A 56331-nucleotide genomic window follows, 5' to 3' on the forward strand; every position below is an offset into this window, starting at 1 on the left:
ACCGTTGATCAGCGGCACCCACAAGGGATACACGGACGCGTCAAATGCCAGGGGCAAGTGCAGGAGTACGCGTTCCTGGTTCCCCGTGTGCCACACGCGGTCGGTCGCGAAGGCCACCAGGGCCCGGTGGGTGACGGCGACTCCCTTGGGCACGCCGCTCGACCCGGAGGTGTAGATGACGTAGACGAGGTGATCGGGGTGGCCGGCCGCCGTCCCGTACGAGGGTGTCGCGCGGGCGGCCGGGCCCGCGGCGGACGGGTCGGCGAGGTCGTCGAGCGTCACCTGCGGGCAGGTGCGCGGCAGTTGGGCCGACCCCTGGTCCGTGGTCAGCACCAGGGCCGGCCGCGCGTCGCCGAGCATGAACGCGACCCGCTCGGCGGGGTAGTCCGGATCGATCGGCAGGTACGCGGCACCGGCCTTCAGCACGCCCAGGAGGGCCACCATCAGGTCGGCCGACGCGGGCAGCACCACGGCGACGACCGACTCCGGCCCCACACCGCGCCCGGTCAGCGCCCGCGCGAGCCGGCCCGCCCGGTCGACGAGGTCCCGGTAGGTCAGGCGGACGTCACCGTACGCCACGGCCACGGCCTCGGGGGTCTTCGCGGCCCAGCGGTCGACCAGGGCCACAACCGTCACGTCCAGGTCGGGTGCGGTCGGCTCGACGGCCCTGCTCGGCGACCGCTCCGGGCCCACCGGTTCTCGCACGTCCATCACCCCACCACAGGAAATGCACCAGAGAATGAGTCATATCGAGGCACGGCCGAACGCGGTCTCGCCGAACCGAAAAGGCACCCCTGTCCGGGGCCGTCCGCAAAGAAAATCTCCGGGAGCCGAAGCCTTCCGGAGTCGATAAGGGCGGCAGCCGTTCATCCGGCGGCCCGGCCCTCGGGCATCCCCACTGTCCAGCCTCGGCACTATGAGGTCAAGCGCCGTACCTGGGCCGAACTCCCCACCACGTTCCGATTAATGTCCTGGCACCAGGACATCTCTATGCTGGACGGCCCGTCATGCTGGCATTCACGTAATGCGGACGACGCCGATTAAGGCCGTCGTGACGGTGAAGCAGCTCCCACGGCACCGGCGGCACAGGGTGTCACGAACCGGAGGAGGGCACACATGACAGCGCCGAGCGAGGAACCGTGGTGCGTGAAAGTCGACGCGTCCCTCTGCATGGGGTCCGGCATGTGCGAGGGCATCGCACCCGACTATTTCCAGCTGGTCGACAACCGCGCGCAGCCGACCTCCCCCCGCGTCGGGCAGAACGATCTCGTACTCGAAGCGAGCGAGAGTTGTCCGGTGGAGGCAATCCTCGTACGGGACGAGCGGACGGGCACCGTGGTCGCACCCCGCGAACACTGACGCGGGCGCCGGGATCAAAGCCGCTCCCATTCCCCTTGCGAAAGGCCGGATTACGGCGCGCGGCAGGGTGAAGGCATACCGTGAGAACGCGTCGGCCAGGCCTTCCCCGCGCATTCCCGCGCACTCCTTGCACCCGGGTAAGGCATCTGCAAGCCTCGCATGGCCACCTGCTGTCCCATGATCCGGCCGCGTCGTTCGCCCTTCCCCTGTCACCCGTCGTCCCTGATCGATGCGCCGCGCCTTTCGTCCGGAGGGAGCGGTCTCCGGCGGGGCGCGCCGTGACACGGGCGTGACGGCCCGAGCGCCCGGCAGGACGCTCCGACCCAGCACGGAGAAGGAGAGCACCATGCGGATCGCCCTGGTCAACATGCCGTTCGCCGACTGGTACCGCCCGTCGGTGGCGTTGAGTCAGCTCGCCGCGCACACCGAGCGCGAGTTCGGCGATTCGGTGCGGACCGACATCTGCTACGTCAACATCGACTTCGCGCTCTCGTTCGGGGCCGGTGAATACAACCGGCTCGCCAACGAATACGGCAACCTGACCACCGGAATCGGCGAGTGGCTCTTTCGCAACCTGGCCTTCCCGGACTCCGAAGACAACACGACCGACTACTTCCAGCGCTACTTCGCCGACGAGCGATCAGGTGATTTCCGGTCCCATCTGCTGCGCATACGACACCGGCTGCGCGACTTCTGCGAAGGCGTCATCGACGACTACGGCCTCGCGACGGCCGACGTCGTCGGGTTCACCTCCATGTTCTCCCAGAGCATCCCCAGCATCGCCCTCGCGCAGCTGATCAAGCAGCGGAATCCCGAGGTCACCACGATCATGGGCGGAGCCAACTGCGAAGCCCCCATGGGCGCGGTCCTCGCCGAGCGGATCCCCGCTCTCGACTACATTTTCTCCGGGCCCGCCCTGCACACCTTTCCCGAGTTCGTCCGGCGCCTGCTCGACGGTGAGCCGGAACGGGCCGAGGCCATCCCCGGAGTGATGACCAGGCACAATGTGAGCGTCGACCGATTCCGCCGCGCCATCGGCCGGGACTGCGACATCGACGACTACGTACAGCCGGAGTACCAGAGCTTCGTCGACAAGTTCAAGGACGCGCAGGAAGCCCTGCGCGCGAGCGGCGGCACGGACGAGCCCACCCTCTACTTCGAGACGTCACGCGGCTGCTGGTGGGGAGAGCGCTCGCACTGCACGTTCTGCGGGCTCAACGGCCTGGGGATGGGATATCGCGCCATGGCCCCCGAGAAGGCCCTCGCGCAGCTCCATTGGCTCTTCGAATACCACCCGTGGTGCACCGCGTTCCACGGCACCGACAACATCATGCCGCGCAACTACCTGCGTGACGTCTTCCCCCACCTCAAGACGCCGCCCGGAGCGCGCCTCTTCTACGAGGTCAAGGTGCCCATCTCGGACCGCGATTTCCGCACCATGGCGCAGGCCGGGGTGCGCGAGGTGCAGCCCGGCATCGAGGCCCTCGCGACCTCGACCCTGAAACTCATGGCCAAGGGCACCACGTCGTTCCTCAACCTCCAGTTCCTCCAGAAGTGCCTGCGGTACGACGTCGTCCCGGTGTGGAACCTGCTCATCGGCTTCCCCGGCGAGGAGGAGGACGTCTACCGGAAGTACGCGACGGACCTGCCGAACCTGGTCCACCTGCCGCCGCCCGACGGGACCTTCCTGGTCCGCTTCGACCGGTACAGCCCGTACTTCACCAAGCGGGACGAGTACGGACTCGCGCTGCAACCCCTGGAGTTCTACCGGCTCGCCTATCCCGTGGTGCCGGACGAGCAGCTCCACGACCTCGCTTACTTCTTCGTCGACGAGAACATGGCGCCGTACCAGCTCCAGTCCATCGAGTGGATCACGAAGCTGCGTGAGCTGACCGACGCCTGGCACGCCGCCTGGCAGCAGGACACCCCGCCCCGCCTGGTGCTCACGGCCGACGGCGCCGGCGACCCGGGCGTGCTCGACACCCGGTTCCGCACCCGCCGGTGGATCCCGGTCGAACCGGAGACCGAGGCGTTGCTGCGGCGGCTCACGTCTCCCGCCCGCCCCGCCAAGCTGGCCTCCGACCTGGGCATCCCGATCGACCAGGTGCGGGCACGCCTTGCCGAACTGGCCGACCGGAAGATCCTGTTCGAGGAGAACGGCACCGTCATCAGCCTCGTCACGACGGAAGCGGCCACCGCGGAAGCCGAGGCCGACGAGGACACCGACCGCCGGCCCGAGACACTCAGCATCCTCGGCCTGTGACCGGCGCGACGGCCCCGGAGAGCGCCGGGTCGCGACGGATGTGATGCCCGGCTCGTGGAGCCGCGCCCGGGGCGCTCGCGCCTCAGAGCAGCGCCGCTCCCACCACGGCCGTCGCCGCGAGCACCACGACCGCGAGGACGTTGACCACCACGTCCAGGTTCTGCGAACGCCGCTCGGCCGCGCGGTCCAGCGTGAAGTGGGCCGGATCGGCGGGTGTGTGGTGGACCGTGACGTCACGGCCGTACGCGCGGGCGGGATCCGGCAGATGTGCCGTGCAGTGGGCGGTGACGGCCGTGCCCTCGCGGGTGGTGAACGAGACGACCGGGGTGAGGGTGGTCGAGGTGTGGCCGTCGCCCTCGTCGACGGTGACGTCCTTCAGGACCGCGACGATCCGCCCCCGCGCGGCCTCCATCGCGGCCAGCCTGCCGACGCGGTCCCGCTTGGCCCGTACCGTCCCGGGCAGGTGGACGGCCGCGAAGACCGCCCACGGCCCGCCGAAGCCGATCAGCGCCCACGGCCATCCCCAGTCGACCGCGGCGAGCGCCACGAGCCCGGCATAGACCAGGAAGAGCGCGCAGTTCGGCCCGCCGAGGCCGCGACCGGCCTGCTCGGGCAGGGTGGAGAACCGGTAGGCGTGCGGTCTGCCCGGCGGGTGGCTGACGCCGATCTCCCGGCCCTCCCACGCCGCGGTGATCACCTCGCCGCGCTCACCGTCGTTCGTCACGGTCACCTCCTGCCCGGAGGCCGGATCGCGGTACGAGACGACCACCGATATCCCGCCCGCCCGGGACCCGCCGTGACGAGGCTCCCGCACCCGCTCGATCCGCCCCGTGAGCCGGACCGTCCGCTGCGCCTTGGTCACCCCGGCCAGCGACATGCCGTACCCGACCACCGCCACCGCGCCCCACACCGCACACCACAGCACCAGGAACCCGTCCCACCCCATGCGCCCCTCCTCCTGCTTCAGCCGGTCAACTGCCGTCGCGCCGCAGCACTTTGCCCCGCCCGTCCGCCTCCAGCGTTCCCGTGCCTCCCTCACCGGTCACCACGACCCGGAGGGTGAGCGAGCCGCTGACGCCGTCGGCGGTCAGCTGCCAGCTCCGCGGCGCGTCGACGCCGAGGGTGGCCCGGGCCTTCTCGACCAGCGCGGGCACGCGATCGTAGGGCAGGGAACGCGGGTCGAACCCGGCGCCCTTCACGCCGGTGGGAGAGAACGCGACCGTCAGCAGACGGTCCTGCACGACGACGGTGAGCGCCCGGCGCCTTCCCTCGCCCCGCGTCAACGACTCGACGGCCCTGCGGAGTTCGCCCCGGTCGAGCATCGACCGGCCCGGGCCGAGGGCGACCGTACCTGTCGCCGACGTCACGGTGGTCGTCGACGACGTCTTCGTCGACGAGGAGGAGACGGACGGCCCCCGCGAGGCGCCGCCCTCGTCGGAGCCGAACAGGTCGGCGCGGAACAGCAGGAGCACGGCGGCCGCCCCGAGCAGCAGGCCGAGGAGCGTGAGCAGACCGCCGGCCAGGCTCTCCGGGGCCTCGCTCTTCATGGCGGGCCCTGGCGCCGAGTCCAGGCGCTCCGTGGCCGCCCGCTCCTCCCACTTTGGCGTGGGCCGCTTCACGATCCGCACCTTCCACGGCCGGTCCGGCGGGTACGCGACCACCACGACGCCGCGGGGCCGGTAGTCGGACAGCTCGACGAGGTTGATGTCCTGCCGGATCTCGACGCGGTAGGCGGGCGCGTCGTCCGGCGCGACGGTCAGGTCGAACCGCACCGGTACGTCGCTGGCCTCGCCCCCGACGGCCTCCCGGCTCTCGATCATCGCGAGCGCCGTGCGCGGCGCGACGGCGGCCTCACGGGCGCGGCGGGGCAGGGTGACGAGGAAGAAGCCCAGGCCGTAGGCCGCGGGCAGCGCCAGTCCGATGACGATGAGCGTCACCTTCTCGGCGAGGCACCCGCTGACGAAGGCGGTCAGCGACGCCCCGATCACACCGCCCGTGAGGAAGCCCAGGGCGAGTCCTGCGGGCGTGGGGTGCGTGGGCGGCGCGCCCGCGGTGATCGTCATGCGGCCGATTGTGCACGCCACGGGTGACGGCCGACAGACATGTGCACGACCCTCGCGGTCGTCACTCCGACCGTTTCCTCAAGCGGTACGCCCCGGCCCGTGAGGCCGGGCTGCCACGCGCCGGGCGGTCCGAGCCGGCGCGGCCGACCGGAAGCGCCCGGGCGGTCCGGGAGGCCGGGCTCAGCCGCCGCGCCGCACCCGGGCCGCCTTGCGGGCCTCGGCGAGCTTGCGGGCCTCGCTGCTCTTGCGGGACGGCCTGCCGCCGGAGCCGCCCTTCGTGTCCTTGGTGCTGCCCAGGCCGCGGAAGGGGGCGTTGTGGTTCTTGGGGCGCGCTGCGGCCGCGCCCTCGTCGAGAGGCTTTCCGGAGGGGGCCCGCGCACCGGTGATCCGGCTCAGCTCCGCCTCCCCCGACCGCACCTTGGTGACCTTGGGGGTGACGTCGGCGTCCGTCATGACCTGGCTCGTCTCGCGGCGCTGCCCCGAGAGGACGAGCGTCACGACCGTGCCGGAGCGGCCGGCCCGGGCCGTGCGGCCCGCGCGGTGCAGATAGTCCTTGGGGTCGGTGGCCGGGTCGACGTTGACCACGAGGTCGAGTTCGTCGACGTGGAGGCCGCGTGCGGCGACGTTCGTCGCCACAAGGGCGGTGACCTGCCCGTCCTTGAACTGGGCCAGGGTCCGGGTGCGCTGCGGCTGCGCCTTGCCGCTGTGCAGGGCGGCGGCGGCCACGCCGTTGGCCCGCAGATGCCGGGTGAGCTGGTCGACGCCGTGCTTGGTGTCGAGGAACAGCAGGACGCGGCCGTCGCGGGCGGCGATCTCCGTGGCCACGGCGTACCGGTCCGGGCCGTGCACGACGAGGACGTGGTGCTCGATCGCGGCGACCGCGCTGGACGAGGGGTCCACGGAGTGGACGGCGGGGTCGCGCAGATAGCCCCGCACCAGCTGGTCGACGTCGCTGTCGAGGGTGGCGGAGAACAACATCCGCTGCCCGTCGGGACGCACCTGGTCCAGGATCTCGGTGACCTGCGGCAGGAACCCCATGTCACACATCTGGTCGGCCTCGTCGAGGACCGCGACACGCACCCGGCCGAGACGGCAGCCCTTGCGCTCGACGAGGTCGTGCAGCCGGCCGGGCGTGGCGACGACGATCTCGGCGCCGTCCCGCAGCGCGGCGGCCTGCCGGCCGATGGACACTCCGCCCACCACGGTCGCGAGCCGCAGCCGCAGCGCATCGGCGTACGGGGTGAGCGCCTCGCCGACCTGCTGTGCCAGCTCCCTGGTGGGCACCAGGACGAGCGCCAGGGGCTCCTTGGGCTGCGCGCGCTGTCCGGCCGTCCGGGCGAGCATCCCGAGGCCGAAGGCGAGCGTCTTGCCGGACCCGGTGCGGCCGCGGCCCAGGACGTCCCGTCCCGCGAGCGCGTTCGGCAGCGTCGCCGCCTGGACGGGGAAGGGCACGGTCACACCGTGCTCGTCGAGCACGCGCAGCACCGCGGCCGGAAGGCCGAGGTCGGCGAAGGACACCGGGGCGGGACCCGGCGCCTCGGAGGCGTGGTCCTGCTGCCGGGCGTCGGCACGTGCTGATTCGCTCACAGAGAGCCTTCCTCCGAAGGGACCGTACCGAGGAAGGCGCGGCGGGGACGCGGCCACCGGCCAGGGACACCGAACGGAGCACCGACACGGCGACGCCGCAAACACCCGACGTTACCACGGGACGCCCCGCCCGGGCCCCCCGTGGCCGCCCCGCCCGTCGGTCGCACCGCAGCGCCCGCGAGGAGGCTCCCGGGCCCGGGCACATATGGCTCGCAAGCTCGGTTACGCCGACGCCGGTGCTCTGGTAGGGGCGCGAACAGCGTGGTGTGAACCGCCAACGGGGTGGCCCGGACCGTGGTGCGGGCCGGGCCACCCCGCCCGCCCGCCGCCGGACACCGCTGCGACACGGTGCCCGGCTACGGGCGGCACGGACCGGAAAACGGTCAGGAAACGGTCAGTGCTCGCCGCCGGTGCCGGGCTGAGCGGTCGGCGTCCACTTCTTCGCCGTCTTACCGTTCAGGTCCCAGACCACCTGGCCGCCGCGGACGGTCAGCTCCGTGGACAGCTTCTGGGTGCCGTCGAGGCGGAAGCCGAAGCTGTCCACGTACCCGAAGGTGCCCTTCTGGTTGGCGAACACCGCGATGTCGGCGGGAGCGCCCACCGAGAGGTGCCCCAGGTCGGGCCGCTTGATCGCCTGCGCGGGCTTCCAGGTCGAAGCGTCGATGACGTCCTTCAGCGGCATGCCGAGGGTGAGGAACTTCGACATCACGTTGGACATGTCCTTCATGCCCGAGTTCATGCTGCTGATGTGCAGGTCGGTGGAGATGGCGTCGGGAGTGAAGCCTTCCTTCATCGCGGGGACCGCGACGCGCCAGCCGAAGCTGCCGCCGCCGTGTCCGACGTCGTAGAGGACGCCGCGGTCACGCCCCTGCTGCATCGCCGGGTTGAGCTTGCCGTCCGAGCCCAGCTCGCCACGGTTTCCGGAATAGGCGTGCGAGTAGATGTCACCGGGGCGCAGCTTCTCGGTGAGCAGCGTCTTCAGGGGGCGCTCGGGGCGGGGCTCACCGAAGTCGACAAGGACCGGGACGTTGGCGTCCTTGCCGGCCTGGAGGGAGTTGTCGACCGGCGTCCACTCCGGTCCTTCGTAGTGCGCTGTCTTGATGCCGACGATCGTGTCCGGGTACTGGCGGGCCTTCTCGGCGGCCGGGCCCGGCTTCATGTCGCTGAGGTCCTGCTCGGCGGGGTTGCCCGCCATGCCCTTGCCGACGATGTTGAGGAAGGCGAGCACGCGGGTCTTGGAACGGTCGATGGTGTTCTTCTTGAAAAGGTCGAAGTTGGCGGCGCCCGCGGATCCCGCGTCCACTGCCGTGGTGACGCCGGAGCGGAAGGTGAACCCGTCGGGAGCGACGCCGTTCTTGCCGTTCGCGTACGCGTCCTCGGGGCCCGTGAAGAGGTGGGCGTGGAGGTCGATCAGGCCGGGCGTGACGAACTGGCCCTGCGCGTCGACGGTCTGCTTCGCGGCCGAGGCGTCTATGTACTCGGCCACCTTGGCGATCTTTCCGTCCTTGACGGCGACGTCGCGCACACCGTTGACGCGGTTCTTCGGGTCGATGACGTGACCGCGCTGGATGACGAGGTCGTACGCCTCCGCGGCGCGGGCCTTCGTTCCGGACGGTGCGCCGGTGGAGGGAGTGGCGCCGATCGTGGCGCCGACGAGCAGGGCGAGCCCTGCGGGGAGAAGGATGCGGTGGAGCCGGTCTCTCGTGGGCATGCGGGTTCCCATCTCAGATGACGGCGATGTGGTCTAGACAACTGTGCCCGATGGGATGCCCTTCAATCCGTGAGGTCGCCACGTATTTTCCAAGCCGTACGAAAGGACGATCGAATCCAGCCATATCAAGTGCCGTAGCCAGGACGGGGTTTGCCGTGCCCGAACGGTCACCGCGCTCGGCGGTCGCAGCCTTGACGCCGGACAGCGGTGCCGGTTCCCGCCGACGAGGCGATGCACGCGGCCGAAGCCGACGCCAGGCCATCCCGCGCCCGCGCCCGAGCCCTACGAAAGCGGCCACACCCCGTCGCGCCCCTTCACCTCACCGAGGCGTGTGCCCGTCATCCAGTCGGTGCGGGCCTGTTCGATGTCGGCCTGGGTGCGGCCGATGAAGTTCCACCACACCACTAGCCGCAGGAGCGTTTCGGCAGGTCAAACCATGCCGAACCTGAGGAGGTCAGCAAACTGTCAGCAGGTGGACGAGTCGGGAGCACCCGGCGCAGAACAAGGTCACTGTCGTAGATCTCCTGCGGCCGGCCCTCGTCGCCGCACTCGACATAACCTCGAAACGTGAGATGAATTCCTCGGTCTTCGGGGCGGCCCCGTCCAGCAGCCCGGCCACGTCGTCGTCGGTGTAACCGGCGCCCGCCATGTCCTCCAGTTCGGAGAGGACTTCTTCTTGGCGGTCTCGTCGTCGACATCGACGAAGGTCGTCGCGATCTCCGTCCACCCGAGAGCTTGGGCAGTCGGACAAGTGTGGATGCCAGCGAGGATCGCGTTGCCGCGCTTGTTCACGACGATCGGTCGGTACTGGCCGTTGGTCTCAAGGCTGGCTTTGACGACCCCGACCTTGCCCCGGCGCGGGTTGCGCTCATACGGGGTGATGCCGCCGGGGGCACAGCAAGCGACTTGATCGCCTCGTGGATCACAAGAGCCATCCTTTGCGTAAAGGGCATACGCAGCCCGGACCAGCGCAAGGCGATCGAGCAGAAGGGCTGCACTGCGAACAAAGATGCAGGTGAGAGCTGTTCCGAGCGCATGCCTAGCAAGCATCTCCCTACTCCGCCCCACTCCGCCATCAAGCGAGATGCTTTGCATCTGGAACTTTGCTTGTTGCCGAACTCGACTGCTCCTGTTCACCTGTCAGCTGCCAACGGTCGCCATGCTGATAGGGCTCCGATCGACCAGCCCTTCATCAATCAGAGGAGGAACAGATGCGAAGACCTCGGTTACACCACTCACTGCTCGCAGTTACGGTCACTGGACTGCTCGCAGCGTTCGTTTCGCCCGCTGCTGCCGAGGACCCGGAACCGCTCACCGATCCAGCCGAGGCAGTCGAGTTAGCCAGAGAGCTCGGCGACGATCGAACCGCTGGCGTCTACTACGAGGGCGCGCGCCTCACCATCGCGGTCACCGATGAGCCTGCCGCAGACTCGGTCCGGGAGATCGGCGGAACACCGAAGACCGTCTCTCGGAGCACGGACGACCTCGAGGCCATCCACGCCGCGCTGGACCAGGAACTGGCGGGGATTCCCAACACCGCCTGGGGTGCCGACCCAAGCACGAACCAGGTTTCCGTGGACGTCTACGACGGTGTATCCGCAGCCGATCACGCCCGGATCGAAGCGGCCGCCGCCGCCCGGGGGTCCGGGGTGCGCATCCAGAAGGCAGCCGGCACGCTGAAGACCTCTGCCTCCAGTATGCGCGGTGGCCTTGGTATCTCCTCCAGGGATTGGACGTGCAGCTCCGGATTCAACGCCACCAACTCCTCCGGGGAGAGGTTCATGCTCACCGCCGGGCACTGTCAGGTGGGTGGCAACTACGACTGGAGTCGCGAGAGCAACAACGTCTACCTCGGCAAGCAGGTCGGCTTCCAGTTCGAACCCGGTGACTGGGCGGTCATCGACTACCGGAACCCGGAGGTCACGGCCTACGGCGATGTCCAATACAAGAACGGCACTCAGCAGGGCATCACCAACTCCCGTCAGGTAGTGGACGAGGAGAAGGTCAAACGGGTGGGAACGACCAGCCAGGATCTGGTCGGCAAGGTGACCCGCCCCAGCACGACGGTCAACTACCCAGAGGACGGGGTCACGCTCTACAACATGATCGAGACGACCCTCTGCGCCAAGGGCGGCGACAGCGGAGGGGCTCTGTTCACGGGGACAACCGCACTGGGCCTGGAATCCGGCAGTACGGATTACACCCCGCAAAACCCCCGCTGCGGTGATCACGTCGACTCCGACTACGCTGACTGGCGGTCGTACTACCAGCCGATACAGCCAGTACTGAACAGCCGCGGCCTTCGCATCTACTGAACCGGATCCACCTGCCCTGCACGGCGGCCCATGCGGAGAATCATCAGCAGGACCGATGTGTTGACACCAGCAGGGTCGGCGCCTAGGAGCCTGCGCATTCGAGATGCAAGCGTTCCCGCCGACGACATTCCCTAGCACACGCGACGCATGGGATTCCGGAACAGCATGGGTGTGCCGTCCCCGCGCCGCTCGGGGGCGGCATACCCATTGGGTATCAGCATCTCCACCGCCAGGTGCGGCAGGGCCATGTGCGCTCGAACCTGCCGAGAGATCGATACGTCACAGGGACGGCAGGGCATCGGTCCTGCAGCTCGCCACCAACAGCCATGGGGACCCCATGCATACGACGACCACACGTGCCACCCCTGCCCTCATCGCTCTCCTCCTCGCCGGCTTCGGCTCTCTCACTGGTTGCGGCGGCGAGGACTCCGACGACCGCAGCGTGCAGCCACGCCCTACGAGCACGGCACCGCCCGGCCACGCCCACACCCGCGCCCGCCACGTCGCGGACGCCTGGGATGGCTCCGCAGCAGCCAAGGCGTGGCGTCAGGGCTACCACCCGATGGCGGAAGTGGTCCAACTTCCCGATCACGGCTTCCAGAACGACGCGGACAGGCGCGCCTACGCGACCCACAACTTTGAGCTCAGCGGTCAGCTCCCTCCGGCCCAAGGCATGGATGGCAAGGTGAATTGGGAGGAGGGAGAGTCACTCGCTGTACCGCTGATCAGCGCGCAGGAAGCCTACGACGCCCTGGACCGCAACAGCAGCGAGGGGCCGCGCCTCGCAGTGACCGCCGCGAAGCTGGGCAAGATGACCATAGTCACCCACCGCGGCCCAGCGACCGTCCCAGCCTGGCTGTTCACTGTGGAAGGCTACGACAGCCCGCTCAGACGAGCTGCCGTCAGTCCATCGCCACTGCCTGAGCCGCCGATCGAACCCGCAGTGGAGGGGGCCGCCGGTGGTCTGAGGCCGCTGGACAGGCTGGTCAAGGTCAGCCGAGACGGCCACTCCATCACCGTCATGGCGACGCATGGATCTTGCGACGACGGCCCGGCTGTGAAAGCACTGGAGACTGGCGGCAGCGTCGTCCTGTCAGCATCTCTCACCGGTAAGAAGTCGACCGGCCCGTGCACCAGCGTGCAGCGGCGTCAGGAGATGACCGTGAAGTTGGACCAGCCCGTGGGCAACCGTGTCCTCTTGGACGCCTTCACCGGTCGCCCAGTGTCGCAAGGCTAGGGGCAACGTCCCCTTGATGCATCGCCCCGGCGCTCCCGGTACCGATCTTGCTGAGTCCGGGGCCCCACCCCCTCTCCTGCACTGAGGGTTTGATTGGGCAGGCCGAGAGCGGCCCGCCCGGAGCGCGCACAGGGGCCAGGCAGCGGTTGAGGAAGTCGCGGTGCCACACGAGCATCCCGGACGGTCCGGCTTCAGGGGCCTTGTGCTGCTGGCAGGCCAGCCACGGCGCGTGGAGCCAGGCGACCACGTCGTGGTGCTCCTGCCGCTGCCTGCACCAGGGGGTCGGTGGTGACCTCGGCACCGTAGGTGTCCGTGAGGCCCGCACACCTGCGACCAGCCGGAACAGGCCCGGAACAAGGGCCGACCCGTCATCAGCAAAGTCGGCATCAGGTCAGCAAGAGTTCGACTGAAGCCGACCACACCCGCCCACGGAGTGGAATCACGTGCGACGCCGCCAAGGCCGCCGGCGGGCGAGGGGAGGCAGTCTCCCCGAAGGGCCCAGCAAACACTCCGCCGGCCGTCCTCGCCCACCACCTTGAGCCGCCCCCACCCATAACCCCGCAGGTCAGCGCGCCCTCCCCCGGGCCTTCAACGGCACCGGCGGCAACTCGGGTGCGGGCAGCGGTGCCCCGTCGTAGCCCTTCACCTCGCCGAAGCGCGTGCCCGTCATCCAGTCGGTGCGGGCCTGTTCGATGTCGGCCTGGGTGCGGCCGATGAAGTTCCACCACATGATCAGCTCCTCCTCGAACGGCTCGCCGCCGAGGAGCATGAGGCTCGCGTCGGACGCGGCGCGTACGGGGAGTTCGGCGCGGCCGCAGCCCAGGTAGAGCATGGAGCCCGGGAGCAGCGGGACGCCGTCCACGTGGGCCTCGCCGGACATGGACAGGACGGCGTACTCGAAGTCGGGTTCGAGGGGGAGGCGCAGGTCGGCCCCCTGGGCGAGGGTCAGGTCCGCGCCGACGATCGGGGTGTACGTCGTACCGGGCGACGTGGTGCCGTCGAGGGAGCCGAGCAGGAGCTTCGCGCTCAGGCCCGGCGCCGTGACGACCGGCAGGTCGGGGTGGTGCTCGAAGTGCGGCTCGGTGTGGCGGTGGGTGTCGGGCAGCGCCACCCACAGCTGCGCGCCGTGCAGGAAGCGGGCGTGCGACTTGGGGCTCTCCTCGGAGTGGGAGATGGCCCGGCCCGACGTCATCAGGCCCAGCTCGCGGGGGCGGACCGTCTGGAGGCTGCCGGTGCTGTCGCGGTGCACGACCTCGCCCTCGTGCAGCCACGACACGGTCTGCAGGCCCATGTGCGGGTGCGGGGGCACCTGCATGCCGGGCTCATCCGCGATGTCGTCCGGGCCGTAGTGATCGACGAAGCACCAGGCGCCCACCATGCGCCGCCCCAGGTTCGGCAGGAGCCGACGGACCTCGGTGGCCTCGCCCAGTCGCACGTGCCGAGGGCTGAGGAGTTCCCGCACCGGTTCCGCGACGACGAACCCACGGCCGCCGCAGTGGCCCGGTACCGCCTCGCGATCAAGATTGCTCATGCCGCACAACCTAGTCCCGCCGGACCCGGCCCGTCAGCATCCGCCTTCGTGCCGCCGGGCGCCCGCCCGGGGGGCGCCTCCCCGCCGACGGGACGAGGCACCGGGACGACGTAGTGGAATATTCAATTACCTACGTCTGTTGTGTGCCGTCGAGGAGGCAACAGTGAACATCACGTACTACGACCACGGGACCGCGGCCGAGCGCTGGGAGCGGGCGGGGCAGTTCTTCGACGCCAAGGAGTACGCGACGGCGGCGCGCATCCTCGCCCCGCTGGCCGACGAGGTGCCCGAGCAGGTCGCCCCGCGGCTGCTCCTCGCCCGCTCCTACTACCACTCGGCCCAGCTCCGCCGCGCCGAGACCGAGCTGCGCGCGGTCCTGGACCTCGACCCCGTCGAGAGCTACGCCCGGCTGATGCTGGGCCGCACCCTCGAACGGCAGGGCCGGGACGCGGAGGCCGTACCGCACCTGCGGATGGCGGCCGCGCTGAGCGGTGAGCCGACGCCGTAGACCGGGGCGCGTCCCCCGCGTCAGGGCTCGCCCAGGGTGAAGCCCACCACCGCCCCTCCCCCGGGCCTGGCCCTGGCGAACACCGTGCCCCCGTGGGACGTCGCCACGTCGCGGACGATGGACAGGCCGAGGCCCGAGCCGGGGAGGCTGCGCGCGGCCGGGGCGCGGTAGAAGCGGTCGAAGACGCGGGCGAGGTCGGTGGCCGCGATGCCAGGGCCCCGGTCGTAGACTTCGACGCGGTCGGCAGAGACCTCCAGGTCGATGGGGGCGGTGCCGTCGCGGTCGAACTTGGCGGCGTTCTCCAGGAGGTTGGTGATGGCGCGCTGCACCGCGGCGGGCCGGGCCCGTACCGGCTCGTCGCCGTGCGCGTGGACCGCGATCTCACGGCCGGTGCGGCGGCGCGCCACCGCCGCGGCCTCCTCGGCGACCTCGGCGAGGACGACGTCGACGGGCGGCTCGTCGTCGTGGCGGCCCGCCGCGAGGGCGACGAGTTCGTTGACGAGGTCGGTGAGTTCACGGGACTCGTCGGCCAGGTCGGCGACCAGCTCCGCCCGTACGGGCGGCTCCAGTTCGTCGATGCGGCGGAGCAGCGCGATGTTCGTCCGCAGCGAGGTGAGCGGCGTGCGCAGTTCGTGCCCCGCGTCCTGGACGAGTCGCCGCTGGTCGTCCTCGGCCCGCGCGAGGCGGCCCAGCATGCGGTCGAAGGAGCGGCCGAGCCGGCCCACCTCGTCGCTGCCCGCCACCGGCACCTGCCGGTCGACGCGGCCGGTCTGCGCCACGTCCTCGGCCGCGTGGGCGAGCCGCACCAGGCGCCGGGTGATGCGGCGGGCCAGCCACCAGCCCGCCAGGGCGGCGGCAAGGACCACGAGCGTGGCGAGCAGCAGCGTGCGCCGCTGGAGGCTGTGCAGCAGGTCCTCGGTGTCGCTGAACTGCCGCGCGAGCTGGACCGCGCCCTGGCCTTCGCCGAGGGAGACGGTGACCAGCCAGTAGTCCCCGTGGGCGAGTTCGACGTCGCGGCGCGTCACCACGCCGGGCCGCCGCGCGGCGGCCGTCGCGCGCTCCTTGTCCCCCACCGGGAGGCGGCGCCTGCCGCGCTCGGTGACCCCGCCGCGGGGGCCGAGCACCTGGGCGTCGGAGCGGGTGGGCCGCAGCAGGTCGTCGCGTACGCCGTCGCCGTCGAGGTCGGTGGCGACGGAGATGCTCGTACGGTGTCTGCGCACCTGCGCGCGCAGGTCCTCGACGACCTCGTTGAAGGCGGCGTGCTGGTCGCGGCGGATGAGGCGGGCGGCGGCGTCGTAGCTGAGGAAGCCCACAAGCAGGGTCACGACGACGGCGACCGCCGCGAACGAGGCGGCGAACCGCGTGCCGAGGCTGACGCCGACGCGGGCGCGCGGCCCGCGCTCGCCGACCTTCACGACGCCCGCAGGACGTAGCCGACACCCCGCACGGTGTGGATCAGCGGGGGCGCCCCGGGCACGTCGAGCTTGCGCCGCAGATAACCCACGTACACGGCGAGGTTCTTGGAGTTCGGCCCGAAGTCGTAGCCCCAGATGCGGTCGTAGATCGTGGGGTGGTCGAGGACGATGCCCTCGTTGCGGGCCAGCAGGTGCAGCAGGTCGAACTCGGTGCGGGTGAGGTCGACTTCGCGGGGTCCGCGCCAGACGCGCCGCGCCCCGGGGTCGATGCGCAGGCCGCCGCCCGCCGTGACGACGCCTTCCGGTCCGCTGCCCGCACCGGGTATCGCCGTTCCGTCCACCCGCCGCAGCAGCGCGCGCAGCCGGGCGAAGACCTCGTCGACCTCGAAGGGTTTGGCCACGTAGTCATCGGCTCCCGCGTCGAGTCCGGCGACGCGGTCGGCGGTCTCCACCCGGGCGGTGAGCATCAGGACGGGGATCCTGCTGCCCTCGGCGCGCAGCACGCGGCACACCTGGAGGCCGTCGATGCCGGGCATCATCACGTCCAGGACGAGCAGGTCCGGCGGTTGCCGGTGCGCGGCCGCGAGCGCCTGCACGCCGTCGGCGACGGCCGTGACGCGGTAGCCCTCCAGGGTCAGGGCGCGCTCCAGGGCGTTGCGGATGGCGCGGTCGTCCTCCGCGAGCAGCACGGTGTGCGGGGGACCGCCGAGAGTCGGCGTGTTGCTGAACGGCTCGGTGTGCGGCATCCCGTCAGTCTGCCAACCGCCCCCCTCCCCCCGGCGCGGGCCCAGGTTCTTACCGTCCTCTCACCGTGGCCGTCATTCCGGCTTACCCGGGCACGGGAAGGTGGCTCGCGTTTCAGCCGCGTCTTGTTCCAGCCCTGTCTTGTCCCAGCCCTGCTTGTTCCAGCCCTGCTTGTTCCAGCCGCGTCTTTTCGCCGCGCGTCCCGACCCACGCGCGGATCTGTCGAGCACCGCCGAGGGGAAAGCTCCGCATGAAGGCTCTGAAGGTCGTGTTCCTGCTGCACAACGTGTACGGCGTGGGGGGCACCATCCGCACCACCCTCAATCTCGCGTCCGCGTTGTCCGAGCGCCACGACGTCACCATCGTCTCGCTGATGCGCCACCGCGAGTGGCCGCGCTTCGAGGTCGACCCCCGCGTCCGGCTCATACCCCTGGTGGACATCAGGGCGGGGAGCGCGGACACGCTCGACCCGGTGTTCGCCGAGCCCGCCGAGGCGTTCCCTTCGGCGGAGCGGCGCCACCACCAGTACACGCGGCTGCACGACGACCGCGTCGAGGCGTATCTGCGCGGCTGCGACGCGGATGTGATCATCGGTACGCGGCCGGGGATCAATGTGTACCTCGCGCGGTTCGGCCCGCGCCGCGCGCTGCTCGTCGGTCAGGAGCACCTGCGGCACGACGCGCACAGCAAGCGCCTTCGCGCCCAACTCGCCCGCCACTACCGCTCCCTCGACGCCCTGGTGACGACCACGGAGGCCGACGCGGAGGTCTACCGCAGGCGGATGCCGCTGCCGGGGGTGCGGGTCCTGAGCATCCCGAACATGGTGCCGAAGCCGCCGGTCCTGCCCTCAGACGGCACCGCCAAGGTCGTCGCCGCCGCCGGGCGGCTCGTGCCGGGCAAGCGGTTCGACCTGCTGGTGTCGGCGTTCGCCGCGGTCGCGGAGCGGCACCCCGACTGGCGGCTCCGCATCTACGGCGGCGGCCAGCAGAAGGAGCCGCTGGAGCGCGCGGTCGAGGAGCTGGGGCTTCGCGGGCACGTGGAGCTGATGGGGGTGCGCTCGCCGATCGAGCCGGAGTTCGCCCAGGCGTCCGTGGTCGCCTCCGCGTCCGATGCCGAGTCGTTCGGCATGACCCTTGTGGAGGCCATGCGGTGCGGTGTGCCGGTGGTGAGCACCGACTGCCCGCTCGGCCCCGCCGAGATCATCAGCGACGGCCACGACGGGCGGCTCGTGCCGCCGGGCGACGAGGCCGCGCTGGCCAAGGCGCTGCTCGAACTTATCGAGGACGCGCCGCGGCGGCGTGCGATGGGCGCCGCCGCCCTGGAGAGCGCCCGCCGCTACGACCCGGAGCCGATCGCGGCCCGACACGAACTGCTCTTCGCCGAGCTGCGCTCCACGCGCCGCAGACGGGCCTGGCGGCGGGTCCTGCCCGCGCGGGCGCGGCGCGTGCTGCGGCGGCTGCGGGCCGGCGGCGGGAGCGTCGCGGCGGCGCCCCCGGCGTCGGCGGGAGGTTCCGCGGGGCCGGACCGTGCGCTGCGCGAGACGCGCAGCCCGGCCGCCACCGGCCCTGACTCAAGCGCATGAGTTCCTGCCGTACTTGGCCCCGGGGGCGGCGGCGCCGGCCCCACCGCGCCGCGCCCCCCGAAACTCGGTGGACAGCGGATCTCGCGGACGGGTGGGATGGGGCACCTTCCACCAAGTCGACGAGGGCACCGGGCACTTGGCCCGGCCGAGGGGATCCCCGTGTCACCGAGCAGGACCGACAAGACGTACGACCAGACACACGACGAGACGTACGAGACACCGGACGCCGAGCAGGACGACGAGGTCTCGGTGACCATCGACGAGCCGCTGGTGCGGCGCCTGGTCGCGGCGCAGTTCCCGCGCTGGGCGCACCTGCCCGTGACCCCGGTGCCGCGCCCGGGCATGGACAACGCGACCTTCCGCCTGGGCGACGACATGGTGCTGCGCCTGCCCCGCTACGCCCGCTGGACCGGCCAGGTCGAGCGGGAGCAGCGGTGGCTGCCGTGGCTCGCGCCGCAGCTGCCGCTCGCGGTGTCGCAGCCGCTGGCGCGGGGCGGGCCGGGCGAGGGCTATCCGTTCCCGTGGTCGGTCTGCCGCTGGCTTGAGGGCGAGCCCGCGACGACGGACGGCCTGGCGGACCCGGAGGAGGCCGCCACCCAACTCGCGGAGTTCATCCGGGCGTTGCAGCGCATCGACGCGACGGACGGACCGCCGCCGCAGTGGAGCAACGCCTTCCGTGGCGCGCGCGTGGGCGCCGAGTGCCCGCAGCTCGCCGCCGACTCCACCGTGCGGGCGAAGATCGCGAAGCTGGACGGCATGGTCGACACGGACGCGGTCACCGCGGTGTGGGAGCAGGCCCTCGCGGCGCCCGCCTGGGACCGGCCGCCGGTGTGGCTCCACGGTGACCTGGCGACGGGCAATCTCCTTGCGGTCGACGGGCGGCTGAGCGCGGTCATCGACTTCGGGACCCTCGCCGTGGGCGACCCGGCGTGCGACCTGATCCCGGCGTGGATGTTCCTGCCCGCGACGGCCCGCGCCACGTTCCGGGCCGCGGTCGGCGCCGACGACGCGACGTGGGCACGCGGCCGTGGCATCGCGCTCGCGGGGTCGCTGCCGGTCCCCGACGACCCGTTCTTCCAGCAGGATCCGGCGCGCGTGACCACGGCGCTGCGGCATCTGGAGGGGATCCTCGCGGACGACTGACCGGACGACGCCGTTTCGTCCCCTTCGCTCCCGGGCACCCGGCGCGTCATGGAAACGGTGCCCCTGCGACAGGAATGGATCCACCGGGCGGCGTGTGCTGATGAGGACCCTGAGCTGTTCTTCCCCGTCGGCACCTCCGGACCGGCCGAACAGGAACAGGAGGAGGCCAAACGGATCTGTGAGCACTGCCTGGTGAGGCGCGAGTGCCTCGCGTACGCGCTCGGCTCCGGCCAGACGTCGGGCGTCTGGGGCGGCAAGGGCGAGGACGAGCTGGCCAGGCTGCGGCCGTCCCGGTCCGCGAGGAGGCGGGCGTAGGGCACGGCCGCCGTCCGGCCGTGCCCCACTGGAGGAACGGCTCCCGCCGACGGGGGTGGCTCCCCGTCAGCCCCGGTACGTCTCCAGGAGCCGCAGCCACACCTCGCTGATCGTCGGGTACGCCGGAACCGCGTGCCACAGACGGTCGACGGGCACCTCGCCCGCGATGGCCACCGTGGCGGAGTGGATCAGCTCGCCGACGCCGGGACCGACGAAGGTGACGCCGAGGACGACCTCGCGGTCCAGGTCGACGACCATGCGGGCGCGGCCCCGGTACCCGTCGGCGTACAGGCCCGACCCGGCGACGGACGCGAGGTCGTAGTCGACGGCGCGCACGCGGTGGCCCGCCTCCTCGGCGGCGGCGAGGGTGAGGCCCGCAGAGGCCGCCTCGGGGTCGGTGAAGACGACCTGCGGGACGGCGTCGTGGTCGGCGGTCGCGCTGTGGGCGCCCCACCGGTCGGTCTCCAGGAGGGGCACGCGGCGGGCGCGGGCGGCGATCGCGGCGCCCGCGATCCGGGCCTGGTACTTGCCCTGGTGGGTGAGGAGCGCGCGGTGGTTCACGTCGCCGACGGCGTACAGCCAGTCGCTGCCCGAGACCCGGCAGCTGTCGTCGACGGACAGCCAGGAGCCGGGCTCCAGGCCGACCGTGTCCAGGCCGAGGTCGTCGGTGCGCGGGGCACGGCCGGTGGCGAAGAGCACCTCGTCAGCCTCGATCCGCTCGCCGCCCTCCAGCTCGACGGTGACCGTGGCGCCGTCCCTGCGCACCGCCTTCACCGAGGTGTCCGTGCGGACGTCCGCGCCCGCCTCGCGCAGCGCGTCGGCGACCAGCTCCCCGGCGAACGGCTCCATCTTCGGCAGCAGTCCCCCGCCGCGCACGAGCAGCGTCACGCGGGAGCCGAGGGCCTGCCAGACCGTGGCCATCTCCACGCCGACCACGCCGCCGCCCACCACGACCAGACGCCCGGGCACGTGGTCGGCGCTGGTGGCCTCGCGGCTGGTCCACGGCCTGGCGTCGGCGGCGCCGGGCAGGTCGGGGACCACGGCGCGGCTGCCGGTGCACACCGCGACGGCGTGCCGGGCGGTCAGCTCCGTGACCGTGCCGTCGGCGGCGGTGACGCTCACCCGGCGCGTGCCCGCGAGCCGGCCGTGGCCGCGGAACAGGTCGACGCCGATCGAGTCGAGCCAGCCGACCTGGCCGTCGTCCTTCCAGTGGGAGGCGTACGCGTCCCGGTGGGCGAGGACGGCGGGCGCGTCCAGGGCGCCCTCGACGAGGTGGCGCAGGCCCGGCACGCGGCGCGCGTCGGCCCGGGCCACGACCGGGCGCAGCAGCGCCTTGCTGGGCATGCACGCCCAGTACGAGCACTCGCCGCCGACCAGCTCGCTCTCCACGATCGCCGCGCTGAGGCCCGCCGCGCGCGCCCGGTCGGCGACGTTCTCGCCCACCGGTCCGGCCCCGATGACCACTACGTCGTACGTGTTGTCCGCTGCTGCGCCCGTGGCGTCCGTGGATTGCGTCATGAGGCCAGTCTGGTGCCAGGTGTGCGGCGTGGCCACACGGGTACGCGCGCGGAATACGGCCGCCGCCGCGGCCGTTGTGCACGACGGCTTCGCCCCCACCAGGAAGAGAGACTCATCATGAGCACGACCGTGGAGCTCACGAAGGAAAACTTCGACCAGACGATGACGGAGAACGACTTCGTTCTGATCGACTTCTGGGCGTCCTGGTGCGGGCCGTGCCGCCAGTTCGCGCCGGTCTACGAGAAGGCCGCGGAGGCCAACCCGGACCTGGTCTTCGGCAAGGTCGACACGGAGGCGCAGCCGGAGCTGGCCGCCGCCTTCGGCATCCAGTCGATTCCGACGCTGATGATCGTCCGGGACCAGGTGGCGGTGTTCGCGCAGCCCGGCGCGCTGCCGGAGTCCGCTCTGGAGGACGTGATCGGTCAGGCCCGCCGCCTTGACATGGACGACGTCCGCAAGTCGGTCGCGGAGCAGCAGGCCAAGGAGCAGGGGGCGTAACCACGTCGCCCGGGGCGCCCGGCCGGGGCTCAGCTCGACTCACGGTGCACCACGCTCGCGCCGAGCACGTCGTGGACCTCCGGCCGCGCCCCCGGCTCCCGCACCACGCGGTCGACCAGCTCGGCGAGGCCGCGGCCCGAGGGCAGCTCGATGCGGACGCTGCTCAGGCGTGGGCGCAGGAGCCGCCCGAGCATCAGGTCGTCGGCGCCGACGACGGCCGTGTCGTCCGGGACGCGTATGCCCTCGTCCTGGAGGGCGCGCATGAGGAGCATCGCGTACTCGTCGTTGTACGCGAAGACGCCGTCGAGGCCGAGTCCGCGCCAGCGGCCCGCGAGCCGGGCCGCGGAGTCCTCGCCGTAGCCGAGGGGCAGCTCGGTCACCCCGCCGCCGCCCGTCCCGCGCACGGCGGCGCGCACGCCGTCGAGGCGCGGCTGTGAGAAGGGTTCGAGCCCGGGCTCGTCGGGGACCACGACACCTATGCGGCGGCGGCCGCGGGCCAGCAGGTGCTCGGCGGCGCTGAGGCCGACCAGGCGCTGGTCCATGAGCAGCGCGTGCGCGCCCTCGGCGCGCTGGGGGCCGAGCGTGAAGACGGCCTTGGCGCCGGAGCGCTTGAGGACGGAGACGCCTCGGGCGCCGAGCGCGGTCGCGTCGGGGGCGAGGACCGCGACCGGGCGCAGCTCGGCCCAGGCGCGGGCGGCTTCCTCGCCGGTGAGGCCGAGGCTGCCGTACTGCACGACGGTGTAGTCGAACCGGCTGAGCGCCCACTGGAGTTCGCTGAAGAACCGGCTGAAGAGCGGGCCCACGGGGATCTGGGGGGTGGGCATGAGGACCATGCGGGTGTGCCCGGCGCGCAGACTGCGGGCGGCGGCGTGCGGAACGTATCCGAGTTCCTTCGCGGCCTCGCGGACGCGGCGGCGGGTGGGCTCGCTGATGCGCACGGCGCTGGTGTTGTTCAGGACGTAGCTCACGGTGGCGCGCGAGACGCCCGCGAGGCGTGCGACGTCGGCGCTGGTCGGAACGGAGTGCGGCACGCGCTGCGCGGCGTCCTGCGGCTCGGGGTCGGGTGGCGGGCTCGGCGCGGTCGGCGCCGGATCCGGCGCGGCCTGCTGCTTCGGTATCTGCACCATGACGAGGGCAATCCTTCCAGACCGCCCCGGGGCGCACCCAGGCGGGCGCGGGGGCGCTGCCGGGCAGTCGACGGGGCATGGGCGCGCACGCCATCGTGGCTGGTAGCGCGGGGCGTCACAGACGCCGGTAGCCGCGCACGCGCTGCTCGGCCGGTGCGGCACACGCCGCTCGCACGCGCCGCCGCGGCACGGAAGCGCGCGCGGCGGCCGGGAGTGAACTGCGCCACCGGCGATACCGCGTCGGCCCGCCGGAAGCTACCGTGCGGTAAGCAACTGCCGCCGCGCGCCCGGCCGTCGGCCCCGGCCCGGCCCGCCGTCCCGCGACCGCCCCCGACGCCGCCGTACCCGTGCGCACGCCCCGCCCGCCGCTCGACCGAAGGTGCCCTCACATGAGTTGCGACCGTTCCGAAAGCCTCGCGGAGACCGTCCGCGCGCTCAGCGCGGGTGAGGTGTCCGCGCGCGAGCTGACCGAGCGGACGCTCGGCCGGATCCTGGCGACCCAGCCCACGCTCAACGCCTTCCGCGTGGTGCGCGCCGAGGCCGCGCTCGCCGAAGCGGACGCCGCCGACCGGAAGTTGGCGGCCGGGGACCGGGCCCCGCTGCTCGGGGTGCCGATCGCGGTGAAGGACGACACGGACGTGGCGGGCGAGCCGACGGCGTTCGGCTGCCCCGGCGACTTCCCGCCCAAGGCGCGGGACGCGGAGGCGGTGCGCAGGCTGCGGGCGGCGGGCGCGGTCATCGTCGGCAAGACCAACACGTGCGAGCTGGGGCAGTGGCCGTTCACGGAGGGGCCCGCCTTCGGCGCCACCCGCAATCCGTGGAACACCGGCCATACGCCCGGTGGTTCGTCGGGCGGTTCCGCCGCGGCGGTCGCGGCGGGGCTCGTGCCGGCGGCGCTCGGCTCGGACGGGGCGGGCTCGGTGCGGATCCCGGCCGCGTGGACGCACCTCGTCGGGGTCAAGCCGCAGCGCGGGCGCATCTCGACGTGGCCGTGGCCGGAGGCGTTCAACGGCATCACGGTCAACGGCCCGCTGGCGCGGACCGTCGCCGACGCCGCGCTGCTCCTGGACGCGGCGAGCGGCAACCACGAGCACGACCCGCACCAGCCGTCCGCGATCCGCGCGGCCGAGGCCGCGACGCGCGAGCCGGGCAAGCTGCGCGTCGCGCTCTCCCTGCGCTCCCCGTTCACGGCCACGCCCAAGCGTCTGCACCCTCTGGTGCGGACCAAGGTCGTGGACGTGGCCAACCGGCTCGCCGCGCTCGGGCACGACGTGGAGGAGGCCGACCCGCGCTACGGGCAGATCGGCCTGGCCTTCGTGCCCCGGGCCACGGCTGGTGTCGCCGACTGGGTGCGCGAGGTGCCCGACCCCGACCTGCTCGACCCGCGCACCAAGGAGGCGGCCCGCCTGGGGCGGCTGCTCGGCGGCGCCCCGCTGCGGCTCTCGCGGCGGGCGGAGGCGACCCTCCAGCGCCGGGTGGGCGCCGTCTTCGACACGTACGACGTGGTCCTCGCGCCCACGACGGCCACCCCGCCGCCGCCCGTCGGGGCCCTGGCGGGGCTCAGCGGTTGGCGCACGGACCAGGCGATGATCGCCGCGTGCCCGTACGCGTGGCCGTGGAACGTGCTCGGCTGGCCCGGCGTGAACGTCCCCGCGGGCCGGGTCGCGGGCGGTCTGCCCGTGGGTGCCCAGTTCCTCGGGCCCGCGGGCAGCGAGCCCCTGCTGCTCTCCCTCGCGGCGCAGCTGGAGGCCGACCGGCGCTGGCACGCGTACTGGCCGGAGCCCGCGGGCACGCGGGCGGCGCCGTGAGGGGCCCGGGGCCGTGCGTGGCCGCCCGGGGGCGCACCGGGCGCGGACGGGTCGCGTGGAGGCCATGGGCGGCGTCCGAAAATGCCGTGCGCCCCGTGCGGGCGCCGTCTACCGTCTGGGCGGTGCAGCTCTACGAGATCCACCTCCACGGTTTCGCCGACACCCGGGCGGCGCTCGCGCTCCAGGAACCCCTCGCCCGCCTGCTGTGTCCCGTCGAGGAGCACGACGGGCCCTGCGAGGTGCCCTGGGGCTTCACCGTGGGTGACGGCTCCCTGGTGCTCGGCATCTACGCGAGCGCCGCGAAGGCGACCGAGGTGACGGCCCGCGTGCGGTCGTACGTGGGCGGCGCCCACCCGGTCGTCCTGGGCGGGCCGACCAGCGACGTCTTCGACGACCTCGCGGAGCAGTACCGCGTCGAGAACCCCTCGGCCGACGGCTGACCGGCACGCTCCCCGAGGGGCGGACGTGCTGTTTCGGCCATCCCGTGCGGGAACGGCACGCGCGTGGTCTATTGGAAGGAATCCCCCGTGTGGTGCGTGAACGGACGGCGCGGCGCGGCCGTCGTTCACCGCGACGGCACCTTCCGGCCACCCGCGGCCGTCTTGTGCGAAATAGCTTCAAGGTCTTGGGTGTTACGAGCGCTGCCCGGACGCGTGGTCCGGGCCGCCCGGAACAGGAGGACCCCCGACATGTCCGAGGGAGACTGTACGAACCGTCGCGCGCGTCCTCGGGACGCCGTGACCGAGGCGGAGGTCGAGGCCCTGGTGCGCGGCATCTGCTTCAAGAACGGACCGCCCGCCGCCGTCGGCGTCGAGCTGGAATGGCTCGTCCACGACCGGCGCTCCCCGCGCCTTCCCGTCACGTCCGCCCGCGTCGAGGCCGCCCGCGCGGCGCTGCGGACCGAATCCCTGCACTCGGCGGTCACCGTGGAACCCGGCGGTCAGCTGGAGCTGAGCTCGCTGCCCGCCGCCTCGCTCATGGAGTGCGTGGCCGCCGTCGCGGCCGACCTGGCCGTCGTGCGCGACACGCTCCGCCCCCTGGACCTCACCCTCACCGGCCTCGGCGCCGACCCCTGGCGTGCCCCGACGCGGCTGCTGCGGGAGCCGCGCTACGACGCCATGGAGTCCTGGCTCGACCGCGCGGGCGACGCGGGCCGCCGCATGATGTGCTCCACGGCGTCCGTGCAGATCTGCCTGGACGCCGGGTACGCGGAGCCGGGGCCGCTCGGCTTCGCCCGGCGCTGGCGGCTCGCGCACCTGCTCGGCCCGGTCCTGGTGGCGGCGTTCGCCAACTCGCCGGTGCAGGACGGCCGCGCCACGGGCTGGCGGTCCACGCGGCAGGCCGTGTGGGCGGGCATCGACCCCGGCAGATCGGGCGCGCCCGCGCTCGACGAGGAGCCGCGGGCGGCCTGGGCCCGGCACGCCCTGGACGCGCCGGTGATGTGCGTGCGCAGCGAGGCACCCCAGAGCACGGCGGGCACGGCGGACCACGCGCGCCCCGGGGCCGCGGACGGAGCGCCGTGGCTGGTCCCACAGGGCCTGAGCTTCCGGTCCTGGGTGCGCTCGGGGCTGCCCAGGCCGCCCACCCGCGAGGACCTCGACTACCACCTCACCACGCTGTTCCCGCCGGTCAGACCGCGTGGGCACCTGGAGCTGCGCATGGTCGACGCGCAGCCGGGCGCGGACGGCTGGGTGGTGCCGCTCGCCGTGACCATGGCGCTCTTCGACGACGCTCAGGCCGCCGAGACGGCCTACCGCACCGTCAAGCCGCTGGCCGAGCGGGCCGGGGCGACACCCGCGCCGCACAGCCCGCTGTGGCTGGACGCGGCGCGCCACGGCCTCGCGGACCCGGAGCTGCGCGAGGCGGCGGCGGCCTGCTTCGCCGCGGCCCAGGAGGCGCTGCCCCGCCTCGGCGCCGGTCCTGCGGTCCTCGCGGCCGTCGCGGCGCACGCCGACCGGTACGTCGCCCGGGGCCGCTGCCCCGCGGACGACCTGCTCGACGCACTCGACGCACAAGGGGCGCTCACCCCCGGGAAGGACGTACCGCGATGACCGGTTCCACGACCGGAGCCCCGCACGAGGCGGCCGTCGGCCCCGAGGAGCTGCGGCGGCGGGCGCTCTCCGCGCTCCGCGCCGCACGCGAGCGCACCGCGCTGCTCACCTCCTGCGTCGAGGACGGCGAACTGACCGCGCAGCACTCGCCGTTGATGTCGCCGCTCGTGTGGGACCTCGCCCACATAGGCAACCAGGAGGAGCAGTGGCTGCTGCGCGCGGTAGGCGGCCGTGACGCGCTGCGGCCCGAGATCGACTCCCTGTACGACGCCTTCGAGCACCCGCGCGCCGCCCGGCCCTCGCTGCCGCTGCTCGCGCCCGACGAGGCCCGCCGTTACGCCGCCGAGGTGCGCGGCCGGGCGCTCGACGTCCTGGAGAGCACGCCCTTCACGGAGGGCACCCCGTTCGACCCGGGCGCCCCGCTCGCGGAGGGCAGCGCGCGGGCGGCCCGGGGCCTCACCGACGCGGGCTTCGCCTTCGGCATGATCGCGCAGCACGAGCAGCAGCACGACGAGACCATGCTCATCACCCATCAGCTGCGCGCGGGCGCCCCCGCGCTCACCGCACCCGACCCGGAGCCCGCTCCGGCTTTCGGCGGCCCGGACGAAGTCCTCGTGCCCGGCGGCACGTTCACCATGGGCACCTCCACCGAGCCCTGGGCGCTCGACAACGAACGGCCCGCCCACCAGCGGCTCGTGCCACCCTTCTTCCTCGACACCACGCCGGTGACGAACGCCGCGTACCAGCGCTTCATCGACGACGGCGGGTACGAGGAGCCGCGCTGGTGGCACGAGCGCGGCTGGGAGACGGTCCGCAAGAACGGCCTCGCGGCGCCGCTGTTCTGGCGCCGCGAGGGCGGCCAGTGGCTGCGGCGGCGCTTCGGCCACGTGGAGCCGGTGCCCGCCGACGAACCGGTGGTCCACGTCAGCTGGTACGAGGCGGACGCGTACGCGCGCTGGGCGGGGCGGCGCCTGCCCACGGAGGCCGAGTGGGAGAAGGCGGCCCGCCACCGGCCCGGCGAGGACCGCTCGGCGCGCTACCCGTGGGGGGACGAGGACCCCGCGCCCCGGCACGCGAACCTGGGGCAGCGCCATCTGCGCCCGGCGCCGGCGGGCAGCTACCCGGACGGGGAATCGCCGCTCGGCATACGGCAGTTGATGGGCGACGTGTGGGAGTGGACGGCGAGCGACTTTTTGCCGTACCCGGGCTTCGTCGCCTTCCCCTACCGCGAGTACTCGGAAGTCTTCTTCGGCGGTGACTACAAGGTCCTGCGCGGCGGCGCCTTCTCCGTGGACGCCGTGGCGTGCCGGGGCACCTTCCGCAACTGGGACCACCCGGTGCGGCGGCAGATCTTCTCCGGCTTCCGCACGGCCCGCGACGCCACCGCCGCCGAGCTGGCCGCGGAGCTGTGCTGATGTGCCGTCACCTCGCCTACGTCGGGGCGCCCGCGCACCTGGGCGCGCTGCTCGTGACGCCCGGGCACAGCCTGCTGCGGCAGTCCTGGGCGCCGCGGCACCAGCGGTACGGCACGGTCAACGCCGACGGCTTCGGCGTAGGCTGGTACGCCGACGGGGACCCGGTGCCCGCGCGCTACCGGCGGCCGGGGCCGATCTGGGGCGACCAGTCGTTCGCGGACCTCGCGCGCGTGGTGCGCTCGGGGGCGGTGCTCGCCGCCGTGCGCGACGCCACCGTGGCCGGGGCGGACGGGGAGGCCGCGGCGGCGCCGTTCGCCGCGGACCGCTGGCTGTTCAGCCACAACGGCGCGGTTTCCGGCTGGCCCGGCTCGCTCGCGCCGCTCGCCGCGGGCCTGCCGGCCGCCGAGCTGCTGTCCCTGGCGGCGCGCTGCGACTCCGCGCTGGTCTGGGCGCTCGTCCAGGCCCGCCTGCGGCGCGGCGAGCCGCTGCCGCAGGCGCTCGCGGACACGGTCCTTGAGGTCGCGGAGGCGGCCCCCGGCTCGCGCCTGAACCTGCTGCTCACCGACGGCGCGACGATCGCCGCGACGGCCTGGGGCGACACCCTCTGGTACCTGGCCGAGCCGGGACGCGGCACCGTCGCCGCGTCCGAGCCCTACGACGACGACCCGCGCTGGCGCGAGGTCCCCGACCACACGCTGCTCCACGCGAGCCGCACCGACGTCCTTCTCACCCCGCTCAAGGAGCCACCCGCGTGAGCCCGTTCCTGCTGACCCGCACCCTGCCCGAGGACGCCACGGACGCCGCCCTGCGCGCCGACGTCCTGCACGGTCTGTCCCGCACCCCCAAGACGCTCCCTCCCAAGTGGTTCTACGACGCGCGCGGCAGCGTCCTCTTCGACGAGATCACCACGCTTCCCGAGTACTACCCGACGCGTGCCGAGCGCGAGATCCTCGTGGCCCGGTCGGCACGGATCGCCGACGTCACCCGGGCGCGCACGCTGATAGAGCTGGGCTCCGGCTCGTCCGACAAGACCCGGCACCTCATCGACGCCCTGACGGACCTGGACACGTACGTGCCCGTCGACGTCAGCGAGTCCGCGCTGACCGGCGCGGCGAACACGCTGCTCGCGGAGCGGCCCGCGCTGAGCGTGCACGCGCTCATCGCCGACTTCACCCAGGGCCTCGCCCTTCCCGGCACTCCGGGGCCGCGCCTGGTGGCGTTCCTCGGCGGCACCGTCGGCAACCTGCTGCCCGCCGAGCGCGCCGCGTTCCTCGCCTCGGTGCGCGGTCTGCTGTCCCCCGGGGACTCGCTGCTCCTCGGCACGGACCTGGTCAAGGACGAGTCGGTGCTCGTGTCCGCGTACGACGACGGGGCGGGCGTGACCGCCGCGTTCAACAAGAACGTCCTGCACGTCGTGAACCGCCAGCTGGGCGCGGACTTCGACCCCGAGGCGTTCAGCCACGTGGCGGTGTGGGACCGCGACCGGGAGTGGATCGAGATGCGGCTGCGGTCCCGGCTCGCGCAGACGGTGAAGATCCCCGCCCTGGACCTGGCGGTCGACTTCGAGCGGGGCGAGGACCTGCGCACCGAGGTCTCCGCGAAGTTCCGCGAGGACGGCGTACGGTCCGAACTGGCCGCGGCGGGCCTGAAGCTGACGCACTGGTGGACGGACGAGCGCGGCCGCTTCGCGCTGTCCCTGAGCACGGCGTCCTGAAGCCGGGTCCCGGCAGCGGGACCGGGGCCCGGCGCCGTCGGCGGCGGGCCCCGCGGGCCGGGCTCAGTGCCCGTTGTCCGCCAGCGCCTCGGTGATCAGGCCGGAGGCGGCCTTGGCCGCGGCCGCCGCGTCACCGCCGGCGAGGACCTTGGACATATAGGTCTTGATCGGGTTCTTGGCCTCGACCAGGGCCCAGCGCGGCGAGTTGGGCGTCGCCCGGCCCCGCGCGGCCCCGGCCGCCATCGCGGCCACCCCGGCGTCGCCCGACACGGTGGGGGCGAGCGTCGTCTTGTTCGGCACGTAGTCCATCGTGCGGGCCAGTTCCTTCTGCCACTTCTCGCCCGCGAGCGCCTTGACGACCTCGACGGCCGCCTTGCGCTCCTTCGTGCCCTCGCGCACGACGAGGTCGGAGCCACCGGTGAAGACCGCGCCGGGCTTGCCCGCGGTCTTGCCGGGGATCGGGAAGTAGCCGATCTTCCCCTTCAGGGCCGGGTTCTTCGCCTCGATGGCGCGGGCGCTGCCGGGCACCGCGATGATCTGCGCGACGTCGCCCTTGGCGAACACCCCGGCCTGCGGCGGGTGTTCCTCGTCCGCGTTCTGAGGGCCGTCGCCGAGCGCCTGGAGCTGCTTGTAGAACTCCATGCCGCGCAGCGCGGCCGCGGAGTGCAGACTGCCCTTCCAGGCGCCGCCCTTCTCCTTGGAGAGGTCGCCGCCCTCGTCCCAGATGAACCCGGCAAGCGTGTACCAGTCCTGTCCGGCGAGGTAGATCCCCTGCCGGGCGCCGGAGTCGAGGCGCGCCGTCGCGTCCAGCCACTGCTGCCGGGTCTTGGGCGGCTGCTTCACGCCGGCCTGGGCGAACAGGTCCTTGTTGTAGAGCACGACGCGGTTGGCGGCGTACCACGGCACTCCGTACTGGGCGCCCCGGTAGCGGCCGGGCTCGGCGAGGCCGGGCAGCCAGTCGTCCATGCCGAGGTCGCGCGCGGACTCCAGGGTGAGGTCCTCCAGGCCGCCCCCGTCGACGTACTGGGAGACCTGGGTGTTGCCGACCTCGATGACGTCGGGCCCGTCGTCCTCCTTGAGGGCCTTCTGCACCTTGGGGCCGATGCCGGTCCATTCGTGGACGCGGATGTCCAGGTCGATGTCGTCGTGCTGCTTCTCGAAGTCCTCGGTGAACCGCTCGACGAACCCGTCCGACGCGCTGCCCCGCATCAGCCAGACCGTGACGGAGCTTTTGTCGTCGTCCGAGCCGGGCAGGACGCCGCAGCCGGGCAGCAGCGCGGTGGCGGCGAAGGCCAGGGCGAGGGAGAGCGAGATGCGTCTGTGGCGCGCGTTCACGTCGGTCACTTTCTGCGGGGGACAACACGGGGGGAGGGGCCCGACGTGGGGAAGAGCGGTGCTCGAACGGGTGTGTGGGATTTTGGTACGGACCTCAACATCGGGTCAAGGGGCGTGGGCGCATCGGTCTCTCACGCCACCTCCATCAATCGATCACATCGCTCCCCCGCCGCACCGCCGCACCGCTGCCCCGCCGCACCGCGGCCTCGCTGCTCCGCCGCGCCGCCGCCAACAGGACCGCGCCCCCGCCCGGCACTACCGTGGAGGGCAGCCGCACCGCCGCGGAGAGGAGAAGGACCGCATGTCCGAGCACACCTACCGGGTCACCGAGATCGTCGGCACCTCCCACGAAGGCGTCGACCAGGCCATCCGCAACGGCATCACCCGCGCCTCGCAGACGCTGCGCGGCCTGGACTGGTTCGAGGTCACGCAGGTGCGCGGCCATATCGAGGACGGGGAGATCCAGCACTACCAGGTGGGCCTGAAGGTCGGCTTCCGCCTGGAGGACACCGACTGACCGCCCGGCGCGGGTTCAGGTGCGCCCCTCGCGCTCCTGCGCTTGTTCGAGCGCGGCCGACGGCCGGGCCCAGCGCGCCCGCACCACCGTGAACCCGGCCCGCTCCGCGTCGTCGCACACCAGCTCGTCGTCGTCCACGAGCACGCGCACCTCGCGGCCCCGCGCGAGCCGCCGCAGGATCTCCAGCTTGGTGCGGCGCGCGGGCCGCCGGTCGTGGTCGCGCCGCATCCAGACCGGCCCCGCGGGCAGCCCCTGCGCGGCGAGCCACGCCTCGGTGTCGGCCCGGCAGCGCTCCGGCCGCCCCGTCAGATACACGACCTCGCACTCCTTCGCGCTCTCCCGCGCGAGCGCGACACCGCGCGGCAGCGGCGGGTCGTGCGGCGCCGCCGCGAAGAAGGCGTCCCAGTCGCGCGGCCTGCGCTCCAGGAACCGCTGGCGGTGCGCGGTGTCGGCAAGGGTGTTGTCGAGGTCGAACACGGCCAGGGGTCTGCTGTCGTCCGTCACGTGATCAGCGTAAGGAACGAACGAGGTGATCGGCGCGGCGACGGGACGAGGGCGGGACACACCGCGCGAGGCACGCGGGCCGCACCTCCTGAAGTGCGCGGCGGCGCGGGCGGGCGCGGGAATCCTCAGCCGCGGCGAGCGTTGACATGTCTGTGAGCACAGTGATCGATTCCACCCGGTTCTCCGTCCTCGACCGTTCGCGTGTCCGTGAGGGGCACGAGGGCCCCGAGGCGCTGCGTGACACGGTCCGCTTCGCGCAGGACCTGGAGGCCCTCGGCTACCACCGCTTCTGGGTGTCCGAGCACCACGGCGTGCCCGGAGTCGCCGGTTCCGCGCCGACGGTGCTCGCGGCGGCCGTCGCCGGAGCCACCCGGACGATCCGGGTCGGCACGGGCGGCGTGATGCTGCCGAACCATCAGCCGCTCGTGGTCGCCGAGCAGTTCGGGGTCCTGGAGGCGCTCTTCCCCGGCCGGATCGACATGGGGCTCGGCCGCTCGGTCGGGTTCACGGACGGCGTCCGCAAGGCCCTCGGCCGTGACAAGCACGCCGCCGAGGACTTCGCGGCCCAGCTCACGGAGCTGCTCGACTGGTTCCGCGGCACTTCTGGCACCGGCACCGGTGTGCGCGCCTACCCCGCCGACGGCGTGCGGGTCCCCGCGTACGTCCTGGCCACCGGCGAGGGCGCCGCCATCGCCGCGGCCGCGGGCCTGCCGCTGGTCATCGGCGATCTCAGGGGCCGCGACCGCATGCTCCGCGCCGTCGACGGCTACCGCGCGGCCTTCACACCCTCGCCCTGGGCGCCGGAGCCGTACGTGATCGTCTCCGGCTCGATCGCCGTCGCCGAGACCGAGGAGGCCGCGCGCCGCCTCCTCGTGCCGGAGGCCTGGTCGCTGGCGTACTCCCGCACCCACGGCACCTTCCCGCCGCTGCCGCCCGCCGAGCGCGTCGAGGCGCTCGCGGCGGCGGGCGGCATGACCGGCAAGGAGCGCGAGCTGTACGAGTCCGGGCTCCAGGGCCACATCCACGGCACCGAGGAGCAGGTCGCCGACGCCCTGGAGGGGCTGCTCAAGGACAGCGGCGCCCAGGAGGTCCTGGTGACCACCAGTACGCACGACCGCGTCGGCCTGCTCGACTCCTACCGGCGCCTGGCGCGGGTGGCGGGCCTGTCCGGGGCCCCGGAGGCCACCGGCACCTGACCGCCCGAGGTGCGCGAACGGCCCCGGCCTAGAATCGTGGAGTTTGCCCCATCCCCGCGTTCGGAGCCCGCCCCATGCCCAGCCCCCGCGCCCACGACCACGATCCGTTCGTCCGCGTCCGGGGTGCCCGCGAGCACAATCTGCGCGGCGTCGACGTGGACGTCCCGCGCGACGTGATCGCCGTGTTCACCGGCGTCTCCGGGTCCGGGAAGTCCTCGCTGGCCTTCGGCACGATCTACGCGGAGGCCCAGCGCCGCTACTTCGAGTCGGTCGCCCCGTACGCGCGCCGCCTCATCCACCAGGTCGGGGCGCCCAAGGTCGCCGAGATCACGGGCCTGCCGCCCGCCGTCTCGCTCCAGCAGCGCAGGGCGGCGCCCACCTCCCGCTCCTCGGTCGGCACCGTCACGACCCTTTCCAACTCGCTGCGGATGCTGTTCTCACGCGCCGGTACGTATCCCGCGGGCGCCGAGCGGCTCGGTTCGGACGCGTTCTCGCCGAACACGGCCGCGGGCGCGTGTCCCGAGTGCCACGGCCTGGGCCGGGTGCACCGCACCACCGAGGACCTCCTGGTGCCCGACCCGTCCCTGTCCATCCGCGACGGCGCCGTCGCGGCCTGGCCCGGGGCCTGGCAGGGCAAGAACCTCCGCGACGTCCTCGACGCGCTCGGCTACGACGTGGACCGGCCCTGGCGCGAACTGCCGCAGGGCGAACGGGACTGGATCCTGTTCACCGACGAGCAGCCGGTGGTGACGGTCCACCCCGTCCGCGAGGCCGGCCGCATCCAACGCCCGTACCAGGGCACGTACATGAGCGCCCGGCGTTACGTCATGAAGACGTTCGCCGACTCCAAGAGCCCGGCCCTGCGCGCCAAGGCCGAGCGGTTCTTGACCAGTGAGCCGTGCCCGGCGTGCGGCGGCAGCAGGCTGCGGCCCGAGGCGCTCGCGGTGACGTTCGCGGGCCGCACGATCGCGGAGCTTGCCGCGCTGCCGCTGAGCGACCTCGCCGCGTGCCTCAGGGACGCCGAGGGCTCCGAGACGGCCCGCGTCCTCACCGCCGACCTCCTCTCCCGCATCGACACCATCACCGACCTCGGCCTCGGCTACCTCTCCCCCGACCGCGCCACGCCGACGCTCTCCCCTGGCGAACTCCAGCGCCTGCGCCTCGCCACACAGCTGCGCTCCGGGCTCTTCGGCGTCGTGTACGTCCTCGACGAGCCGTCGGCCGGGCTGCATCCCGCGGACACCGAGTCCCTGCTCACGGTGCTCGACCGGCTCAAGGCGGCGGGCAACTCGGTGTTCGTCGTGGAGCACCACCTCGACGTCATGCGGCACGCGGACTGGCTCGTGGACGTGGGCCCGGGCGCGGGCGAGCACGGCGGCGAGGTCCTGCACAGCGGCCCTGTGGCGGACCTGGCCGACGTCCCCGGCTCCGCGACGGCCCGCTACCTCTTCGGGCGCGCCCCGGCCCCCGTCCGGGGGGTCCGTGAGCCGCGCGGCTGGCTGAAGGTGGGCCCCGTGACCCGGCACAACCTGCGGGACGTGGCGGTGGAGTTCCCCCTCGGCGCGTTCACCGCGGTCACCGGCGTCTCCGGCTCCGGCAAGTCCACGCTCCTCGGCGAGCTGACCGAGGAACTCGACGGCGTCGGCCGCCTGGTCCGCGTCGACCAGAAGCCCATCGGCCGCACCCCGCGCTCCAACCTGGCCACCTACACCGGTCTCTTCGACGTCGTACGCAAGGTCTTCGCGGCGACGGACGCGGCGCGCGAGCGCGGCTACGGCGTCGGGCGGTTCTCCTTCAACGTCGCGGGCGGGCGGTGCGAGACCTGCCAGGGCGAGGGCTTCGTGAGCGTGGAACTCCTCTTCCTGCCCAGTACGTACGCTCCCTGCCCCGACTGCGCGGGCGCCCGCTACAACCCGGAGACCCTCCAGGTCACCCACAACGGCCGCACCATCGCCGAGGTCCTCGACCTCACCGTCGAGGCCGCCGCCGCCTTCTTCGCCGACACCCCCGCCGTCCTGCGCAGCCTGAGCACCCTCATGGACGTGGGCCTCGGCTATCTGCGCCTCGGCCAGCCCGCCACGGAGCTGTCCGGGGGCGAGGCGCAGCGCATCAAGCTCGCCAGCGAGTTGCAGCGGGCGCGGCGGGGGCACACCCTCTACCTCCTGGACGAGCCCACCACCGGGTTGCACCCCGCCGATGTGGAGCTGCTCGTGGGGCGGTTGCACGAGCTGGTCGACGCGGGGCACTCCGTGGTGGTCGCCGAGCACGACATGTCCGTGGTGGCCGGGGCGGACTGGGTGGTGGACCTCGGGCCCGGGGGCGGAGCCGGGGGCGGCCGCGTAGTGGCCTGCGGCCCACCTCACCAGGTCTCCACCACCCCCCACAGCCGCACGGCCCCGTACTTGTCCGCGGCCCTCCCCCCACGAGCCTGACCCCCACCCGAAAGCCCGGCCCGTGGTGGGGCTCACGGGGGGTCGTAGACCACTGTCCAGGGGCGAGGGACCGGGACCGCGGTGGAGGGGGGCACGGCCGCGCTGTCGCTGGTCAGGACCCGCGCCGCGAGCCCCGCGAACCGCCCCGCCCCCGCATGCGCCCCCTGCACGGGCCACGCGCCGGCGACCCGCTGCGCGAGCGGCCGCCCGGCCAGGGGGCGCCAGGCCACGCGCGGCTCCTTGCGCGCGGCGGTGCCCCGCTCGAAGGCCACGCCCTGCCCCGCCGCCACGAGGCCGAGCAGGAACTCGGGGTTGCGGGCGTGCCGGACCCGGCCTGGCACGAAGCCGCCGCGGCGGCAGACGTCGAGCGTGGCGTCGTGCCAGCCCGGCGCGGCGTCCCGCGGGCTCAGCATCAGGTCGTGCCCGCGGAGGTCGGCGAGGGCGACCTCCGGCAGCCGGGCGAGCGGGGAGGTGCGGGGCAGCACCACGCCCAGCTCGACGGCGACTTCGGGGCCGAGGACGAGGCCGGTGGCGTCCACCGGGAGGTGCAGCAGGCCGACGTCGAGGCCTCCGGAGGCGAGCAGCCGGAGCTGCTCCTGCGTGGACACTTCCTGGAGGTCGACGCGGAGCCCGGGCTCGTGTTCGGCGCAGGCGGCGAGCAGCGCGTGCAGCACGGGCGCGGCGGTGTCCTCGGGCACGCCCGCGCGCAGCGTACCCACGTCGCCGTCGACGGCACGCCGCACCAGCGAGCGCAGCCGTTCCTCGCGGACGAGGAGCGCGCGGGCCTCGTCGTAGAGGACGGACCCGGCGGCGGTGAGCCGGACCTGCCGGTTGCCGCGGTCGAAGAGTACGGCGCCCAGCTCCTTCTCCAGGCGCCGCACGGCCTGGCTGAGCGGCGGCTGTGCCATGCCGAGCAGCTCCGCGGCCCGGCTGAAGTGCAGCTCCTCCGCGGTGACGACGAAAATACGCAGGTGCCGCAAGAGATCCACGCGACGAGCCTAGGCGAGAGGAAGTGAGGGGCGGGATGAGGGTCGAGGAACGCATACGGGAGGTCTTCGCCCAAGCGGGCGCGGAGGGCGCGCTGCACGCCCAGCGCATCGACCCGGAGCGCCGCGCCGGCCCCACCGGTGCCCAAGCGGCGGAGGGCGGGCAGGCCGGGGTCGGTGTCGCCGCCGACACACCCGTCCCCCTCTCGTCCGTCTTCAAGGTGCTGCTCGTCCTGGAGTTCGCCCGCCAGGCCGCCGCGGGGCAGCTCGATCCGCGCGAGCGGGTCCTGGTGACGGACGCGCACCGGCTCGGCGGCTGGGGGACCGCGGGGTGCGTGGACGACGTGGAGATCTCGCTGCGTGACCTCGCGTACTTCGCGCTGACCGTGAGCGACAACTCCGCGGCCGACATCCTGCTCTCCCGCGTCGGCCGCGACACGGTGGGGATGCTGGCGCGGGAGCTGGGCCTCACGCGGACCCGGATCGTGGGCGGTCCGCGCGAGTCCCTCGCGTCGATGCTCAGCGATGTCGGGGCGCGCACGGCGGAGGAGTTCGCCGGCCTGTACCGGGCCCTGCCGGACGAGGGCAAGCGGCGGCTGAGCGTCCTCGACCCGGAGCGCGCCAACTCCGGTACGCCACGTGAGGTCACCCGCCTCCTCGACCTGATCTGGCGGGACGCGGCGGGGCCGCCCGAGGCCTGTGCGCGGGTGCGGGAGCTGATGGGGCGCCAGGTGTTCCGGCACCGGCTGACCTCGGGGTTCCCCGACGACGTGCGGATCGCGGCGAAGACCGGCACGCTGCCGGGGCTGCACATCGAGGCGGGCGTGGTGCGGTGGCCGCAGGGCGACACGTACGCGGTGGCCGTCTTCGCACGCAGTCGCGCGATGGCCGCGGACCTCACGCGCGTGGACGCCGCGATCGGCACGGCGGCACGCCTGGCCGTCGACAGTTTGCGGGCCGGCTCCGCCGTGGGGTGACCGCTCTGAGCTGGGGTTATATGGGATCAGATATCGGCTTCGCGGGCCCTTGATCTTGGACGGCGCGCCCGGGGTTCTGCTCTGCTGCCGCCATGGAGAACCCCGCACGACACCTCAGCCCCGGCCGTCGCACCCTCCTGCGCGGTGCCGCCATCGGCGCGGCCGTCCCCCTGCTTCCCGCCACCGCGTCCGCCGAGGGACGCACCAGGGCCCCGGCGTCCCGCCGGTCCGCCGCGGCCGTCTCGTACCGCTGGCTCGGCACCTCCGGCTGGCGGATCGAGCTGCTCAAGAAGGACAAGACCGTCCTGGTCGATCCGTACGTCACCCGCTTCGACACCGGCCTGTTCACCGGCTCCTTCGACCCCGCGACCCGGCTGCGCACCGACGAGGCCCTGGTGCGCCGGCACACGGGCACGCCCGAGGTCATCTGTGTGACGCACACGCACTGGGACCACCTCAACGACGTTCCCTATCTGGCCCGTTCGACGGGGGCGCGGGTCATCGGCACCGAGACGACGTACCACGTCCTGCGCTCCTTCGGTGTGGACGCGGGCCAGATCTCCGTGGTGCGGGGCGGCGAGGTGCTCGACTTCGACGGGTACGTCGTCGAGGTGGCGAGTTCGCGGCACAGCCGCAACGGCTCGTACTCCTACTTCGCGCCCGGCACCCTGCACGCCCCGCCCACGGCCGCGCCCCGGACGATCTCGGACCTGCCGGAGGGCGACACGCTGGCGTTCAAGGTGACGCCGGACGGCGCGCCCTCGGCCCTCTTCATGGGGGCGAGCGACTTCGACGAGCGCTCCTTCCGGGGCCTGGAGCCGGACGTCGCGATGGTCGCGGTGGCGTCGAGCGCGTCGACGTACCGCTATGTGCCGCGGCTGCTCGACGCGCTGGGGCGGCCCGACGTGGTCGTCCCCGTGCACTGGGACAACTTCGAGCGGCCGCTGAGCGAGCCGCCCCGGAAGGACGGCACGGGCCTGGACGACTTCCTCGCCCAGGCCCGTGAGGTCAGCCCCCGCTCCCGGCTCGTGGTGCCGGACTACGAGACGGTGTACGGGGCGGACCTGCGGCCCCGCCGCTGAGAGGGCCGGGGGCGGCGCTAGCGGGGCGCCTTGCGCGCGGCCCGCAGCCACTCCTTGTTCATCGCCGCGATGGACGGCAGCGGGATGCCCTTCGGGCAGGCCGTGGCGCACTCGCCGGTGAGCGTGCAGCCGCCGAAGCCCTCGGAGTCCATCTGCGCGACCATGTCGAGGACGCGGGTCTCGCGCTCGGGCGCGCCCTGCGGGAGCACGTTCAGATGGTTGACCTTGGCCGAGGTGAACAGCATCGCCGAGCCGTTGGGACAGGCGGCCACGCAGGCGCCGCAGCCGATGCACTCGGCGTGCTCGAAGGCGTGGTCGGCGTCCGCCTTCGGCACGGGCGTGGCGTGCGCCTCGGGCGCGGAGCCGGTCGGGACGCTGATGTAGCCGCCCGCCTGGATGATGCGGTCGAAGGCGGAGCGGTCGACGACCAGGTCCTTGATGACCGGGAAGGCGGCCGCGCGCCACGGCTCGACGTCGATGGTGTCGCCGTCCTGGAAGGACCGCATGTGCAACTGGCAGCTGGTGGTGCGCTCGGGCCCGTGCGCGTCGCCGTTGATGACGAGCGAGCAGGCCCCGCAGATGCCCTCGCGGCAGTCGTGGTCGAAGGCGACCGGCTCCTCGCCCTTGACGATGAGTTCTTCGTTGAGGGTGTCGAGCATCTCCAGGAAGGACATGTCCGGCGAGATCCCGTCCACGTCGTACGTGGACATGGCGCCTTCGGCGTCGGCGTTCTGCTGGCGCCAGACGCGCAGGGTGAGCTTCATGCGTAGCTCCGCTGAGTGGGGTGGACGTACTCGAAGACCAGGTCTTCCTTGTGCAGGACAGGGGCGGTGCCGGTGGCGGTGAACTCCCAGGCGGCCGCGTAGGAGAACTCCTCGTCCCTGCGGGCGGCCTCGCCGTCGGGGGTCTGGGACTCCTCGCGGAAGTGGCCGCCGCAGGACTCGGCGCGGTGCAGCGCGTCGAGGCACATCAGCTCGGCCAGCTCCAGGTAGTCGACGATGCGGTTGGCCTTCTCCAGGGACTGGTTGAACTCCTCGCCGGTGCCGGGCACCTTCAGGCGCCGCCAGAACTCCTCGCGGATCTGCGGGATGCGCTCCAGGGCCTTGCGCAGACCCGTCTCGGTGCGGGCCATGCCGCAGAACTCCCACATGAGTTCGCCGAGTTCACGGTGGAAGGAGTCGGGCGTGCGGTCGCCGTCGACAGCAAGGAGGCGGGCGATCCGCTCCTCGGTCTCGGTCACCACCGCGCGCACCGCGGGGTGCTGGTCGGTGACCTCCTCCTGGTGCGGGTTCCGCGCGAGGTAGTCGTTGATGGTGGACGGCAGGACGAAGTAGCCGTCGGCGAGGCCCTGCATCAGGGCGGAGGCGCCGAGCCGGTTCGCGCCGTGGTCGGAGAAGTTGGCCTCGCCGATGGCGAACAGGCCGGGCACGGTGGTCTGGAGGTCGTAGTCGACCCACAGTCCGCCCATCGTGTAGTGCACGGCGGGGTAGATGCGCATCGGCACCTGGTACGGATCCTCGTCGGTGATCCGCTGGTACATGTCGAAGAGGTTGCCGTACTTGGCCTCCACGGCGCCCCGGCCCATGCGCTTGATGGCGTCGGCGAAGTCCAGGTAGACGCCCTGGCCGCCGGGGCCCACGCCCCTGCCCTCGTCGCAGACGTTCTTCGCGGCGCGCGAGGCGATGTCGCGCGGGACGAGGTTGCCGAAGGAGGGGTAGATGCGCTCCAGGTAGTAGTCGCGCTCGTCCTCGGGGATCTCGTTCGCCGGGCGGGTGTCGCCCTTGGCCTTCGGCACCCAGATGCGGCCGTCGTTGCGCAGCGACTCACTCATCAGCGTCAGCTTCGACTGGTGGTCGCCGGTGCGCGGGATGCAGGTGGGGTGGATCTGGGTGAAGCACGGGTTGCCGAAGTAGGCGCCGCGCCGGTGGGCCCGCCACACGGCGGTGGCGTTGGAGTTCATGGCGTTGGTCGACAGGTAGAAGACGTTGCCGTAGCCGCCGGAGGCGAGGACCACGGCGTCCGCGAAGTAGGTGTCGATCTCGCCGGTGACCAGGTCACGGGCGACGATGCCGCGGGCGTGGCCGTCGACGACGATCAGGTCGAGCATCTCGGTGCGCGGGTGCATCTCCACGTTCCCGGCGGCGATCTGGCGGCTGAGCGCCTGGTACGCGCCGAGCAGGAGCTGCTGGCCCGTCTGGCCGCGGGCGTAGAACGTACGGGACACCTGCACGCCGCCGAAGGAGCGGGTGTCGAGCAGCCCGCCGTACTCGCGCGCGAAGGGCACGCCCTGCGCCACGCACTGGTCGATGATCTCCACCGAGATCTGCGCGAGCCGGTGCACGTTGGACTCGCGGGCGCGGAAGTCTCCGCCCTTGACGGTGTCGTAGAACAGGCGGTGGACGGAGTCGCCGTCGTTGCGGTAGTTCTTGGCGGCGTTGATGCCGCCCTGCGCGGCGATCGAGTGGGCGCGGCGCGGCGAGTCCTGGTAGCAGAACTGCACGACGTGGTAGCCCTGTTCGGCGAGCGTGGCCCCGGCGGAGCCGCCCGCGAGGCCGGTGCCCACCACGATGACGGTGTGCTTGCGGCGGTTGGCGGGGTTGACCAGCTTGGCCTCGAAGCGGCGGGTGTCCCAGCGCTCGTTGATCGGCCCGCGCGGCGCCTTGGTGTCGGCGACCGGCTCTCCGGTGACGTAGTCGGCGTAGGAATTCATCGGTCAGCTCACCACTCCGGTCATGACGCCTACGGGGACGGAGACGAAGCCAGCGGTCAGCAGGAGCGCGAGGCCGTTGGCGCAGGTCTTCAGGGCGCGGTCGCGGGCCGCGCTGCCCACGCCGAGGGTCTGTGCGGCGCTCCAGAAGCCGTGCCGCACGTGGAAGCCGACGGCGACCACGGCGACGATGTAGACGACGTTGCCGTACCAGGTCGAGAAGGTGTCGATGACGTTCTGGTACGGGTGCAGGTGCTGGTACTCGCCGGGGTGCGCGGTGCCCGTCGTCAGGTCCAGGATGTGCCAGACGATGAACAGGCCGATGATGACGCCGCCCCAACGCATGGTGCGCGTCGCGTAGCTGCTGCGCGGCTTCTTGTGCACGTACTTCGTGGGGCGTGCCTTGATGTCGCGCTTGCTCAGCTGGTACGCGGACACGGCGTGCGCGACGACGGAGACGACGAGCACGACACGGATGACCCACAGGGTCCACTCCCAGCGCATCACGGGCTCGCCGAGAGTGCGCAGCCAGTGCGCGTAGTGGTTGAAGTCGCCTGGACCGAAGAAGATCTTGAGGTTCCCGATCATGTGGGCCACCAGGTAGAGCAGCATGATCACGCCGCTCACCGCCATCACGGTCTTCTTGCCGACGGTGGAGTCCCACACCGATCGCGGAAGTGACGGCCGTCGGTCCGTCCGCGTTGCCAGAGCCATGTCATCCACGCTACGGGCGAAGGTCCCGATCAGTCCAAGAGATGATGGCGCTCATCTCCATAGTGGGAGACTATGGAGAGTCTACGGTGTGAGCATGCAATTCCAGCAGCTCCTTTACTTCGTCGCCGTCGCCGAGACCCGGCACTTCACCCGGGCCGCCGAGCGGGTCCACGTCTCGCAGCCGTCGCTCTCGCAGCAGGTGCGCGCCCTGGAGAAGGAGCTGGGCGCCGAGCTGTTCAGCCGGGCGCGCGGCAACATCACGCTCACCGACGCGGGCGAGGCGCTGCTCCCGCTGGCCCGGCGCATCCTGGCCGACGCCGACACCGCGCGCATCGAGGTGCAGGAGCTGGCACAGCTGCGCCGCGGCCGGGTGCGCCTCGGCGCGACGCCGAGCGTGTGCACCGGCCTGCTCCCGCAGGTCCTGCGCGACTTCCACGACCGGCACCCCGGCATCCAGCTCCTGATCGAGGAGGGCGGCAGCCACGACCTCGTCCGCCAGCTGGCGCGCGGCGCCCTCGACCTGGCGCTCGTGGTGCTTCCGCTGCCGAGCCCCTCCCCCGCCCTGACCACGGTGGAGCTGCTGCGCGAGGACCTCGTCGTGGTGTCGTCACCGGACGCGCCGGGCCTCGGCGCCACGGCCCGCGTCGCCGACCTGGAGGGCGAGCGGCTCGTGATGTTCCGGCACGGCTACGACCTGCGGGAGCTGACGGTCGCGGCCTGCCGCGCGGAGGGCTTCGAGCCCGAGTTCGCCGTCGAGGGCGGCGAGATGGACGCGGTGCTCGGCTTCGTCCGCGCGGGCCTCGGCGTCGCCGTGGTCCCCCGCATGGTCGCCGAACGCGCGGGCAGCGACCTGCGGATGACCCCGCTCGCCCGGCCACGCCTGCGCCGCACGATCGCGCTCGCCCACCGCAGCGACGTGGCGCCGCCGCGCGCGGCCCGGGAGTTGCAGCGGATGCTCCTCGCCCGGTGAGGCGCGGCGGGCCCGGTGCGGCGAGGCCGCTCCGGCACGGCGCGCTGCGGCGCACGAGCCCCGGCCCGTCCCGCTCCGCCACGACCGCGCCACCGGGAGGCGGCTGATCAGGGCACGTCGGCCAGGGCCAGCTCGTGCAGCCGGTCCGGCGGGCCGGGCCGGGCGTAGTACCAGCCCTGGGCGGTGTCGCACCCCAGCTCCCGCAGCTGGTCGGCCTGCGCGCCCGTCTCGACCCCCTCGACCGTCACGGCCAGGTCCAGGCTGTGCGCGAGCGACACGATGCCCTCGACGATCTTCAGGTCGACCGGGTCGACGGGGTAGTGCTGCATGCCCTGGGTGAAGGCCCGGTCGAGCTTCAGGACGCTGACCGGCAGGCGCCGGAGGTTCGCCAGGTTCGAGTAGCCGGTGCCGAAGTCGTCGAGCGCGATGTCGACGCCCATCTCGGCGAGCCGCCGCAGCGGCCTGAGCAGGTCCTCGTCGGCGCCGATCAGCGCGGACTCGGTGACCTCCAGGCAGAGCGCGCCGGGCGCGAGGCCTGTCCGCTCCAGGATCTCCACGGTGTCGGAGACCAGGCCGGGGTGGGTGAGCTGGCACGGCGAGAGGTTCACGTTCACCCGCACCGGGCCCGCGTGCTCGTGCCGGGCCTCCCAGGTGCGCGCCTGGCGCACGGACTCCTCCAGGACCCAGCGGCCGAGCGGCACGATGAGCCCGGTGTGCTCGGCCAGCGGAATGAAACGGTCCGGGCCGATGACGCCGTGCTGCGGGTGCAGCCAACGCACCAGCGCCTCGGCGCCCCGCACGCTGCCGTCCTCCAGGTGCACGAGCGGCTGGTACTCGATGAAGAACTCGCCGCGCTCCAGGGCCACCGGCAGCGCCGTCGTCAGACCGTGCCGGGTGATGGCGCGGGCGTCGGCCTCGGGGTCGGCCAGCTCGTAGCGGTTGCCGCCCGCGTGCTTCGCGCGGTACATCGTGATGTCGGCGCTGCGCAGCACCTCCGCGGCGCCGCGCTCGGCGGCCGGGCCCTCGACGATGCCGATGGAGCCGCGCACCGTCAGCTCGCGGCCGTCGACGCTGATCGGCGTCGCGAGCGCGTTCATGATGCGCCCGGCCAGCTCGTCGACCTCCCGCTCCGTGTCGGGTCCCGTGGTCAGCGCCACGAACTCGTCGCCGCCGAGGCGGGCCACCATCTCGCCGGGCGCGGTCGCGCAGGCCTGGAGGCGGTCGGCGACCTCGACGAGCAGCCGGTCGCCCGCCGCGTGCCCGAGGCTGTCGTTCACGGTCTTGAAGCCGTCGAGGTCCAGGTAGCAGAGGCCGAACCGGGCGCCCTCGCCGGCCGCGAGCGCCTTCTCCAGGCGCTCGAAGAACAGGGTGCGGTTGGGCAGCCCGGTGAGCGCGTCGTGCGTCGCCTCGTAGCGCAGGCGCAGGTTCAGGAGCCGGCGCTCGGTGGTGTCCTCGACGAGCGCGAGCTGGTACTGGGGCACCCCGTCGGCGTCACGCAGCAGAGAGACGGTCAGATTGGTCCACAGGACGGTGCCGTCGGGGCGGTAGAAGGCCTTCTCGACGCGGTAGTGCTCGCGCTCGCCGCGCACCAGCTCCTCGTACAGCTTCCACACGTGCGGGGAGTCGTCGGGGTGCGTCCAGCTCCCCACGTTCCGCCCGCGCAGCTGGTGCTCCAGGCCGCCGAACATCCGCACGAGGGCGTCGTTGACCTCCAGGACGGTGCCTTCGAGGTCGGCGATGCCGATGCCGATCGCGGCGCCGTGGAACACCGCGCGGAAGCGGGCCTCGCTCGCGTGCAGGGCCTCGGCGACGGTGCCGCGCGCGTCGAGCGCCGCCCGGGATATGGCTTCCTGCTCGGCCAGGGTGCGCGTCCGCAGCGCCCGCGCGAAACCGGCGGCGATGGCGTGCTGGAGGCGGGCGCAGCGGGCCCGCAGCTCCTCGCGCTCGCCCTCCGCGCCGCAGTACAGGACGAGATAGGCGTCCACCACGTTCAGGGTGCGGCTGAGCGCGTCCGGCTCGGTGCAGTGCGCCTGGACCAGGGCCTCGCCGACCGCCTCACCGGTGGCGGCGCGAAAGGGCCGCTCCTCCAGGGCGTCACGCAACCCCCGCGCGAGCGGCTGGAGTTGCCGCTCGAATTCGGGCCGGGTCAGCGAGGTGGCGGTCACCGGGAAGACCGCGCGGCTCCAGATCGTGGCGAATCTGCGCAGTCTGTCCTCCGGCCCGTCCGGCTCCGCGCTCAACGCTTGCGTCCCACGCCGGCGAACCCGGAGAAGGCCCAGGGGTCCTCCTCCACGAGCTCCGTGTCGGCCCGCCACTGCGGCATCGGCACGAGGCCGGGTTCCACCATGTCGTATCCCTCGAAGAACCGCGCGATCTCGGCACGCGATCGCATGACCAATGGATTGCGGATGTCCTTGTACACGCCGACGGCGCCGGCGGCCTGCTCCTGCGGAACCGGTATCCCTTCGTACGAAATGTGCGTGACGGCCAGCAGGCTGCCGGACGCCGTCGCGTCCCGCAGTTCTCCGACCGCCGCGTAGGGATGGTACGCGTCCTCGACGAAGTGGAGTATGGCCGCCAGGAGAAGGGCGGTCGGCCTGTCCAAGTCGATCAGTTCCCTGACCTCGGAACCGCCCAGGATGTCGCGGGGTTCGCGCAGATCGGCGAAGGCCGCCCGGAACAGGGGCTCGCCGTCCACGACCGCCCGGGCGTGCGCGACGGCGACCGGGTCGTGGTCCACGTACACGACGCGCGCCCCCGGCGCCGCGGCCCGGACCGCCTCGTGGACCGCGCCGGAGGAGGGGATGCCACAGCCGATGTCGAGGAACTGCTCGATGCCCGCGTCCACGGCGAACCGCACGGCACGGTGGATGAAGGCACGATTCGCCTGAGCGATCTTGGGTAGCCCGGGCAGGTACTCCATGGCCCGGCGCGCGGCCTGACGGTCCGCCTCGAAGTTGTACGAGCCCCCCAGGTAGCAGTCGTTGATCCGGGCCGCGCTCGGCATCGCGACGTCGATGCCGGGCGGGGCCCAGGCGAGACGCTCCATCAACACTCCAAGGCTTAGGCATCAGGCGGGGGCGAGCCGGTGTTCGAGGGTGAGGCTACTGATCGCCGGGCAAGGGGGCGAGTCAAACCGGAAATTGGCCGTCCGTTCTCGGTCACTACCTGGGCCACTGCCGGTGGCACATGCCGTACGCACCCTGAGAAACGCCAAAGAACCGGCCCATTCCCTCCGTTTGGTACGGAAGGAACGGGCCGGTCGGCCGGGCGCGTCCCGGGCCCCGGGGCGGGGCGCCGGTCGGACTCGGCGCCGCGCGGCGGCGGCAGGGGCCTACTGGGCGGCGCGCACCGCCTTGCCGTCGGGGGCCGCGGCGAACCAGGTACCGCCCACGCCCTGACCGTTGGTGTCGCCGGGCTTCTTGTCCCCGGCGAAGGTGTACAGCGGCCAGCAGTCGATCGTCTGCTGCTTCAGGCCATCGGGCCGGTTGAAGGTGACGAACCCCTTCTTCAGCACGCCCTTGGTGTCGTTCGCGGCCACGGGTTCCACGACCGGCCACTTGTCCAGGCAGGCGCCGGTGCAGGCGGACTTCATGGGCCAGGCGGAGTCCTTGGTGAAGCGGTAGACCGTCATGCCGTTCTTGTCGACGACGATCTTCCCCAACTCGGGGTCGTCGCGGGTGGAGAGCCCGGCCGGGTCGGCGGGGCGCGCCGCGTCCGCTCCGCCGCCGGGCGCCGCGGGCTTCGCCTTCTTGCCGTCGGGCGCCGCGGCGAACCAGGTGCCGCCCACGCCCTGCCCCTTGGCGTCACCGGGCTTGGCGTCCTTGGCGAACCGGTACATCGGCCAGCCGTCGAGGGTGAGCTGCTTGCTGCCGTCGGGCCGGGTGACCTCGCCGAGCAGCGACTTGTCGACGCCGGGCGCGGCCACCGCGCCCTTCGCCGGCACCACGGGCCAGGCCTTCTCGCAGGCGCCGGCGCAGTTCGACGCGGGCGGCTCCGCCGTGTCCTTGTCGAAGCGGTAGAGCGTGAAGCCCGCGCTGTCCGTGACGACCTTGCCGAGCTTCTTGCTGTCCCAGACGGCGAGTTGCCCGGCCGCCTTCGCCTTGGCGGCGCCGCCCGCGCCGCTGCCCGAGTCCGCGCCGTAGCCGTCGTCCGCGCCGTAGCCGTCGCCTGCGGGCGCCTCGTTGCCCACGTTCTGGCCCTTCGGGGACTGCTCCCTCTGGTCCCCCTTGTCCTGACCGCACGCCGTCGTCAGCGCCAGCACGGCCGCAGCTGTCGCTACGAGCGAGGCGCTCCGCCAGGTCTTCATCTCTCACTCACTCCCGGTGTCCGCTCGGATGATGTGACGTGGATGGTGCGACGCCCACTCGCGTCACACATGGCCCTAGGTACGCGCAGGGCACAGGCGAGCGTTCAACACCGGTGCAAGATTCTTTGGGCGGGCGATGAGTCGCGGCTCGCACGGCGCACAGGGAGGCGCTTCCCGGCGCGGGCCCGGCGCGAACCCGCGTACGGGCGCTCCCACCTTCGGTAGATTCGCCTCAGGTTTCGGCGCGAGCGGATCGCGCGCCCTCCATCATCTGCGTCGTGCCCGGATCCTCCAGGGGCTTTCTCGCTCCCGTCACACGTGTGTTCGCGCTGCTCACGCTGGCCCTGCTCGTGGGCCTCCCGGCGGGCTCCGCCGTCGTCGTGGCCGACGCCTGCGCGTACGCGTCGACCGGCCCGGGCGGGACGGCCACGGCCTACGCGGGCAGCGGGAAGTGTCCTCCGCCGCCCACGAAGCCGCCCAAGCCGACCCCGCCCAAGCCCACTCCGCCGAAGCCCACGCCCACCCCTCCGAAGCCCACGCCCACACCCCCGAAACCCACGCCTCCTAAACCCACGCCCCCCAAGCCGACGCCGCCCAAGCCGACGCCCCCGAAGCCCACGCCTCCCAAGCCGACCCCGCCCGCGCCCGCCCCGCCCAGGCCTGAGCCGCCGCCCGCGCCCGCTCCGCCTCTCCCGCCGCCGCCCGCGCCCCGGATCGCCCCGACGCCCCCCGCGCCGTCGGTGGAACCGCCACCACCGCCCGCACCACCGGCCCCCCGGCCCACGCCCTCACCCCGGCGTCCCGACCGCACGCCGGAGCCCGTGCACTACCCCGAGTACCACACGGCCCCACGCAAGAGCCCGCCGCGCGGCGGGCCTTCCCTCGTCCACCTCACCCTGCTCATCACCGCACCCGCGGTGCTCGCCGTCGCCGCGCTGCGGCCGCGCTGACCGCCGGAGGACTCCTTGTCGGAATGGCTTGTTCTCACCCTCGCGATGGCCGCCGCGTGCGCTGTCGTACTCCTCGTCGTCGTCCTGCGGCACTGGCGAAGCTCCGCGGACGCTGACGTATCGGAAACTCCGGACGTGATGGAGTACATGACGATGATGATCGGCGTGGTCTACGCGATCGTCCTCGGCCTGGCCATCGCAGGTGTCTGGGAGGCCCGCAGCGCCGCCCAGGACCACGTCCGCACCGAGGCCCAGGCGCTGCACGAAGTGCACGAGCGGGTCCGTGTCTACCCCGCAGAGGTCCGTGACCGTATCCGCGGCGACGTGACGGCGTATGTCGGCCATGTGGTGAACAAGGAATGGGACCGGATGGCCTCCCACGGTGAACTCAGCGCGCGCGGCACCGCCCTGCTCACCACGCTCCGCCACGACGTCACCGACTACGAACCCAAGTCGGACTTCGAGGCACAGGCCTACCAGCCCCTCGTCGACCAGGTCGCCCTCGCCGACGACGCGCGCGGCGCCCGCGGCGACAGCGCGGAGGCCACCATGCCGGGGGTCGTCTGGTTCGGCCTGATCACCGGCGGGCTCGTGACCGTCGGCCTCATCTTCACCTTCCAGATCCGCCGCACCGGCCGCGAACTCATCCTCGCCGGTCTCTTCTCGGCCCTGATCGCCTTCCTGCTCTTCCTGATCTGGGACTTCGACGCCCCCTACAGCCGCGGCATCGCGGCGACGGCGGAGCCCTTCAGGCTGCTCTTCCCCGGGATCGGCGACTGACGGCTCGCGCAGGACACCCGTGGCGGCCGCCCCGTGCGGCCGCCACCTGGTGACGCCCTCACGCCTGGGGGCGGCGGCCGCTGAAGACGCCCCAGCGCAGGCGCTCGGCGCGGGCCGCTTCCACCCACAGCGGCAGATTGGCGAGCAGCCCGTCGACGTAGCCGGGGCTGATGACGGCGCGGAGTTCGGCCTCCTTCGCGCGTGTCTCGTCGGTGAGGCGGACGTAGTGGCGGAGCACCTGCTCGCTGTGGTCGGCGAAGTCGACCGCGTCCAGGCCGAGTTCGGCGAGCCGCCCCAGGTAGCAGGAGGGGGTGGCGAGCGCGTCGACGCCGAGGCGGGACACGGCCGCGTGCAGCTCGTCGGCGGGCGCGCCCTCGTCGGCCATGAGGTCGGTGAAGGCCAGGGCCCCTCCGGGGGCGAGCACCCGGACCGCCTCGCTCAGCACCCGGTTCCGGTCGCCGCTGTGGCAGAAGGCCTCCAGGGAGCACACGGCGTCGAAGTGGGCGTCGGCGTACGGCACGTCGTGGAAGGAGCCGGTGACCACGTCCACGAGGTCGCCGAGGCCGCGCTCGGCGTTGGCCGCGCGGTGCCGCTCGTTCTGGGCCGCGCTGAGGTTGAGCGCGACGACCCGGCAGCCGAAGCGGCCGGCCAGGTAGCGGGCGGTGCCGCCGTAGCCGGAACCGAGGTCCAGGACGGTCCGCCCCGGCCCGAGGCGGTCCTGGAGCCGGTCCGCGAGTTCCTCGACGGTACGCCGGGAGGCGTCCGCGATCGGCTCGCGCTCGTGCGCGTAGATGCCGGTGTGGATGTCCTCGCCGCCCCACACGATGTCGTAGAACGCGTCGACGTCACTGGTCTCGTAGTAACGGCGCGTCGCGTCCTCACCCGTGCCCGATGCGGTCACGTCACTGGTCATAGCCGCTTGCCACCTCTCGCCGGTCGGCCTCGGGGCCCTTCAGGGGCCCTGCGGCCAAGCCTCGGCGCCTTCGCGCCGAAGATCAACGACGGCGAATCAGCCATACCGGAACCCTGGGGCGGCCGGCGCGGCACGTGCGCGCCGGGCCGGGACCGTCCCTGCGGGAGGCATGGCCACCGATCCCGCCCGGCTGCTCGGCGGGCCACCGGCGCATCGCAGGGGAAGAGCCGGTGGCCCGGCCGCACGGATGCCCCCGCCGTCCCCCGTCGTGACCCATCCGTGCGGCATATGCGTCATGAAACCCCCTCGTGGTGCCGCGCGGGGAGTGTGTGCGCCGCGCCAGTTCGGGTGCGGCGAGCACACGGCGTGTGATCCGGAGGTCCCCGCCGCGTGCGCCCCGCCCGCGCGCCCGGGCCCGCGCCCCCGTCACGCCCCTACCTCACCCGGCCGGGAAAGAGGCAGCCCGCGCGTGTGCGGGCCTGACGGAAAACGGGCCGGAAAAGCGGTCAGCCGTGGGTCAAATCGCCCTGGGGCGTGGCGCGTTCGGCCCTCCTTCACTCCATCGGGCAACCCTCGAACACCTACGCCACGTCTGGTCCCACGAGGGCGTCGCGGAGGCGGTGAATCCGCCGCGGTGCCCCCAGCACCACTTACTCAGTTACCCCGTGCAAGGAGATAGACATGGCTGCCATCGACGCCCCCGCCACCCCCCTGGAGCTGTTCCTCATCACCACCCTCTTCGACGGCGGCCTCATCGCCCCCGCGGTGGAGGAGCTGCGCGCGGCCGGCCTCGGCGACAAGGTCGACTCGTGGATCGGCACGGGCGAGAACCAGCCCCTCACCGCCGAGGAGCTGACCAAGGTCCTCGGCGACAGCATCGCCCGCATAGCCGCCCTCCAGGGGCTCAGCACGGACGAGGTCGCCCAGAAGGCGGCGGCCGCGCTCCCCGTCACCTTCGACGCGCTGAGCCCGGAAGGGGAGGTCGTCACCCAGTAGGCGACCCGCCTGCCTGAGGGACGCGTCCGCTGATTCCGATCCGCTGACGAAGCGCCGCCCGGTGTCCGTGGCTCTCCTGCGAGGGCCCGGCGCCGGGCGGTCTCCTCGTGCGGCGCGCGGGAGCGACACGCCCCCGTTCCCCTGTCCGGCCCACAGGAATGCCCCGTTCGCACGACAGCGATCGCGGCGCACCCCCGGTCTCCCTAGCGTTCACCGCATCGAGGTGCGTACCAGGCGCCGGCGGAAGAAGGTCCGCGGCCGCTCCTCGGGGACCCGGAGGACTCGCATGCGCGCGATACGCGTCGCCTCGGCCGCCCTGCTCACCACCGCCGCCCTGACCCTCGCCGCCCCCGCCGCGGGCGCGGCCGTCGCGGGCGACGAGAACATCACCTCGTTCGGCTTCCGCGTGACGCCCTCCACGATCGCCGCGGGCGGGCAGGTCACGCTGAGCGTCGACGGCTGCCAGAACGACACCAAGGTGACCTCGGGCGTGTTCGACGACGTCACCATCCCCAAGGGCCGGTCGACGGCCACCGCGCACGTCTTCTGGGACGCCAAGCCAGGCGCCCTGTACGAGGTGACGTTCACCTGCGGCCAGGAGTCGGGCAGGACCGACCTCACCATCGCCACCGGCGGCGGCCACTCCAGCCCCGCCACACACCACTCACGGGGCGTCAGGGCGGGCGTGGGCGGCAGCGTCGCCGGGTTCGACGGGCACCAGATCGCCCTGGGCGGCGCGCTGATCGCGGGCGTGCTCGGCACGGCGTACTACTGGACGCGCCGCCGCACGGGCGCCGACCACAGCTGACCCGCTCCCCCACCTGACCTCAGGGCCACAGCCCCCGGGACCGCGGGGCGCACACGGCCGACCGGCCCGGCGCGGAAGGGGACGCGCCGGGCCGGTCGTGGTCTGCTCACGCCCTGTTCTCGGCCCGGCGCCGCATCCAGAAGACGCCGCCGCCGACCACCGCGGCGGCCACCAGGGCCCCGCCGATCGCGATGTCGGTGCTCGTCGCCCCGGACGTCGAGCTGCCGCCGAGGCCGCCGCGGGCCGCGCCGTGGATGACGGTGAAGGCGTGCGGCCGGGTGAGCGGCGGCTTGCCGTGGCAGTGCGCGGTGATGTCGTAGGCGCCGGGGCGGGCGCTGTGGTGCACCGTGACGGTCGCGCTGGACGTGGTGCCGCCCGGGATCTGCCTGAGGTCCGTCTTGGGGAAGGCGGGTGACTCGACGGTGCCGGGGTGGTCGCAGCCGTCGACGGTGACCGTCAGCTGGCCGCCCCGCGCGATCACGCTGGGCATGGCCACGATGTTGCTGGGTCCTGCCCAGGCGGCGGCCGTGGGCGCGGCGAGGCCGACGACGGCGCCCGCGGCGACGACGGCCGCCAGTGCTCGAGAGTTACGCATGGAATTCCTCCGCGAGAGGCACCCCGGGGAAACCATTTCCCCGGTCGTTTCGGCGAGAGCGCCCTCGGAAAGACCCTCAGACGGCGTGCGTACAGCCGCATTTCGGGAATCGTCCGTCCTGGTGAGCGGACACGCCGAGGCGTGTCCACGCGCGTGGCCATCACCGCAGGTCACGGACCGTCAGAAAAAACCTGTGGGCGGCGACTCGGATGGCGCAGACCGCCTTTCCCCGCCACCCGTTCGCGCCCGCCCTTTCGCATGCCGCGCGCGCTGCACTTAGCGTTTTCGTACGCGCCACGGACGCGGCAGGAATCGCCGTGGCGAGAGGGGATGCCGAGAGGGGATAGGGAATGTCGACGTCCCAGCCGTCCGAGCCCGCGCAGCAGCCTTCCGCCGCCACCGGGTACGTGGAGGGCGAGGAAGGCGAGGAGGCACGGCCGCGCAAGCGCGCGCCGTGGGGCGCGATGGCGCTGGTGCTGCTCACCGGGCTCGCGCTGATCCGCAACGGCTCCGGCGAGTTCGACGTGGGCCCGCCGCAGCCCGCTTCGGCCGCGGCGGCGGACCGCGCGCCCGCCAAGGACGGCGCCCCGGCGCCCCTGACGTTCGCCGCCGCCGACCGCGTCCGCATCAAGGCGATCCGTGTGGACGCCCCCGTGATGGCGGTCGGGCTCGACACGGAGGGCTGGGTGGACGCGCCGCCGCCGGACGACCCGAATCTCGCGGGCTGGTTCACGGGCGCGGTATCGCCGGGTGAGAAGGGCACGTCCGTCCTCGTCGGGCACGTGGACAACCAGCAGGGTCCCGCGGTCTTCTACGGCCTCGGCTCGCTCAAGAAGGGCAACCGCGTCGAGATCCTGCGCCAGGACCGGCGTACGGCCGTCTTCGAGATCTACGGCGTCGAGGTGTTCGCCAAGAACGACTTCCCAGGTCAGCGCGTGTACGGCGACACGGGCACGCCCGAGCTGCGGGTCATCACCTGCGGCGGCGGCTTCTCCAAGCAGAACGGCTACGACGGGAACGTGGTGGTGTTCGCCCGCCTGGTCGACGTGCGCTGAGCCGCGCCGCCCGCGCCCCCGCCTCCGGGTGGGGGCGCGGCGCTCACACGCGGTAGCGGCTGGGCACCGTGAGGTGGAATCCGGCGTCGAGCAGCTCGGGCAGATAGGCGTCCAGGGCGTGCACGCTCTGGGTGCGGTCGCCGCCCGCGTCGTGGGAGAGGACGACGACGCCGGGGCCCGCGCCGTTCAGGACCCGCCGGACGATGGTGCCGGTGCCGGGGGTGCGCCAGTCGAGGGTGTCGACGGTCCAGGCGAGCGGCTCCATGCCGAGGTCGGCGCCCAGCTCGAAGGCCGCCCGGTTCCAGGCGCCGTAGGGGGCGCGGAACCACAGCGGCGGGGTGCCCACCGTGCGCTCCACCACCTCGCAGGTGCGCTCCATCTGCTCGTGGATCGCGGCCCTGGTCAGGGTGGGCAGGAGCGGATGGCTCCAGGTGTGGTTGCCGATCGCGTGGCCGTCGTCGGCCATCTGCCGCAGCAGGTCCCCGTTGTCCGCCGCCATCTCGCCGCACACGAAGAACATCGCGCGGGCGTCGTAGCGCCGCAGGGTGCGCAGGATGGCCGGGGTGTAGCGCGGGTCGGGGCCGTCGTCGAAGGTCAGGACCATGGCACGGGCGCGGCCCGGCAGGCGCAGGATGGGCGCGCGGCGCACGGCGGGGCGGGCGGGCGCGGCGCGCCGCGGCCCGTGTCCGGTCATGGGCCGCAGCCGGTACGCGGAGGGCTTGCGGGCGCGGAGGGCCTGCGGGCCCGCGGCGGGGGCCCGGGAGGCGGCCGCCCGCCCCGGGGTGTCCGCGCGCTCGGCGCCGACGCAGCCGGTGGCCGCGGCGAGGCCGGCGACGACGGCGCCGCGCAGCAGCGCACGACGCCCCGGAGGCATCTGATCGTCTTTCATGACTAATGCCTCGCACGGCCGAAGGCCCGGCGGTCTCAGCAACGCTGCGGGGGCACGCGAATGCACCCGATGGGACCAGCGCGGGCTCAAGGCGACGCAAGGCGGCCAGGACAGCGCTCCGAAGGGGCGCGAGGCTGAGTCAATTTGCGGCTCCGCCGCGTGGGCGCGACCAGCCACGACGGACCGGCACCCGAGCGACGGCCCGGCACGGCGGTGCCAGCGCAGCGTCACCGGCGGCGGACCAGCGGGAACGGCAGCGTCTCGCGGATGGTCAGGCCGGTGAGGAACATGACGAGCCGGTCGACGCCGATGCCGAGGCCGCCGGTGGGCGGCATCGCGTACTCCAGGGCGTCGAGGAAGTCCTCGTCCAGCTCCATGGCCTCCGGGTCTCCCCCGGCGGCGAGCAGCGACTGCGCGGTGAGGCGCCGGCGCTGCTCGACGGGGTCGGTCAACTCCGAGTAGGCGGTGCCCAGTTCGGTGCCGAACGCGACGAGGTCCCAGCGCTCGGCCAGGCGCGGGTCCGTCCGGTGCTGACGGGTCAGCGGGGAGACGTCGGTCGGGAAGTCCTTGTAGAAGGTGGGCAGCTGCGTCTTCTCCTCGACGAGCCGCTCGTACATCTCCAGGACCACGTCGCCGCGCCCGTCGTCGGCGGTGTACGGCACGTGGGCGCGGTCGCACAGGCGGTGCAGGCCCACCAGCGGCGTGTCGGCGTCGACCTCCTCGCCGAGGGCCTCGGAGAGCGCGCCGTACACGGTCTTGACGGGCCAGGGGCCGGAGATGTCGTACTCGCGGCCGTCCTTGCGGGCGACGGGCGTGCCGAAGGCGGCGGTGGCGGCGCCCTGGATGAGTTCGCGGGTGAGGTCGAGCATCACGTCGTAGTCGGCGAAGGCCTGGTAGGCCTCCAGCATCGTGAACTCGGGGTTGTGCTTGTAGGAGACGCCTTCGTTGCGGAAGGTGCGGCCCATCTCGAAGACCTTCTCCAGGCCGCCGACGCACAGCCGCTTGAGGTACAGCTCGGGGGCGATGCGCAGATACAGGTCGAGGTCGTAGGCGTTGATGTGGGTGGTGAAGGGCCGGGCGTTGGCACCGCCGTGGATCTGCTGGAGCATCGGCGTCTCGACCTCCAGATAGCCGCGGTCGAGCAGGCCCTGGCGCAGCGCCTGCACGGCGGTGGAGCGGGCCCGCACGACGTCGCGGGCGGCGGGGCTCGCGACGAGGTCGAGATAGCGGCGGCGCACCTTGGCCTCGGGGTCGGCGAGGCCGCGGCGCTTGTCGGGCAGCGGGCGCAGGCACTTGCCGGTGAGCTGCCAGGAGGTGACGAAGACGGTCAGCTCGCCGCGGTCGCTGCGGCCGACCTCGCCGGTGGCGGTGACGTGGTCGCCGATGTCGGTGCGGGCGGTGAAGGCGTCCAGGACGACGGGGCCCGAGCGGTCGCGGGTGAGGGCGAGCTGGAGGTCGCCCGACCAGTCGCGCAGGACGGCGAAGACGACGCCGCCGAAGTCGCGCACCAGCATGACGCGGCCCGCGACCGTGACCCGCTCGCCCGCCAGGTCCGGGCGGACCGCGGCCAGTTCGTGGGTGCGCGGCGGGATGCCCACCGGGTAGGGGTCGACGCCTTCGGCGCGCAGCCGCTCCAGGGCCCGGTGGCGGATGCGGACCTGCTCGGGCAGCGCCTCGACGGGGTCGAAGCGGGCGCCGGAGCGGCCGCCGAG

General features: G+C 72.9%; 49 protein-coding genes and 1 pseudogene (2 of these 50 only partly in view). 26 read left to right on the top strand and 24 right to left on the bottom strand.

Going from position 1 to position 56331, the window contains the following annotated elements:
* Positions 1-711, bottom strand: the start of a protein-coding gene (locus tag AC07GB_RS06605) for an amino acid adenylation domain-containing protein (RefSeq protein WP_478842241.1). It extends 5556 nt beyond the left edge of the window; 711 of the gene's 6267 nt are visible here — the first part of the coding sequence; its start codon is at positions 709-711; its stop codon lies beyond the left edge, outside the window.
* Positions 712-1116: 405 nt separating this feature from the next.
* On the opposite strand from AC07GB_RS06605, the gene AC07GB_RS06610 reads away from it, so the two are divergent.
* On the top strand, positions 1117-1359 hold the full coding sequence (locus AC07GB_RS06610) for a ferredoxin (RefSeq protein ID WP_478842243.1): 243 nt from the start codon (positions 1117-1119) through the stop codon (positions 1357-1359).
* Between the two features lie 346 nt (positions 1360-1705).
* Positions 1706-3622 carry a RiPP maturation radical SAM C-methyltransferase gene (locus AC07GB_RS06615; RefSeq protein WP_478842245.1) on the top strand — a complete coding sequence of 639 codons (1917 nt, stop codon included), beginning with the start codon at positions 1706-1708 and terminating at the stop codon, positions 3620-3622.
* A gap of 82 nt (positions 3623-3704) precedes the next feature.
* Here the strand turns inward: AC07GB_RS06615 and AC07GB_RS06620 are convergent, their stop codons facing one another.
* From AC07GB_RS06620 to AC07GB_RS06635, 4 genes are all read right to left on the bottom strand, one after another.
* On the bottom strand, positions 3705-4568 hold the full coding sequence (locus tag AC07GB_RS06620) for a DUF3592 domain-containing protein (RefSeq protein ID WP_478842247.1): 864 nt from the start codon (positions 4566-4568) through the stop codon (positions 3705-3707).
* A gap of 25 nt (positions 4569-4593) precedes the next feature.
* On the bottom strand, positions 4594-5685 hold the full coding sequence (locus AC07GB_RS06625) for a hypothetical protein (RefSeq protein ID WP_478842249.1): 1092 nt from the start codon (positions 5683-5685) through the stop codon (positions 4594-4596).
* 180 nt (positions 5686-5865) lie between these two features.
* The gene (locus AC07GB_RS06630) at positions 5866-7272 is read right to left on the bottom strand and encodes a DEAD/DEAH box helicase (RefSeq protein ID WP_478842251.1); all 1407 of its coding nucleotides are present in this window, start codon (positions 7270-7272) and stop codon (positions 5866-5868) included.
* A 394-nt stretch (positions 7273-7666) separates the two neighbouring features.
* On the bottom strand, positions 7667-8983 hold the full coding sequence (locus tag AC07GB_RS06635; RefSeq protein WP_478842253.1) for an amidohydrolase/deacetylase family metallohydrolase: 1317 nt from the start codon (positions 8981-8983) through the stop codon (positions 7667-7669).
* A 1211-nt stretch (positions 8984-10194) separates the two neighbouring features.
* On the opposite strand from AC07GB_RS06635, the gene AC07GB_RS06640 reads away from it, so the two are divergent.
* The gene (locus AC07GB_RS06640; RefSeq protein WP_478842255.1) at positions 10195-11298 is read left to right on the top strand and encodes a S1 family peptidase; all 1104 of its coding nucleotides are present in this window, start codon (positions 10195-10197) and stop codon (positions 11296-11298) included.
* 337 nt (positions 11299-11635) lie between these two features.
* The gene (locus AC07GB_RS06645; protein ID WP_478842257.1) at positions 11636-12535 is read left to right on the top strand and encodes a hypothetical protein; all 900 of its coding nucleotides are present in this window, start codon (positions 11636-11638) and stop codon (positions 12533-12535) included.
* On the opposite strand, the pseudogene AC07GB_RS06650 reads toward AC07GB_RS06645, so the two are convergent.
* Both AC07GB_RS06650 and AC07GB_RS06655 read right to left on the bottom strand, forming a co-directional pair.
* Positions 12507-12840 (bottom strand): annotated as a pseudogene (locus tag AC07GB_RS06650) (DUF4913 domain-containing protein); the annotation flags it as partial. The gene AC07GB_RS06645 and the pseudogene AC07GB_RS06650 sit on opposite strands and share 29 nt — an antisense overlap.
* A 260-nt stretch (positions 12841-13100) precedes the next feature.
* A complete protein-coding gene (locus tag AC07GB_RS06655) occupies positions 13101-14066 on the bottom strand; it encodes a pirin family protein (protein WP_478842259.1) in 966 nt (321 codons plus the stop codon).
* Between the two features lie 163 nt (positions 14067-14229).
* Between AC07GB_RS06655 and AC07GB_RS06660 the strand changes: the two genes are divergently transcribed.
* Positions 14230-14574: a tetratricopeptide repeat protein gene (locus AC07GB_RS06660; RefSeq protein WP_478842261.1), complete on the top strand. Its 345-nt coding sequence runs from the start codon at positions 14230-14232 to the stop codon at positions 14572-14574.
* 20 nt (positions 14575-14594) lie between these two features.
* Here AC07GB_RS06660 and AC07GB_RS06665 read toward each other — a convergent pair whose 3' ends face one another.
* Together AC07GB_RS06665 and AC07GB_RS06670 are read right to left on the bottom strand one after the other, a co-directional pair.
* Entirely contained in the window at positions 14595-15989 is a 1395-nt protein-coding gene (locus tag AC07GB_RS06665) for a sensor histidine kinase (RefSeq protein WP_478842263.1), read from the bottom strand.
* Positions 15986-16735 (bottom strand): response regulator transcription factor, encoded by a 750-nt coding sequence (locus AC07GB_RS06670; protein ID WP_478842265.1) that lies wholly within the window; start codon positions 16733-16735, stop codon positions 15986-15988. Before AC07GB_RS06670 ends, AC07GB_RS06665 begins: the two co-directional genes overlap by 4 nt.
* A 257-nt stretch (positions 16736-16992) precedes the next feature.
* Here AC07GB_RS06670 and AC07GB_RS06675 point away from each other — a divergent pair, with 257 nt between their 5' ends.
* The 3 genes from AC07GB_RS06675 (at position 16993) to AC07GB_RS06685 (ending at position 19773) form a co-directional block, all read left to right on the top strand.
* Complete coding sequence (locus AC07GB_RS06675; RefSeq protein WP_478842682.1) at positions 16993-18315, top strand: glycosyltransferase family 4 protein; 1323 nt, start codon at positions 16993-16995, stop codon at positions 18313-18315.
* A 159-nt stretch (positions 18316-18474) separates the two neighbouring features.
* Positions 18475-19458: an aminoglycoside phosphotransferase family protein gene (locus AC07GB_RS06680; RefSeq protein ID WP_478842267.1), complete on the top strand. Its 984-nt coding sequence runs from the start codon at positions 18475-18477 to the stop codon at positions 19456-19458.
* 48 nt (positions 19459-19506) lie between these two features.
* Complete coding sequence (locus AC07GB_RS06685; protein ID WP_478842269.1) at positions 19507-19773, top strand: WhiB family transcriptional regulator; 267 nt, start codon at positions 19507-19509, stop codon at positions 19771-19773.
* A gap of 66 nt (positions 19774-19839) precedes the next feature.
* On the opposite strand, the gene AC07GB_RS06690 is transcribed toward AC07GB_RS06685, so the two are convergent.
* On the bottom strand, positions 19840-21291 hold the full coding sequence (locus AC07GB_RS06690; protein ID WP_478842271.1) for a dihydrolipoyl dehydrogenase family protein: 1452 nt from the start codon (positions 21289-21291) through the stop codon (positions 19840-19842).
* Positions 21292-21408: 117 nt separating this feature from the next.
* Between AC07GB_RS06690 and trxA the strand changes: the two genes are divergently transcribed.
* The gene (trxA, locus tag AC07GB_RS06695) at positions 21409-21789 is read left to right on the top strand and encodes a thioredoxin (protein WP_478842273.1); all 381 of its coding nucleotides are present in this window, start codon (positions 21409-21411) and stop codon (positions 21787-21789) included.
* A gap of 29 nt (positions 21790-21818) precedes the next feature.
* Here trxA and AC07GB_RS06700 read toward each other — a convergent pair whose 3' ends face one another.
* Positions 21819-22916, bottom strand: coding sequence for a LacI family DNA-binding transcriptional regulator (locus AC07GB_RS06700; protein ID WP_478842275.1), 1098 nt, complete (start codon positions 22914-22916; stop codon positions 21819-21821).
* Between the two features lie 389 nt (positions 22917-23305).
* Between AC07GB_RS06700 and AC07GB_RS06705 the strand changes: the two genes are divergently transcribed.
* The 6 genes from AC07GB_RS06705 to egtD all read left to right on the top strand — a co-directional run bounded on the left by AC07GB_RS06705 (position 23306) and on the right by egtD (position 29904).
* A complete protein-coding gene (locus tag AC07GB_RS06705; protein ID WP_478842277.1) occupies positions 23306-24724 on the top strand; it encodes an amidase in 1419 nt (472 codons plus the stop codon).
* A gap of 122 nt (positions 24725-24846) precedes the next feature.
* Positions 24847-25164 (top strand): hypothetical protein, encoded by a 318-nt coding sequence (locus AC07GB_RS06710; protein WP_478842279.1) that lies wholly within the window; start codon positions 24847-24849, stop codon positions 25162-25164.
* A 249-nt stretch (positions 25165-25413) separates the two neighbouring features.
* A complete protein-coding gene (gene egtA, locus AC07GB_RS06715) occupies positions 25414-26775 on the top strand; it encodes an ergothioneine biosynthesis glutamate--cysteine ligase EgtA (RefSeq protein WP_478842281.1) in 1362 nt (453 codons plus the stop codon).
* Positions 26772-28190: an ergothioneine biosynthesis protein EgtB gene (gene egtB, locus AC07GB_RS06720; protein ID WP_478842283.1), complete on the top strand. Its 1419-nt coding sequence runs from the start codon at positions 26772-26774 to the stop codon at positions 28188-28190. The genes egtA and egtB overlap by 4 nt, the downstream gene beginning before the upstream one ends.
* A complete protein-coding gene (gene egtC, locus AC07GB_RS06725; protein ID WP_478842285.1) occupies positions 28190-28945 on the top strand; it encodes an ergothioneine biosynthesis protein EgtC in 756 nt (251 codons plus the stop codon). The genes egtB and egtC overlap by 1 nt, the downstream gene beginning before the upstream one ends.
* Positions 28942-29904, top strand: a complete 963-nt coding sequence (gene egtD, locus AC07GB_RS06730; protein ID WP_478842287.1) for an L-histidine N(alpha)-methyltransferase — start codon at positions 28942-28944, stop codon at positions 29902-29904. The genes egtC and egtD overlap by 4 nt, the downstream gene beginning before the upstream one ends.
* 63 nt (positions 29905-29967) lie before the next feature.
* Here the strand turns inward: egtD and AC07GB_RS06735 are convergent, their stop codons facing one another.
* Complete coding sequence (locus AC07GB_RS06735; protein ID WP_478842289.1) at positions 29968-31248, bottom strand: extracellular solute-binding protein; 1281 nt, start codon at positions 31246-31248, stop codon at positions 29968-29970.
* A gap of 292 nt (positions 31249-31540) precedes the next feature.
* Here AC07GB_RS06735 and AC07GB_RS06740 point away from each other — a divergent pair, with 292 nt between their 5' ends.
* Positions 31541-31756 (top strand): dodecin, encoded by a 216-nt coding sequence (locus AC07GB_RS06740; protein WP_478842291.1) that lies wholly within the window; start codon positions 31541-31543, stop codon positions 31754-31756.
* Positions 31757-31771: 15 nt separating this feature from the next.
* Here AC07GB_RS06740 and AC07GB_RS06745 read toward each other — a convergent pair whose 3' ends face one another.
* The gene (locus AC07GB_RS06745; protein ID WP_478842293.1) at positions 31772-32260 is read right to left on the bottom strand and encodes a phosphatase domain-containing protein; all 489 of its coding nucleotides are present in this window, start codon (positions 32258-32260) and stop codon (positions 31772-31774) included.
* Between the two features lie 152 nt (positions 32261-32412).
* Here AC07GB_RS06745 and AC07GB_RS06750 point away from each other — a divergent pair, with 152 nt between their 5' ends.
* Positions 32413-33456: an LLM class flavin-dependent oxidoreductase gene (locus tag AC07GB_RS06750; RefSeq protein WP_478842684.1), complete on the top strand. Its 1044-nt coding sequence runs from the start codon at positions 32413-32415 to the stop codon at positions 33454-33456.
* A 74-nt stretch (positions 33457-33530) separates the two neighbouring features.
* Positions 33531-35888 (top strand): ATP-binding cassette domain-containing protein, encoded by a 2358-nt coding sequence (locus tag AC07GB_RS06755; protein WP_478842295.1) that lies wholly within the window; start codon positions 33531-33533, stop codon positions 35886-35888.
* Between the two features lie 32 nt (positions 35889-35920).
* Here the strand turns inward: AC07GB_RS06755 and AC07GB_RS06760 are convergent, their stop codons facing one another.
* Complete coding sequence (locus AC07GB_RS06760) at positions 35921-36877, bottom strand: LysR family transcriptional regulator (RefSeq protein ID WP_478842297.1); 957 nt, start codon at positions 36875-36877, stop codon at positions 35921-35923.
* A gap of 35 nt (positions 36878-36912) precedes the next feature.
* Between AC07GB_RS06760 and AC07GB_RS06765 the strand changes: the two genes are divergently transcribed.
* Together AC07GB_RS06765 and AC07GB_RS06770 are read left to right on the top strand one after the other, a co-directional pair.
* Positions 36913-37851: a serine hydrolase gene (locus AC07GB_RS06765; RefSeq protein ID WP_478842299.1), complete on the top strand. Its 939-nt coding sequence runs from the start codon at positions 36913-36915 to the stop codon at positions 37849-37851.
* 92 nt (positions 37852-37943) lie between these two features.
* Positions 37944-38933, top strand: coding sequence for an MBL fold metallo-hydrolase (locus tag AC07GB_RS06770; RefSeq protein WP_478842301.1), 990 nt, complete (start codon positions 37944-37946; stop codon positions 38931-38933).
* Positions 38934-38950: 17 nt separating this feature from the next.
* On the opposite strand, the gene AC07GB_RS06775 is transcribed toward AC07GB_RS06770, so the two are convergent.
* The 3 genes from AC07GB_RS06775 to AC07GB_RS06785 are packed head-to-tail and all read right to left on the bottom strand — an operon-like array spanning position 38951 to position 42354.
* The gene (locus AC07GB_RS06775; RefSeq protein ID WP_478842303.1) at positions 38951-39697 is read right to left on the bottom strand and encodes a succinate dehydrogenase/fumarate reductase iron-sulfur subunit; all 747 of its coding nucleotides are present in this window, start codon (positions 39695-39697) and stop codon (positions 38951-38953) included.
* A complete protein-coding gene (locus AC07GB_RS06780) occupies positions 39694-41643 on the bottom strand; it encodes a fumarate reductase/succinate dehydrogenase flavoprotein subunit (protein ID WP_478842305.1) in 1950 nt (649 codons plus the stop codon). Before AC07GB_RS06780 ends, AC07GB_RS06775 begins: the two co-directional genes overlap by 4 nt.
* Positions 41644-41646: 3 nt before the next feature.
* A complete protein-coding gene (locus AC07GB_RS06785) occupies positions 41647-42354 on the bottom strand; it encodes a succinate dehydrogenase (RefSeq protein ID WP_478842307.1) in 708 nt (235 codons plus the stop codon).
* Positions 42355-42448: 94 nt separating this feature from the next.
* Between AC07GB_RS06785 and AC07GB_RS06790 the strand changes: the two genes are divergently transcribed.
* A complete protein-coding gene (locus AC07GB_RS06790) occupies positions 42449-43324 on the top strand; it encodes a LysR family transcriptional regulator (RefSeq protein WP_478842309.1) in 876 nt (291 codons plus the stop codon).
* A 107-nt stretch (positions 43325-43431) separates the two neighbouring features.
* Here AC07GB_RS06790 and AC07GB_RS06795 read toward each other — a convergent pair whose 3' ends face one another.
* The 3 genes from AC07GB_RS06795 to AC07GB_RS06805 form a co-directional block, all read right to left on the bottom strand.
* Entirely contained in the window at positions 43432-45564 is a 2133-nt protein-coding gene (locus AC07GB_RS06795) for a putative bifunctional diguanylate cyclase/phosphodiesterase (protein WP_478842311.1), read from the bottom strand.
* Complete coding sequence (locus AC07GB_RS06800) at positions 45561-46373, bottom strand: SAM-dependent methyltransferase (protein WP_478842313.1); 813 nt, start codon at positions 46371-46373, stop codon at positions 45561-45563. Before AC07GB_RS06800 ends, AC07GB_RS06795 begins: the two co-directional genes overlap by 4 nt.
* A gap of 285 nt (positions 46374-46658) precedes the next feature.
* On the bottom strand, positions 46659-47633 hold the full coding sequence (locus AC07GB_RS06805) for an SCO0930 family lipoprotein (protein ID WP_478842315.1): 975 nt from the start codon (positions 47631-47633) through the stop codon (positions 46659-46661).
* An 821-nt stretch (positions 47634-48454) separates the two neighbouring features.
* On the opposite strand from AC07GB_RS06805, the gene AC07GB_RS06810 reads away from it, so the two are divergent.
* Together AC07GB_RS06810 and AC07GB_RS06815 are read left to right on the top strand one after the other, a co-directional pair.
* Entirely contained in the window at positions 48455-48583 is a 129-nt protein-coding gene (locus AC07GB_RS06810) for a hypothetical protein (RefSeq protein ID WP_478842317.1), read from the top strand.
* Between the two features lie 15 nt (positions 48584-48598).
* Positions 48599-49363 carry a bestrophin-like domain gene (locus AC07GB_RS06815; protein WP_478842319.1) on the top strand — a complete coding sequence of 255 codons (765 nt, stop codon included), beginning with the start codon at positions 48599-48601 and terminating at the stop codon, positions 49361-49363.
* 58 nt (positions 49364-49421) lie between these two features.
* Here the strand turns inward: AC07GB_RS06815 and AC07GB_RS06820 are convergent, their stop codons facing one another.
* Complete coding sequence (locus tag AC07GB_RS06820) at positions 49422-50276, bottom strand: SAM-dependent methyltransferase (protein ID WP_478842321.1); 855 nt, start codon at positions 50274-50276, stop codon at positions 49422-49424.
* Positions 50277-50957: 681 nt separating this feature from the next.
* On the opposite strand from AC07GB_RS06820, the gene AC07GB_RS06825 reads away from it, so the two are divergent.
* Both AC07GB_RS06825 and AC07GB_RS06830 read left to right on the top strand, forming a co-directional pair.
* Positions 50958-51272, top strand: a complete 315-nt coding sequence (locus AC07GB_RS06825; RefSeq protein ID WP_478842323.1) for a YidB family protein — start codon at positions 50958-50960, stop codon at positions 51270-51272.
* Between the two features lie 286 nt (positions 51273-51558).
* Positions 51559-52080, top strand: coding sequence for a hypothetical protein (locus AC07GB_RS06830; RefSeq protein ID WP_478842325.1), 522 nt, complete (start codon positions 51559-51561; stop codon positions 52078-52080).
* A gap of 106 nt (positions 52081-52186) precedes the next feature.
* On the opposite strand, the gene AC07GB_RS06835 is transcribed toward AC07GB_RS06830, so the two are convergent.
* Positions 52187-52675: a hypothetical protein gene (locus AC07GB_RS06835; protein WP_478842327.1), complete on the bottom strand. Its 489-nt coding sequence runs from the start codon at positions 52673-52675 to the stop codon at positions 52187-52189.
* Between the two features lie 464 nt (positions 52676-53139).
* Between AC07GB_RS06835 and AC07GB_RS06840 the strand changes: the two genes are divergently transcribed.
* The gene (locus AC07GB_RS06840; protein WP_478842686.1) at positions 53140-53730 is read left to right on the top strand and encodes a class F sortase; all 591 of its coding nucleotides are present in this window, start codon (positions 53140-53142) and stop codon (positions 53728-53730) included.
* Positions 53731-53773: 43 nt separating this feature from the next.
* Here the strand turns inward: AC07GB_RS06840 and AC07GB_RS06845 are convergent, their stop codons facing one another.
* Both AC07GB_RS06845 and lysX read right to left on the bottom strand, forming a co-directional pair.
* On the bottom strand, positions 53774-54619 hold the full coding sequence (locus tag AC07GB_RS06845) for a polysaccharide deacetylase family protein (RefSeq protein WP_478842329.1): 846 nt from the start codon (positions 54617-54619) through the stop codon (positions 53774-53776).
* Positions 54620-54846: 227 nt separating this feature from the next.
* A protein-coding gene (lysX, locus tag AC07GB_RS06850) for a bifunctional lysylphosphatidylglycerol synthetase/lysine--tRNA ligase LysX (protein WP_478842331.1) crosses the window boundary here: on the bottom strand, positions 54847-56331 show its end. 1806 nt of this gene lie beyond the right edge of the window; only the last 1485 of its 3291 coding nucleotides appear in the window; the start codon falls outside the window, past its right edge; its stop codon occupies positions 54847-54849.

This window comes from Streptomyces sp. NPDC045778 (assembly GCF_056431945.1).

What these genes read in the sequence shown, in the direction of transcription:
- AC07GB_RS06610 (WP_478842243.1), top strand. Translation starts at nt 1,117, where the DNA reads ATGACAGCGCCGAGCGAGGAACCGTGGTGCGTGAAAGTCGACGCGTCC.
- egtA (WP_478842281.1), top strand. Translation starts at nt 25,414, where the DNA reads ATGTCCGAGGGAGACTGTACGAACCGTCGCGCGCGTCCTCGGGACGCC.
- AC07GB_RS06755 (WP_478842295.1), top strand. Translation starts at nt 33,531, where the DNA reads ATGCCCAGCCCCCGCGCCCACGACCACGATCCGTTCGTCCGCGTCCGG.
- AC07GB_RS06845 (WP_478842329.1), bottom strand. Translation starts at nt 54,619, where the DNA reads ATGAAAGACGATCAGATGCCTCCGGGGCGTCGTGCGCTGCTGCGCGGC.
- AC07GB_RS06770 (WP_478842301.1), top strand. Translation starts at nt 37,944, where the DNA reads ATGGAGAACCCCGCACGACACCTCAGCCCCGGCCGTCGCACCCTCCTG.
- AC07GB_RS06785 (WP_478842307.1), bottom strand. Translation starts at nt 42,354, where the DNA reads ATGGCTCTGGCAACGCGGACGGACCGACGGCCGTCACTTCCGCGATCG.
- AC07GB_RS06740 (WP_478842291.1), top strand. Translation starts at nt 31,541, where the DNA reads ATGTCCGAGCACACCTACCGGGTCACCGAGATCGTCGGCACCTCCCAC.
- AC07GB_RS06840 (WP_478842686.1), top strand. Translation starts at nt 53,140, where the DNA reads ATGGCGCTGGTGCTGCTCACCGGGCTCGCGCTGATCCGCAACGGCTCC.
- AC07GB_RS06625 (WP_478842249.1), bottom strand. Translation starts at nt 5,685, where the DNA reads ATGACGATCACCGCGGGCGCGCCGCCCACGCACCCCACGCCCGCAGGA.
- AC07GB_RS06670 (WP_478842265.1), bottom strand. Translation starts at nt 16,735, where the DNA reads ATGCCGCACACCGAGCCGTTCAGCAACACGCCGACTCTCGGCGGTCCC.
- trxA (WP_478842273.1), top strand. Translation starts at nt 21,409, where the DNA reads ATGAGCACGACCGTGGAGCTCACGAAGGAAAACTTCGACCAGACGATG.
- AC07GB_RS06820 (WP_478842321.1), bottom strand. Translation starts at nt 50,276, where the DNA reads ATGACCAGTGACGTGACCGCATCGGGCACGGGTGAGGACGCGACGCGC.
- AC07GB_RS06825 (WP_478842323.1), top strand. Translation starts at nt 50,958, where the DNA reads ATGGCTGCCATCGACGCCCCCGCCACCCCCCTGGAGCTGTTCCTCATC.
- AC07GB_RS06700 (WP_478842275.1), bottom strand. Translation starts at nt 22,916, where the DNA reads ATGGTGCAGATACCGAAGCAGCAGGCCGCGCCGGATCCGGCGCCGACC.
- AC07GB_RS06780 (WP_478842305.1), bottom strand. Translation starts at nt 41,643, where the DNA reads ATGAATTCCTACGCCGACTACGTCACCGGAGAGCCGGTCGCCGACACC.
- AC07GB_RS06635 (WP_478842253.1), bottom strand. Translation starts at nt 8,983, where the DNA reads ATGCCCACGAGAGACCGGCTCCACCGCATCCTTCTCCCCGCAGGGCTC.
- AC07GB_RS06655 (WP_478842259.1), bottom strand. Translation starts at nt 14,066, where the DNA reads ATGAGCAATCTTGATCGCGAGGCGGTACCGGGCCACTGCGGCGGCCGT.
- egtB (WP_478842283.1), top strand. Translation starts at nt 26,772, where the DNA reads ATGACCGGTTCCACGACCGGAGCCCCGCACGAGGCGGCCGTCGGCCCC.
- AC07GB_RS06685 (WP_478842269.1), top strand. Translation starts at nt 19,507, where the DNA reads ATGGAAACGGTGCCCCTGCGACAGGAATGGATCCACCGGGCGGCGTGT.
- AC07GB_RS06765 (WP_478842299.1), top strand. Translation starts at nt 36,913, where the DNA reads ATGAGGGTCGAGGAACGCATACGGGAGGTCTTCGCCCAAGCGGGCGCG.
- AC07GB_RS06615 (WP_478842245.1), top strand. Translation starts at nt 1,706, where the DNA reads ATGCGGATCGCCCTGGTCAACATGCCGTTCGCCGACTGGTACCGCCCG.
- AC07GB_RS06830 (WP_478842325.1), top strand. Translation starts at nt 51,559, where the DNA reads ATGCGCGCGATACGCGTCGCCTCGGCCGCCCTGCTCACCACCGCCGCC.
- AC07GB_RS06790 (WP_478842309.1), top strand. Translation starts at nt 42,449, where the DNA reads ATGCAATTCCAGCAGCTCCTTTACTTCGTCGCCGTCGCCGAGACCCGG.
- AC07GB_RS06775 (WP_478842303.1), bottom strand. Translation starts at nt 39,697, where the DNA reads ATGAAGCTCACCCTGCGCGTCTGGCGCCAGCAGAACGCCGACGCCGAA.
- AC07GB_RS06805 (WP_478842315.1), bottom strand. Translation starts at nt 47,633, where the DNA reads ATGAAGACCTGGCGGAGCGCCTCGCTCGTAGCGACAGCTGCGGCCGTG.
- egtC (WP_478842285.1), top strand. Translation starts at nt 28,190, where the DNA reads ATGTGCCGTCACCTCGCCTACGTCGGGGCGCCCGCGCACCTGGGCGCG.
- AC07GB_RS06800 (WP_478842313.1), bottom strand. Translation starts at nt 46,373, where the DNA reads ATGGAGCGTCTCGCCTGGGCCCCGCCCGGCATCGACGTCGCGATGCCG.
- AC07GB_RS06645 (WP_478842257.1), top strand. Translation starts at nt 11,636, where the DNA reads ATGCATACGACGACCACACGTGCCACCCCTGCCCTCATCGCTCTCCTC.
- AC07GB_RS06640 (WP_478842255.1), top strand. Translation starts at nt 10,195, where the DNA reads ATGCGAAGACCTCGGTTACACCACTCACTGCTCGCAGTTACGGTCACT.
- AC07GB_RS06835 (WP_478842327.1), bottom strand. Translation starts at nt 52,675, where the DNA reads ATGCGTAACTCTCGAGCACTGGCGGCCGTCGTCGCCGCGGGCGCCGTC.
- AC07GB_RS06690 (WP_478842271.1), bottom strand. Translation starts at nt 21,291, where the DNA reads ATGACGCAATCCACGGACGCCACGGGCGCAGCAGCGGACAACACGTAC.
- AC07GB_RS06705 (WP_478842277.1), top strand. Translation starts at nt 23,306, where the DNA reads ATGAGTTGCGACCGTTCCGAAAGCCTCGCGGAGACCGTCCGCGCGCTC.
- AC07GB_RS06620 (WP_478842247.1), bottom strand. Translation starts at nt 4,568, where the DNA reads ATGGGGTGGGACGGGTTCCTGGTGCTGTGGTGTGCGGTGTGGGGCGCG.